This window comes from Moorena sp. SIO3I6 (genome assembly GCF_010672095.1).
Genome location: NZ_JAAHHU010000046.1, coordinates 1 through 44,876, shown reverse-complemented (window position 1 = coordinate 44,876; position 44,876 = coordinate 1). Strand labels below are relative to the sequence as shown.

The 44,876-nt window shown below is 43.6% G+C and carries 39 protein-coding genes and 1 pseudogene; 25 read left to right on the top strand and 15 right to left on the bottom strand.

What is annotated here, in order from left to right:
- Positions 1–230: 230 nt before the first annotated feature.
- Complete coding sequence (locus F6K49_RS15640) at positions 231–797, bottom strand: hypothetical protein (protein ID WP_293046243.1); 567 nt, start codon at positions 795–797, stop codon at positions 231–233.
- 986 nt (positions 798–1,783) lie between these two features.
- Here F6K49_RS15640 and F6K49_RS15635 point away from each other — a divergent pair.
- The 3 genes from F6K49_RS15635 to F6K49_RS15625 are packed head-to-tail and all read left to right on the top strand — an operon-like array spanning position 1,784 to position 2,623.
- A complete protein-coding gene (locus tag F6K49_RS15635; protein WP_293046240.1) occupies positions 1,784–1,909 on the top strand; it encodes a hypothetical protein in 126 nt (41 codons plus the stop codon).
- 14 nt (positions 1,910–1,923) lie between these two features.
- Positions 1,924–2,403, top strand: a complete 480-nt coding sequence (locus F6K49_RS15630) for a substrate-binding domain-containing protein (RefSeq protein WP_293098115.1) — start codon at positions 1,924–1,926, stop codon at positions 2,401–2,403.
- A gap of 49 nt (positions 2,404–2,452) precedes the next feature.
- Positions 2,453–2,623: a hypothetical protein gene (locus F6K49_RS15625; protein WP_293020977.1), complete on the top strand. Its 171-nt coding sequence runs from the start codon at positions 2,453–2,455 to the stop codon at positions 2,621–2,623.
- A 14-nt stretch (positions 2,624–2,637) separates the two neighbouring features.
- On the opposite strand, the gene F6K49_RS15620 is transcribed toward F6K49_RS15625, so the two are convergent.
- Entirely contained in the window at positions 2,638–3,135 is a 498-nt protein-coding gene (locus F6K49_RS15620; RefSeq protein ID WP_293071955.1) for a hypothetical protein, read from the bottom strand.
- 456 nt (positions 3,136–3,591) lie between these two features.
- Between F6K49_RS15620 and pstS the strand changes: the two genes are divergently transcribed.
- The 6 genes from pstS to proX all read left to right on the top strand — a co-directional run bounded on the left by pstS (position 3,592) and on the right by proX (position 12,454).
- Positions 3,592–4,611, top strand: coding sequence for a phosphate ABC transporter substrate-binding protein PstS (gene pstS, locus F6K49_RS15615; protein WP_293020981.1), 1,020 nt, complete (start codon positions 3,592–3,594; stop codon positions 4,609–4,611).
- Between the two features lie 121 nt (positions 4,612–4,732).
- Positions 4,733–6,673 (top strand): iron uptake porin, encoded by a 1,941-nt coding sequence (locus F6K49_RS15610; RefSeq protein ID WP_293020983.1) that lies wholly within the window; start codon positions 4,733–4,735, stop codon positions 6,671–6,673.
- A gap of 4 nt (positions 6,674–6,677) precedes the next feature.
- Positions 6,678–7,499: a Uma2 family endonuclease gene (locus tag F6K49_RS15605; RefSeq protein WP_293071584.1), complete on the top strand. Its 822-nt coding sequence runs from the start codon at positions 6,678–6,680 to the stop codon at positions 7,497–7,499.
- A gap of 724 nt (positions 7,500–8,223) precedes the next feature.
- A complete protein-coding gene (locus F6K49_RS15600; RefSeq protein WP_293098124.1) occupies positions 8,224–8,940 on the top strand; it encodes a Uma2 family endonuclease in 717 nt (238 codons plus the stop codon).
- A gap of 117 nt (positions 8,941–9,057) precedes the next feature.
- Positions 9,058–10,275, top strand: a complete 1,218-nt coding sequence (locus F6K49_RS15595; protein ID WP_293098111.1) for a glycine betaine/L-proline ABC transporter ATP-binding protein — start codon at positions 9,058–9,060, stop codon at positions 10,273–10,275.
- A 157-nt stretch (positions 10,276–10,432) separates the two neighbouring features.
- Positions 10,433–12,454 (top strand): glycine betaine/L-proline ABC transporter substrate-binding protein ProX, encoded by a 2,022-nt coding sequence (proX, locus tag F6K49_RS15590; protein WP_293047523.1) that lies wholly within the window; start codon positions 10,433–10,435, stop codon positions 12,452–12,454.
- Positions 12,455–12,888: 434 nt separating this feature from the next.
- Here proX and lgt read toward each other — a convergent pair whose 3' ends face one another.
- A complete protein-coding gene (lgt, locus tag F6K49_RS15585; RefSeq protein WP_293098121.1) occupies positions 12,889–13,767 on the bottom strand; it encodes a prolipoprotein diacylglyceryl transferase in 879 nt (292 codons plus the stop codon).
- 573 nt (positions 13,768–14,340) lie between these two features.
- On the opposite strand from lgt, the gene iscB reads away from it, so the two are divergent.
- The 3 genes from iscB (at position 14,341) to F6K49_RS15570 (ending at position 17,574) form a co-directional block, all read left to right on the top strand.
- Positions 14,341–15,462: an RNA-guided endonuclease IscB gene (iscB, locus tag F6K49_RS15580; RefSeq protein ID WP_293020990.1), complete on the top strand. Its 1,122-nt coding sequence runs from the start codon at positions 14,341–14,343 to the stop codon at positions 15,460–15,462.
- 247 nt (positions 15,463–15,709) lie between these two features.
- Positions 15,710–16,510 carry a type 1 glutamine amidotransferase gene (locus tag F6K49_RS15575; RefSeq protein ID WP_293020992.1) on the top strand — a complete coding sequence of 267 codons (801 nt, stop codon included), beginning with the start codon at positions 15,710–15,712 and terminating at the stop codon, positions 16,508–16,510.
- Between the two features lie 254 nt (positions 16,511–16,764).
- Entirely contained in the window at positions 16,765–17,574 is an 810-nt protein-coding gene (locus tag F6K49_RS15570; protein ID WP_293020993.1) for a hypothetical protein, read from the top strand.
- A gap of 184 nt (positions 17,575–17,758) precedes the next feature.
- On the opposite strand, the gene F6K49_RS15565 is transcribed toward F6K49_RS15570, so the two are convergent.
- Complete coding sequence (locus tag F6K49_RS15565; protein WP_293020994.1) at positions 17,759–18,337, bottom strand: hypothetical protein; 579 nt, start codon at positions 18,335–18,337, stop codon at positions 17,759–17,761.
- Between the two features lie 51 nt (positions 18,338–18,388).
- Positions 18,389–18,715 (bottom strand): hypothetical protein, encoded by a 327-nt coding sequence (locus F6K49_RS15560; RefSeq protein ID WP_293020995.1) that lies wholly within the window; start codon positions 18,713–18,715, stop codon positions 18,389–18,391.
- 174 nt (positions 18,716–18,889) lie between these two features.
- On the opposite strand from F6K49_RS15560, the gene F6K49_RS15555 reads away from it, so the two are divergent.
- From F6K49_RS15555 to malQ, 4 genes are all read left to right on the top strand, one after another.
- A complete protein-coding gene (locus F6K49_RS15555) occupies positions 18,890–19,171 on the top strand; it encodes a hypothetical protein (protein WP_293020997.1) in 282 nt (93 codons plus the stop codon).
- A 204-nt stretch (positions 19,172–19,375) separates the two neighbouring features.
- Positions 19,376–21,733, top strand: coding sequence for an NACHT domain-containing NTPase (locus tag F6K49_RS15550; protein WP_293020999.1), 2,358 nt, complete (start codon positions 19,376–19,378; stop codon positions 21,731–21,733).
- A 45-nt stretch (positions 21,734–21,778) separates the two neighbouring features.
- Complete coding sequence (locus F6K49_RS15545) at positions 21,779–21,916, top strand: hypothetical protein (protein WP_293021001.1); 138 nt, start codon at positions 21,779–21,781, stop codon at positions 21,914–21,916.
- Between the two features lie 73 nt (positions 21,917–21,989).
- On the top strand, positions 21,990–23,504 hold the full coding sequence (malQ, locus tag F6K49_RS15540) for a 4-alpha-glucanotransferase (RefSeq protein ID WP_293021003.1): 1,515 nt from the start codon (positions 21,990–21,992) through the stop codon (positions 23,502–23,504).
- A 426-nt stretch (positions 23,505–23,930) separates the two neighbouring features.
- On the opposite strand, the gene F6K49_RS15535 is transcribed toward malQ, so the two are convergent.
- A complete protein-coding gene (locus F6K49_RS15535) occupies positions 23,931–24,719 on the bottom strand; it encodes a RodZ domain-containing protein (protein WP_293098108.1) in 789 nt (262 codons plus the stop codon).
- Positions 24,720–24,750: 31 nt separating this feature from the next.
- The gene (locus F6K49_RS15530) at positions 24,751–25,506 is read right to left on the bottom strand and encodes a pseudouridine synthase (RefSeq protein WP_366514191.1); all 756 of its coding nucleotides are present in this window, start codon (positions 25,504–25,506) and stop codon (positions 24,751–24,753) included.
- 162 nt (positions 25,507–25,668) lie between these two features.
- Here F6K49_RS15530 and F6K49_RS15525 point away from each other — a divergent pair, with 162 nt between their 5' ends.
- The 5 genes from F6K49_RS15525 to F6K49_RS15505 all read left to right on the top strand — a co-directional run bounded on the left by F6K49_RS15525 (position 25,669) and on the right by F6K49_RS15505 (position 30,272).
- Positions 25,669–26,403, top strand: coding sequence for a DUF2993 domain-containing protein (locus tag F6K49_RS15525; RefSeq protein WP_293044080.1), 735 nt, complete (start codon positions 25,669–25,671; stop codon positions 26,401–26,403).
- A 676-nt stretch (positions 26,404–27,079) separates the two neighbouring features.
- Entirely contained in the window at positions 27,080–27,427 is a 348-nt protein-coding gene (locus tag F6K49_RS15520; RefSeq protein ID WP_075902649.1) for a hypothetical protein, read from the top strand.
- 117 nt (positions 27,428–27,544) lie between these two features.
- On the top strand, positions 27,545–29,071 hold the full coding sequence (locus F6K49_RS15515; protein ID WP_293021007.1) for an AAA family ATPase: 1,527 nt from the start codon (positions 27,545–27,547) through the stop codon (positions 29,069–29,071).
- 155 nt (positions 29,072–29,226) lie between these two features.
- The gene (locus F6K49_RS15510; RefSeq protein WP_075902645.1) at positions 29,227–29,580 is read left to right on the top strand and encodes a DUF1257 domain-containing protein; all 354 of its coding nucleotides are present in this window, start codon (positions 29,227–29,229) and stop codon (positions 29,578–29,580) included.
- Positions 29,581–29,945: 365 nt separating this feature from the next.
- Entirely contained in the window at positions 29,946–30,272 is a 327-nt protein-coding gene (locus F6K49_RS15505) for a thioredoxin domain-containing protein (protein ID WP_070394815.1), read from the top strand.
- A 225-nt stretch (positions 30,273–30,497) separates the two neighbouring features.
- On the opposite strand, the gene tnpB is transcribed toward F6K49_RS15505, so the two are convergent.
- Entirely contained in the window at positions 30,498–31,706 is a 1,209-nt protein-coding gene (gene tnpB, locus F6K49_RS15500) for an IS200/IS605 family element RNA-guided endonuclease TnpB (protein ID WP_293021012.1), read from the bottom strand.
- A 105-nt stretch (positions 31,707–31,811) separates the two neighbouring features.
- Here tnpB and F6K49_RS15495 point away from each other — a divergent pair, with 105 nt between their 5' ends.
- On the top strand, positions 31,812–33,035 hold the full coding sequence (locus F6K49_RS15495) for an LL-diaminopimelate aminotransferase (RefSeq protein WP_293098105.1): 1,224 nt from the start codon (positions 31,812–31,814) through the stop codon (positions 33,033–33,035).
- 179 nt (positions 33,036–33,214) lie between these two features.
- Here the strand turns inward: F6K49_RS15495 and F6K49_RS15490 are convergent, their stop codons facing one another.
- Positions 33,215–33,430: a hypothetical protein gene (locus F6K49_RS15490; RefSeq protein WP_293098102.1), complete on the bottom strand. Its 216-nt coding sequence runs from the start codon at positions 33,428–33,430 to the stop codon at positions 33,215–33,217.
- A 744-nt stretch (positions 33,431–34,174) separates the two neighbouring features.
- On the opposite strand from F6K49_RS15490, the gene gatB reads away from it, so the two are divergent.
- A complete protein-coding gene (gene gatB, locus F6K49_RS15485; protein ID WP_293098099.1) occupies positions 34,175–35,662 on the top strand; it encodes an Asp-tRNA(Asn)/Glu-tRNA(Gln) amidotransferase subunit GatB in 1,488 nt (495 codons plus the stop codon).
- A gap of 314 nt (positions 35,663–35,976) precedes the next feature.
- A complete protein-coding gene (gene argJ, locus F6K49_RS15480) occupies positions 35,977–37,218 on the top strand; it encodes a bifunctional ornithine acetyltransferase/N-acetylglutamate synthase (protein ID WP_293098096.1) in 1,242 nt (413 codons plus the stop codon).
- A 191-nt stretch (positions 37,219–37,409) separates the two neighbouring features.
- On the opposite strand, the gene F6K49_RS15475 is transcribed toward argJ, so the two are convergent.
- From F6K49_RS15475 to F6K49_RS15450, 6 genes and pseudogenes are all read right to left on the bottom strand, one after another.
- Positions 37,410–38,261: a DUF547 domain-containing protein gene (locus F6K49_RS15475; protein WP_293098093.1), complete on the bottom strand. Its 852-nt coding sequence runs from the start codon at positions 38,259–38,261 to the stop codon at positions 37,410–37,412.
- Between the two features lie 60 nt (positions 38,262–38,321).
- Entirely contained in the window at positions 38,322–39,893 is a 1,572-nt protein-coding gene (locus F6K49_RS15470) for a glycosyl transferase family 2 (protein ID WP_293098090.1), read from the bottom strand.
- Between the two features lie 13 nt (positions 39,894–39,906).
- Positions 39,907–40,671, bottom strand: a complete 765-nt coding sequence (locus F6K49_RS15465) for a glycosyltransferase family 2 protein (protein ID WP_293098085.1) — start codon at positions 40,669–40,671, stop codon at positions 39,907–39,909.
- Between the two features lie 177 nt (positions 40,672–40,848).
- Positions 40,849–41,868 carry a DUF3179 domain-containing protein gene (locus tag F6K49_RS15460; protein WP_293098079.1) on the bottom strand — a complete coding sequence of 340 codons (1,020 nt, stop codon included), beginning with the start codon at positions 41,866–41,868 and terminating at the stop codon, positions 40,849–40,851.
- A 347-nt stretch (positions 41,869–42,215) separates the two neighbouring features.
- The gene (locus F6K49_RS15455; protein WP_293098118.1) at positions 42,216–42,410 is read right to left on the bottom strand and encodes a hypothetical protein; all 195 of its coding nucleotides are present in this window, start codon (positions 42,408–42,410) and stop codon (positions 42,216–42,218) included.
- A 677-nt stretch (positions 42,411–43,087) separates the two neighbouring features.
- A pseudogene (locus F6K49_RS15450) lies at positions 43,088–44,398 on the bottom strand (IS4 family transposase).
- Positions 44,399–44,617: 219 nt separating this feature from the next.
- On the opposite strand from F6K49_RS15450, the gene F6K49_RS15445 reads away from it, so the two are divergent.
- Positions 44,618–44,876, top strand: a 259-nt coding sequence (locus F6K49_RS15445) for a hypothetical protein (RefSeq protein WP_293098072.1), incomplete at its 3' end; no start/stop codon positions are given.

Genomic DNA, 44,876 nt, shown 5'->3' with positions numbered 1-44,876 from the left:
GCAACTCCTCAGTTTGATAACTGATACAATTGTTTCAACTGTAACTCCCAAACCAACTACGAACAAAGGATCTTTTCCACATCTGCTCATCCTTTTGTAAACAAATATTAATTTCGCCAGCCGTATCAACTTTGGGGGACTTTGAAAGTCTTTTTCCCCCCAAAATTGGGGGGCTAGGGGGGCAAAACCATACTCAGAATCAGCAACGCCAGGATTCCAAAAGAGTAAGATCAAGGACTGCGATTGCTTTCAGTATCAGCGATCTGATCACGTTCCTCTGTAACTGCCCCAGACTCAGAGGTCGGTGGCTGAATTTTTTCTTCCAGTGAACTAGAAGTGAACTGAGGCAAGAGCATCAAGATGGCAGTACCAATAGTCAGAAGAAATTGCACAGCGAAAATTAGGCGTTGAGAGTTATCTGCTATCGATATACTAGAATTAACTAATTGCCCCAGTAAATTTTGAGGCGGTCTGGCAGGGTCAGAGTGCATGAGAGCAAGAGCAAGAGTAACTATTTGATCAACGTTTTCCTTGGGATACAAAACCTCAACAGTTATCTCAGTTAATTCAAACCACAAAATCCTTTTGTGCTCTACGCAATAAATAATCCAATCTCCTGTAGACAGCTGGAAATGATAGCAGTTAGGTCTATGGAAATCTACTGGCCTCTCTCCTATTATTTTTTTGCCCTTGCGCAACCTATCTAAAAAGTCTTGATAGGCGGTGTAGGACTGAGGAGATAAATGACTTCTGGCGTATTGGCGGACTTGTTTTGTTTGTTTGACGGCAATCTTCATTCTGAACTCCTTTAGAAGGAGTCCCCAAAGGGCTGCTGTCTTGAGGAGAAGACTGATTTCTTAACAACTCTTCAGAGTCCAACGCCTTATCCGAAGCTTCCTGCAACAATTGTGATGCGGTTGAATCCAAAAGCCGAAGATAGTACTGCAACTGGGCGTATTCAGGCATTGAAATGACAGCCGCATACTGTTCACCATCTTTGGTGACAATATGGGGCTGACCCTGGCTAGCTGACTCAAGACAGCTGTCCAGCGTCTGAAGTAATTGAGAAGTCGAAACTTCTACTTCTAGACGAGAGCCTCTCATGAGGTACTCCATTTCAATTGCCGAATACACCAAGCGCTGACCACCAAACGGATTTCTTTCTGCCGCTAAACAATTTACTTTTGTTTACAATTAACTACTTTTACTTTTGTTTGTTTACTTTTGTTGTGAATTATGTTGTTTGTTTACTTCTCTTCTAGCACCTACTCATTATTCCTTACGCTACATTAATTTAATGTCTATTGGGGTGCGCGCGGAGGCAAGTAATTCGGGTTTTCAAGGTGCGGGAGAAAGAAACCACATATATACTAGCAAATTTTAGAAGGGTTGAAAGAGTTGGCACGAACGAACTTTTCCGCAACTTCTTGCACTTGGGGGTTTTCCGATACCTGGCACAGGCTTTCCAGAAAACAAATCTGCCCAGGTGAGGACTTCTTCTTACTGTGCTTACCCTTGATTTTCATTCCAGCTAATAATTTGTTTAAGAAGGATTATGCGATCGCGTAGCGTGACCAAAGGTCAATCGCAAAAGTCCTGAACGCTTATCCCTGCTTGACTTCAGGTGCTGGAGGAGCTAATCCGGATCTCGAAATGTCATGCTTTCCCCCATAAGCTGATAGCTGATAGCTGATAGCTGATAGCTGACAGCTGTAGCAATCCGTGTAGGAATTGAGAGAATTTTGATGCCATATTCCCTACTCCCGTCTTGATGCAGTCGCTCATGGGGGAAACCCCCAAGACCGCGCTGCATCGCTACTCCCTACTCCCTACTCCCTGTTCCCTGTTCCCTGTTCCCTTTGCTATGAATGCTTACTTACCAACTATCTGTACTCTTAAATTATCCTGAATCCTTATAGACAAATGAGTTTAGCTCTAATCAAGTCCCGTCGGACATTGATAACCTTAACAGTTACAGTTGCCATTGTATTGATTTCACTCAAGGCAGCAAGTGCAATACCATTGTTTGGTGCCGGTGCATCATTTCCCCAACCCCTTTACCAGCGTTACTTTTCTCAATACCAACAAGAAACCAGCGTTAACGTAAATTACAGCACCATTGGCAGTGTTACTGGCATTGAGCAATTCATTAACGAGTCTGTTGATTTCGCTGGCACTGATATGCCCCCAACCGATGAGGAGAAAAGTCAGATGAAACGGGGTTTACAAATGGTGCCCACAGCCGGGGGAGCTGTGTCAGTGATTTACAATCTCCAAGGTGTAGTCTCCTCTGTCAGACTATCTCGGGAGACTCTAGGCAAAATCTTTACAGGTCAAATCGGCAATTGGAAGCAAGTTAACACTTACCTGCCCAGAAGAGTAATATCAAATTCGGTTGAATAACCATACTTCCGTCGTTAGGAGAGCAGAGAACTAGCGATTTAGCACGGTCTTGGGGAGGCAGTGCCTTCAGGCGGGGGTTCCCCCCATCAACAACTGCTATAGTTTCCAGCATGAGCGACAGCATCAAGACTGCCGAGGTACACAGGATTTTTTCCCTGATCCAAAGTTCCCTTTTCCCTACTCCCTACTCCCTACTCCCTGCTCCCTAAAACCTAGGTAGAGTTAGTCCCTGGTTCAATAGGTAAAGAGCATCAACCTCCCACCCTTGGACGGCATTTCAATTTGAAGGTTGTTGCCTTGCACATCCTTACCATTGAATTCGTATATAACGTCTGTGGCCCGGACGCTCCTTCTTATCACAGTAGGCTGGAAGTCAGGTAGCCAGACTCTTAGACCTTTGAGTACTTCTGGGGGTACCTGACTTTGGTCAATTTCTTCTTCAACCTGCTGAATTTCCCCAATGGCATTGACATCCACTTCAAAGCGGTTGCCCTGGGAGTTCTGACCACTCAGTCCATAGATTAGCTTGCCATCACCCCCAATCTCGATTGCTGCATCCGTGGGTGAGACACCAGCAGCAACAGTGGCCGCAGTGATAGCAGGAGCTGGCACTTCAGAGATAGAAATCTCCTGATATATCCCCCCAAAGCTTTGGGCAAATGCCTTGCCAGCTGGGAGACTAAGTGCAAGGAATGAAACCAGTGTCAAGCTAAATTTTCGCAGTAAACTCATCTCCATGTCACACCAAAAAAATGTTTCCTTTCTTGTAAAATAGCATTAAACTTGGCTTAGAGTTTTATAGTAAACTCTCTGATGAGATAAATTTGATTGCCCACTATTGATTGCCCACTTATAACGCCAGTAAAATTGGCGAAACTTTAGACTTGAAATAGTCGTCATATAAATTATATTGTTATGTAAGCTATCAGCTATCAGCTATCAGCTATCAGCTATCAGCTAATGAGGTGCTTTTGAATAAAACAAGTAAGCATTGGTTTAATCTCTGTTACATCAGCTGACGGTTCCATAGCGTGAGCTTTTAGCTGAAGGCTGACAGCTCACGGCTGACCGCTGAATGCTTACATTGTTATTGACGCGATGGACGAAGTCCCGCTTTCAGCGATCGCGTAATCTATAGGATTAAGAATACTAAAAATTGTAATACTAGAATAAATTAAGGATACATTAATGATTGGCTATCAATTTTTTTGGCAAAAGGTTTTAACAGCAACAGCGGTAACCGTTACCGTTGGCTTTGGTTCTATCAGTGGTGCGATCGCTCAATCCCTGACTGGTGCGGGAGCTACATTTCCTGAACCTCTTTATCGGCGTTACTTTAGAGAATACCAAGAACAAACAACCGATGTAAAGCTCAAATACAGTGCCATTGGCAGTGGTGGTGGGATTAGACGATTTCTGAATCAGTCCGTTGACTTCGGAGCGAGCAATGTAATTCCAACTCCTGTAGAGAGAAACTCAATGAAACGGGGTTTGTTGATGGTACCAACGGCTGGAGGATCTTTGGCTGTGGTTTATAATCTTCAAGGAATAACCACCGATGTTAAGCTATCCCGAGAAACTCTAGGTAAAATCTTCACAGGTCAAATTTCTAATTGGAAGCAAGTTAACTCCCGCCTGCCAAACCGTAAGATTCAAGTAGTTGTCCACTCAGGTAGTAGCGGTACTAGCTTTATTTTTACTAAATATTTGAATGAAATTACTAATGGCAGAATCCGAGCCAGTAGAAAACCTAATTGGGGCTTTAAGGTCTTCTCTAGTGTTCCGGGAAATGGACCAGTAGCTAGCGAAGTTAAGCGAATTGACGGTGCCATTGGCTATGTACCAGCGAGTTATGCTAAACAGCTTAACCTACCAATGGCCAGGCTGGAAAACCAAGCTGGTCGCTACGTCAAGCCTACGGTTGATCAAGCGAATAAAGCCCTAGACAATGTGCAGTTCAATGATGACTTCACCATCGAAAATATAGATGACCCAGAAGAGGGATATCCAATTGTAGGTATAACTTGGCTGTTTGTCTACGAAAAGTATCCTAAAGCAGAACTAGCCCAAGGGGTTAAAGACCTGATAAATTGGATTCTGACTGACGGTCAAGACTTGAACGAAGATCTACAGTACACTCGGATACCGGAAGATGTTGCTAACCGAGCCATCGAAGCTGTGAATAACAACATCAGGGTTGTTCCATAGAAGGACAAAAGTCAACAGAAGGCAAAAGGAATAAATTTCTTTTGCTATCCGTGTATCGCTGTTATTGGTGTGGTATTGCCTTCGAGCTTTTACCCTTTATTTTTCTTGTGTGAGGAGAATTGTGAAAAAATTTTGCGGTGCATTACCACTGACACCGATAGTACTTGGTGTCCATTTGGTAACCATTACCCCCGCCATGGCTGAGAGCAAACTAGAAACCTTGACAGCAGATTGGTCAGATGTTAACCCCAACCAGAAATATCTAGCGCGAGAGTACTTAAAAACTCCCCCAAAAACTCCTCAGTTAACCGACCAATTCCACCATGAACTGGAGTTTAAGACCACTACCTCTATTCCCCATTCTGGGATATCGACAGCTAGCTTGACTAGTCTAGAGTCACCGCCAGACCTAGAGGTGGCAGACACTGTGAGTAATCCCTTTATGGGTCAGGTAGCACCGATTTCCAAACTATTAGACATCCCATCTACTCAGACTAACTCCAATAGTCTAGATAATAGTTTAGATAATAGTCCAGATAATAGTTTAGATATATCCCAAAACTTAGGTGTGACAGATCCGTTGAGTAATGGACCAATGGAGCGGGTAACACCAGTTTATGAACTGTCTGATGTCCAACCTACGGATTGGGCTTACGAAGCACTACAGTCTTTGTTGAAGCGCTATAGATGCCTGACTGGTTACGAGGATGACACCTATCGCGGTAACCGCGCCCTGACTCGCTACGAGTTTGCGTTTGGCTTGAATTTTTGCCTAAATCGGGTGAATGCCATGATTATTGGGAAAACAGCCAACTTGGTAACGGAAGCTGATTTAGCAGCAATGCAAAGGCTACAAGAAGAGTTCAGTGATGAATTGGCTACTGTACAGGCTCGGGTCGATAACTTGGAAGGGCGGGTTACTTTCCTCGAAGACCATCAGTTTTCTACTACTACTATCTTGCGTGGGAGTGTAGATATTGCTCTAGCTACTGGCTTTGGGGGGAAAAAAGCAGTTCCTTCTGGTCAAAGCCCAACAGAAGATTTTGATGATACTAATACTCTGTTGGGAGGCCGGGCAACTCTCAACTTTGACACCAGTTTCACTGGTCGAGACCTTTTGCGCACTAGACTTCGGCCAGGGAATACCAGTAACTTTAGCACTGGTTTCACCGGCACAGCCATGACAAAGTTTGGTTTTGCCACTAATACCGGCAATGATGTTAAATTAAACCAGCTGTTCTATCGGTTTCCCCTAGGTAATAAAGGTCTGGTATCTATAACAGCAGCAGGTCAGGGAGCAAGTGCTTTGATTCCCACCCTCAATCCAGTATTTACCATTTCCAGTTTTGGATTCAATAATTACATCTACGACTTGGGTTTTGGCGCTGGTGCTGCAATATACTATCAATTCAATGACGTGATTGCTACTGGAGCAGCCTATTACACTGGTTCTGCCTCTAATTCAGACTTTGGACTGTTCAATGGTGCCTTTGGTGCTTTGGCTCAGGTGACCCTCACTCCCTCTGATCGTTTTGGTATGGCCTTGACCTATGTCCGGTACTACTCTCCTGAAACAGCCAACACTGCATCGTTTCTCGGTAGCGAATTCGCTCAATCTCCCTTTGGCTCAAATACAGCCACCTCATCAAATAGCTTGGGTGTATCGACTAGCTATCGATTTAGCGATCGCTTTACCCTAGGGGGTTGGGTTGGTTATAGCAATGCGATCGCAGAATCCTCACCCCGCAACAATGATTTCGATGGATCAACCGGATCAAAAGCAGATATTTGGAGCTGGGCAATTACCGCCGCTTTCCCAGACATCGGAAAACTAGGCAGCCAGTTGAATCTAATTGTTGGCATGCCTCCGAGACTAGCTAGTAATGATGTTGCTGGTCGTCGCGATCGCGATGTATCATACCATCTCGAACTGTCTTATCGCTACCCACTCACTGATAGAATCTTTATCACTCCTGGTGTTTTGGTGATTATCGATCCAGAACACAATGATGAAAATGATACCATTGGGGTTGGACTGCTGCGAACCCAGTTTAATTTCTAGTGGGATGGTTCAAAATATTCAACCGAAAACCCTCACTCCCAACCCAGATTTTTCCCAACCCTTTCCCGACCACACCCAATTACCAGAGTCGGATGGCACCTTTGTGTTCGCGGAGCGTGCCGTAGGCAAAAACTTTCAAGAGCATCCCCAAACTCTGCTCCTAACCGATTCAATTGGTTCAGTACTGCAACAGCTTCACCCTGATGGTCAGTACATCATTGGTCAAGATTGCGGCATCTACTGGCGAGAAACCGACCCCCCAGAGACAGGAGCCGAAGCTCCTGATTGGTTCTATATTCCAGATGTTCCCCCCAAGCTTGATGGTCAGATTCGTCGCTCCTACGTGCTTCGTAGGGAATACATTCCACCCCTGATTGCTATCGAACTGGCAAGCAGGGATGGGAGTGAGGAACGGGACAAAACATCACTGGCTCAGCTAGCAACTGTTACCCCTCAGACCAAGGATAAGAAAAAGGGTCAGCGTCCTGGGAAATTCTGGGTCTACGAACGAGTGATGAGGATTCCCTACTACGCCATATTTTTGATCAAGGACAATGAACTAGAAGTCTACAATCTGGTAAATGGATTTTATCAGAAGATGTCACCGAACGAACGGGGTCATTATCCGATTGCTCCGTTAAAAGTAGAACTGGGAAAATGGTCGGGAAGCTACCAGAATCAAACCCAAATCTGGCTGCGATGGTGGGATAGTGAAGGTAATCTATTGCTGACAGGACAAGAACGAGCTGAAAAGGCGGAAGCTGAAGTGGCACGTCTGAGAGCGCTATTACAAGAACGGGGAATTGATCCGGATACGGTTTTGTAGGCCATAAATTTATTGAATCGGGGCGTTTGCCTGGCCTTGCAGCAATAGTAATTTATTTTATAAAAAAAGCCTAATTGATCACAGCGTTTTTCATAGCTATCGGGTACACAGCATTTTTTACTTCTTACCTGCTCCCTAAAATCCAATAATTTGTATCTCAGCCAATTTAAAACTGCTGTAACTGCAACATCTCTTCAGATTTAGACTAGCAAAGAGTTAGTCTATGTAGTCTTGCTAAAAAATGTTTCAATCAAGTATTTTATGTCAAGTTATACTATAAGTTGAAACACTGTTGACTAGTCAACAGTAACAGTTTTTACTCTGGTTTCTGTATTGAGGACTCAGCACTAAGTACCTGGACAAAAATAAACCTAACTGTATTAATTTGTGTAAAGTTGCCAAAAGTCCCTCTGCTCCCTGCTCCCTGCTCCCTGCTCCCTATTTAAAGAGTTAATTTTAGTTTTGTCCGACTACTTATTTTCAACGGAAGTATTTTTGACAAACGATTTAGGATTGCGATCGCATCAGGTTCACAGAACAGATATACTAGTCTAGGGGAAAGACGTTCGTATCGGCGGTTAACACCGCGCTCTTAGTGCGTTTTTCTTTCCCAGTGATTAGATACCAGGCTTCCAAACGTGACGGTAGATCTGTTGTGAGCAGCATAACCAAGACCGAAACAGTATCCCCAACTGCAACCGATAGTGTGGATTGGGAGCCCCCGATGCCACCAACCGATTTAATCTTTGATGATGGAGAACCTTTGGAGAGTGACCGCCACCGCATAGCCATGAACGCCCTGATCCGTTCACTGCGCGTTGCTTTAGCTGACCGAGACGATTACTTTGTTGGGGGCAATATGTTTGTTTACTTCAGTAGTGAACAAGCACGAAACCGGGACTTTCGCGGGCCAGATTTCTTTGTAGTCTTGAATGTAGACGGTAGTCGAGAACGCCTGGGTTGGGTAGTATGGGAAGAACAGGGTCGCTACCCAGATGTAATAATCGAGCTGATGTCCCCCTCCACAAAGCAAGTTGACACAGGTAAAAAGAAGAGCATCTACTGCCAGACCTTCCGAACTCCAAATTATTTTGTCTACCAACCCTTTGACCCAGATTCATTGCAAGGATGGTATTTACATATAGACAATGGCTACCAGGAGCTAACCCCAAATGAACAAGGGTGGCTATGGTGTCAGCCCTTAGGCTTGTGGTTAGGAGCATGGTCTGGAACCATTGAGGAAACCTCAGCAGTATGGCTGCGCTTTTATGACCGGGATGGGAATCTAGTTCCCTTACCAGAAGAAGCAGCTGAGCAACGAGCTGAAGTAGCTGAGCAACGAGCTGAAGTAGCTGAGCAACAAGCTGAAGTAGCTGAGCAACGAGCTGAGCAATTAGCAGAGAGACTGCGACAGGCAGGGATTGACCCAGATGAAATTTAAGGTGAATGGTCATAAAAATAATAAAAAGTGTGGAGCTTACTGATTAACTGTTAGAACCTAGGAGTTTTCCCCAATGACCTTTTCCCCAATGACCTTTTCCCCAATAACCAATTTCTAATGAATAATATTAATTCAAACCCCAAAATTCGTATTGAACATCTGATTAAAATTTATGGCGAAAAACCCCAAGCTGCCCTCAAACTGTTTCGCCAAGGTGGGAGTAGGGATTCTATCTTAGAAAAAACTGGTCAAGTCTTAGGTATTGCTGATGTTTCTCTGACAGTCAATCAAGGAGAATTGTTTGTGGTCATGGGGTTATCCGGTTCCGGAAAATCTACCCTAGCTCGCTGTATTAACCGCTTAATTAATCCGACCAGCGGCAATATCTATATCGATGATGAAGACATTGCCCATGTTGATGAGAAGCGGATGCGAGAGATTCGCCAGAGCAAGGTATCAATGGTGTTTCAGCGATTTGGATTATTTCCCCACAAAACAGTTGCAGAAAATGTCGGGTATGGTCTCAAGGTCCGGGGGATAGATCAAGCAAAACGCCGCAAAAAAGCCTTGGAAACCTTAGAAGTGGTAGGTTTATCCCAATGGGCAGATTATTTACCTTCATCCCTCAGTGGTGGCATGCGTCAACGGGTCGGTTTAGCCCGCGCTTTAGCCACAGATGCCGAGATTTTACTCATGGATGAGGCATTCAGCGCCCTCGACCCCCTAATTCGGCGGGACATGCAGGATGAATTACTGCGACTCCAGACAGAACTGCACAAAACCATTGTATTTATCAGCCATGATATTCAAGAAGCCCTGAAGATGGGCGATCACATAGCAGTGATGAAAGACGGTTATATCGTCCAAACTGGCACACCAGAAGAACTGGTTAACCAACCAGCTGACGACTACATCAGTGCATTCATCCAAGATGTTAACCGCGCCCAAGTCCTAAAAACTGGGTCAATAGCTCGTCAAACCCCTGCCTTAGTTCTTACAGAAAACTCTGCTAAGGCTGGACTGGAACAGATGATAGACCATCACCTCCAACAAATGTATGTTGTCGATGAACACAGCAAACCGGTTGGAATTGTCAAGAAACAATGGCTCGAAGCAGTCCTCCAAAAAGGAAGCGAAGACATTACTGAAGTGATGGAAACGGACTTCCCCACAGTCAACGCTTCCACCCACCTAGAAGATATATTTCACCTCTACCGAGATGGACTTCCTGTTGCTGTAGTCGATACTGACGGTACATTCAAAGGAATGGTCGAACAGTCTGATCTGATCGCTAGTATTGGCAAACCTCAAAAGCTTGTCCAAGACAACAGCTGATAGCACCTCAAGTAGCATCTCAAGTAGCGCTTTAGCTGAATGCTGAATGCTGAATGCTGAATGCTGAATGCTGAATGCTGAATGCTGAATGCTTACAAAGAAAATATCTAGATAAATCGACAATCTATACTATAAGAAGGTTCCTCGGAATAGTATTGTGTTCAATTCTTTAATTCTATCCCTTAATAATATCGCAACAAGCCAAGTCGGTCTAGATATTATCTTGAATCCCTTTGAGCTTTATACCTTACCCCTGGACGAGTGGATTACCGCAGTAGTTAATTTCCTAGTTGACAACTTCCGTCCCTTCTTTCAAGCAATTAGCTTGCCCATTACCTGGACTCTGGAAGGGATACAATCGCTTTTCCTATCGATTCCTCCCCTAATTTTCCTGATTATTCTGGGCTTGATAGTATGGCAAATTGCTGGGGGTAAAATTGCTATTTATAGCCTTATTGCCTTGACCTTGATTGGCTTTTTTGGAGCTTGGGAACAAGCCATGACTACCCTGGCGCTAGTGGTGACAGCTGTAGTCTTTTGCGTGGTGATTGGCATTTCCCTTGGCATTGCCTGTGCTAGTAGCGATCGCGTGGAGAAATTCCTGCGACCTCTGCTTGATGCCATGCAAACCCTGCCGTCATTCGTCTATCTTGTCCCAGTAGTAATGCTATTTGGCATTGGTGCAGTGCCAGGAGTAATCGCTACTCTAGTCTTTGCTGTTCCCCCCTTGATTCGCCTGACCAACCTAGGTATCCGACAAGTATCTACAGAAGTTGTCGAAGCTGCGATCGCATTTGGCTCAACCCCAATACAAATGCTTTGGGAAGTGCAAATTCCCCTAGCAATGCCAACTATCCTAGCTGGAGTCAACCAAGCCATATTATTAGCACTATCGATGTCGGTGGTGACTTCTATGATTGGTGTCGGGGGACTGGGACAGATGGTCTTACAAGGTCTCGGTCGGGTGAATGTCGGACTAGCTGCTGTGGGAGGATTAAGCATCGTGCTGATTGCGGTGATGCTCGACCGGATCACTCAAGTGGTGAGTCAAGGCAACAACCAAATCCCTTGGCTAGAGCGAGGACCGATTGGTTTTGTGCGTTTGAGGTTAACCAGTAAACCACGGACTGGGACTACTGTTGCTGTAACGGTTTTAGTGGCATTGCTTGTGGGTTTCATCAGCTGGCAACAAATTCCCCAAGCTACAACCGAATTAACTGCATCAGAAATAGCCCTACCTGGGAAAGGGGTGAAGGTACGCTCTACCTATGGTTATCTAGCCGATTCACAATTCATGACACACATCGTTAACACGGCTCTGGAAAAGCTCGGTTACGAGATTGAAAAACCCAAACAACTCCAACCAACCACCAGCCACATCGCTTTGGGTAATAACGACCTCGATTTTACCGCTAGCCACTGGGAAAAGTTACACACAGAATTCTTTGAAAAAAATGGTGGCGAAAAGAAATTAGAGCGAGTTGGAGTTATTGTTTCTGATCTGTTGCAAGGGTATCAGATTGATAAAAAAACTGCTGAAAAATACAATATCACCAATTTGGAACAACTCAAAAACCCTAAAATTGCCAAACTCTTTGACTCCGATGGAGATGGTAAGGCCAATTTAGCCGGTTGTATTCCCGGTTGGGGATGTGAGTTAGTTATTGAGCATCACTTAGATGCTTATGGGCTCAGGGATACTGTCGAACACGACCAAGGAGAATATAGCGTCCTAATTGCGAATAGCATTGCTCGCTACAAACAAGGAAAACCCGTCTTATACTACACTTGGACTCCCCTGTGGCTGGCTACGGTATTAAAACCAGGTGAGGATGTGGTTTGGCTAGAAGTTGCCCAAACCAATCTACCAGAAGCCCAGAAAGGGTTGACAGAAAAACATACTTCAATCGATGGTAAAAATCTCGGATTTGCGGTGGATCGGGTTCGCTTTGTGGCCAACAAAAAATTTATAGCAGCCAACCCAGCAGCCAGAAAATTGTTTGAGCGATTTAAGATGTCGATTGAGGATATTAATGCTGAAAGCCTACGGGCCGAAAAGGGGGAAAATAGCCCAGCAGATATCCGTCGCCATAGCCAAGAATGGATTAAAAAGAATCAAAAGTTGTTTGATAGCTGGGTTGAAGAAGCTAGAAACGTTGGAGAAACTTCTGGAATTTGAGGTTTCCTATAATTTACGAGAACATGAATATTGTCAAACTTGAATAATTGGTCATTGGTAAAGGGTAATTGGTATTTGTGATTAATCCCGAGTTATAGCAGAAGTCAGAAGTCAGAAGTCAGAAGTCAGAAGTCAAACTCTTGCGCTTACTTAGGTTTGAGACTTTTGTCATGTCCGCGCCTGCCCTGGGGACTGCTATACCAGAGACTCACCTATAGGTAACATGCCCTCGAATCATCCGTTGCGCGATCGTAAGCATTAAGCCGTTGGCTGATAGCTGATAGCTGATAGCTTACGCGCGATCTTTCCAATATCACAACTTATCACAGATTGCCATATTCCAAAATTGTCCGGATTAACCTGATCTACCCAGTAAAAATAAAGTGGTAGATGCACCCTGGTGAAGTCCTAGAGCTAAACTCTGGGGCTTTTTTTTATTTAGATACCGTATCCCACTGCTGATTATCGGCTGGAACAACATCTGGCAAAGACCGACCCATCCAATACAGCCAGCCTAAACCAGCAACTCCCAATGCGATCGCAACCAAACTGACCACTTGAGCAATGCGTAATGGACCGAGCATCAGACTATCCATCCGCAATGCCTCAATCCAGAAGCGACCAGTACTATAGGCGACCATATAAACTAGGGCCATCGTGCCTACCTTAAGATGGGGTTTGCGGCGTAAATCCCGAAAGAACAGAGTCATCAGTAACCCAAAGACCAATAAGTTCCACACAGACTCATAGAGAAAGGTGGGATGGAAATAGTCAAAATTCTGAAAGCCTGGGGGACGCTGTAGTGGTGGAATATACAATTTCCAAGGCAAATCCGTGGGAGCACCAAAGGCTTCGGAATTAAAGAAATTCCCCCAACGTCCGATTGCTTGACCTAATATCAGGGAAGGAACTACTAGATCAACTAACAGCCAGACAGACAGTTTATTGAGGCGGGCGAAAATTGTTGCAGCTAAGATACCACCCAAGATAGCGCCATGAATGGCAATCCCACCATTCCAAATCGCAATAATTTGGTCTGGACGCTGGGCGTATTGTTCCCACTGAAACAAGACATAGTAAAGTCTGGCACCAGGAATCGCAGAAATCACCAGCCAGATAGCCAAGTCGCCCAACAAATCTGGGTTAACGTTACGATTCTTGGCTAGGTATTGGGAAAGGCTAACTCCAATTAACACTGCTGAGGCAATCAATAGTCCGTACCAGCGGATTGTTACGGGTCCGAGTTCAACGATTATTGGCCCTGGAGAAGCAAATTGGAACCCTAGGGTTAGAGCAGAGATTGCTTGCAGCATTGATTTATCGATAGGCAGCAAACCACAAGTTTCATTGTAGTCTCCTAGAGCATCGGTTAAGTGATCAGAAAACTAGGCCAATTGATAATGGGGTGATGAGAGGATGGGATGATGGGGTGTAATGGTAATAGAAATATCCTGATCAAGTGCTTGGTCGAAGTATCGGACTTTGTCAGCCATGCAAAACGCGAGTGGGGGAAACCCCCGTCAGACCACTGCATCCCTTGTCAACTTCTATTACTTGACCAGCTCTCTAGCATTCTCTAATCTGGAGTGCAATGGTGCGAAGCAAAAGCTTGGATCAGCTTCTCCCATAACTGCTCAGCACCTAGTAAAAGCCTTGGTAATTTCCGGCAAAACTCGGAAATTTACCTAACTAGGTTGCAGACCAAGGATTAATTTCCTACGTTGTTTTGGTCATGATACCTGGGAGTGAACTCCAGCTCCCAGCTCTATCGTCAACCATTAAGGTGAAGGCAAAATGTGTGGTTGACACGACAAGCCATTACAACATGGTCGTTCGCGTAGCGGGACGAAGTCCGGAAAACATTACCGATTTGAGACGCACTAAAAATGCAGAATTATGTATTAGTTATTGACACAGACAAACAACCATTAAACCCCATATCCCCCAAGAAAGCGCGTCGATTGTTAGATAAAGGAAAAGCTGCGGTTTTTAGGATGTATCCATTCACGATTATCCTCAAGGCTGCAATCGCCAATCCGACTATCTCCCCTTGTCAAATCAAAATAGATCCAGGCAGTAAGGTGACTGGGTTTGCTCTAGTCCAGGACGACCAAGTTATTTGGGGAATGGAGCTAGAACACAGAGGAGGATTGATAAAGAAAAAACTAGAATCTAGAAGTGGCGTTAGGGGTGGGAGGCGTAATCGCAATACCCGTTACAGGAAGCCAAGATTTCTTAATCGTAAGCGTCCAGAGGGTTGGATTCCTCCCAGTCTAGAACACAGGGTTTTGACTATTGAAACCTGGGTAAGACGACTAACTAAGTTTTGTCCAGTCAATGAGATTTGGATTGAAATAGTCAAGTTTGACACTCAAAAAATGCAGGATCCTGAAATCAATGGGGTGGAATACCAACAAGGTGAACTAGCCGGGTATGAGGTGAGGGAATATTTACTTGAGAAGTGGGGGAGGGAGTGCGCCTATTGTGGCAAGCAAAATATTCCCCTACAGATTGAGCACATTCACCCAAAATCCAAAGGAGGCAGTGATTCGGCAAAGCCGACGCTACGCGAACGGGTCAGCAATCTTTGTCTAGCTTGTGAAAAATGTAATCAACGAAAAGGCAATAGACCTATTGAAGAATTCCTAAAAAAGAAACCAGGCTTGCTACAAAAAATCAAAAACAAGGCGCTTTCGCCATTGAGAGATGCAGCAGCGGTCAATACAACTCGGAACAAAGTAGTAAAGGTACTCAACGAAATAAAACCTGTGGTTACTGGCACGGGTGCTCAGACCAAATACAACCGGACTAAGTTGGGACTACCCAAGCAGCATTGGATTGATGCAGCTTGTGTTGGAGACGTTGAAGCTTTGGTGTTGAGAACCTATCAACCGCTAGTAGTTACCTGCAAAGGACAGGGAGGCAGGCAAAAAGCTGCGCTCAATAAATATGGCTACCCCATTAGACATAACCCATTGAAACCCATCAAAGGTTGGAAAGCGTGGTGATATAGCTAAAAACCTTTTGACGGGGGAGTTTGGGAGGGTTAATCCCAGAAGCAAAAGCAACTCCTTTAATTACACGGTTCCCGGAAAAAAGGCGATAAGCTTGCACGTCAAGAATTTACTCAGAGTTCACAGAAAGGATGGTTATACTTATGGGTTTTGCCGATAAATACCAAGAATTATCTGGAAATAGTCCTCCTATTACATACAGACAGTATAAGGCGAACAACCAAATCACCTTCAACCCAAGATGAATTCCGAACAACTAGAATTAACTATAGGCTGGCTTTACCCTACCCTAATGAGTACCTACGGCGATCGCGGTAATGTGATCTGCTTACAACAACGAACCCAGTGGCGAGGCATTAGAGTCAATCTAATCCCCCTGGATCAGCAAACCCCTGCTGAGCAATTCTATCAAGTGGATATCTTCATGGGTGGTGGTGCTCAAGATAGACAGCAAGAAATTGTTATGCGAGACTTACAAGGTAGCAAAGCCAATGCCCTACAAGAAAAAATTGAAGGAGGTACACCGGGGGTATTTACCTGTGGCTCACCTCAATTGCTAGGTCACTACTATGAACCTGCTCTAGGTAAGCGGATTCAGGGATTAGGGTTGCTGGATTTGGTCAGCAAGCATCCTGGCGTAGATGCTCGCCGTTGCATTGGTAATGTGGTATTTGAGATTACTGCATCACCCCTAGCCCAAGACTTAAAGGCTATGCTCGGGAAAACTCCAGTAGTGATTGGTTTTGAAAATCACGGTGGTCGTACCTATTTAGGTAATGTCGAACCCCTAGCTCAAGTGGTAAAAGGATATGGTAACAATGGGGAAGATGGCACAGAAGGGGCATTTTATCGAAATGCGATCGCAACCTACTCCCACGGTCCGCTGTTACCGAAAAACCCCTTTATTGCTGATTGGCTGATCCAAACTGCCCTCAAGCAAAAGTATCATATACCAGTGTCATTAGAACCACTGGATGATACCTTAGCAACCAAGGCACGGATAGCGATGTTTAAACGTCTTGCTCTGACTAACCTGAGTTAACTAAGACTACTAGCAAGAAGCCGTGACTATTACGGGTAATGGGTAATCGGGATTGGTAGAAATGTCCACTAATTACTAATAATCCACAGTCCCGACTTTAGTGGATAGCCCCTTAATGGCTCGTAAACGAATAAACTACTAAGTATACCCCCTCCCAAGCAGTTGAGCGAGGGATAAGGTGCGGTTAAAACCGCGCTTTGTCGTAGTTCCTCCGCGCTTTAAAAAGACGCGGTTTCCCTACCCCGTGAAGTCAGATGACTGGAAAAGTAATCGATAGCAGTGCCACTGGAATTCTCATTCTGATCATCCCCTTCGCATTGGTGATGGTTCTGTTGCTAAAGGCATGGCCGATCGTACTGGCAATGCTAATCTTGATTATCATCATCAGGCTTTGGCAGCAATATCAATGGCAGAAGTGGACTCGGAAAGTTAATCCCTTCTTCAATCAACTGATTAAAGATAACCAAGGTTGTCTGACACCCATTGACTTGTCGATCAAGGCAGATATTTCTGGAACTGCAGCGAAACAGTATTTAGAGAAAAAGGCACAGGAGTTTGGAGCTCAGAGTCGAACCTATGATGACATTGGCACTGTTTATTACTTTCTGACTGCTAGCGCTCTCGGTAGTATCTTTGATGAGAGTGAACCATCCTTCGAGCCTGAAAGTGAATCCTCCTTCGAGCCTGAGAGTGAATCCAACACCAGTCAACCAACCCCGTCTTTAGAACTACAGGTCCAAAAAGATGAGTTCTCTACCAGTGAAATCCCAAAATTGGTAGAAACTCCACGATCACAAGAATCTGTTGCCTCAAAACTAGCTGCCTTTACTGCTGATGCTTCAGGTGATCAAAAAAACTCGGTCAAAAAGAAGCAGGATAAGAAAGTTTATCAACCTCTGATCCAAGCCGAATTAGCGAAGCGACTGAATGTTCATTCCAGCACAGTTGGTAAACGTAAATCTGATGCCGACTTTTCACAATGGAGTCAAAGTAAAGATCCAGACGGAATTGCCTGGGAATATTCATCACAGAGAAAGGAGTTCTTGCCAATTGTGAACAATTAGGAAAATCTCGATCGTGAATAAATTTTAATTAGTCATTATTAATAATTAGCAATTTGTTCTTTGTCATATCTACCCAATCACCAATGACTAATCAGCCAGCTTCCCAGAATGATAAGTATTCAAAGGTGAATTATATCATACTAGCAATGATATGATAATACCTAAGGTTAGAAGAAGCTGGAAACTAGGAAATGGAATGAGCAAGTTCTGCCTGGGTTGGGGAATTAAACCTGTCCAGAGCATCCCATTTATTCAACACTTGGGATTTGAGTTGTTCAAATTTTATCTTTAGTATGCGTCTGCTGACTATGGGTTGAGCTATAGGTTGTGAGGTTTGACCAGTATTAGCCGACTCTTGTAACATGTGGCATTGTTGGGGTGTAAGCGTTACGGTCATTACCTGGTTACAGCGTTGTGGTTCTTCAGTGGAAAACAACAGTAGTCGATAGAAGCCTTTATCTGCTAAGCAACGAGTAATGGTCTGAACTTTCGAGGTTTTCAAGTCTAGATAGCAAGGGAGTAACCGAGAGTCCTGTGCTGTAGACTCAAGCACAGTAACCCATAGTAGCATAGGATGAGGCGAATTGATGAAGACAAATTGACTGTGGGGCTTGCTGAATAGATAATACTGAATTTCCTGTGGGGATAACATCAAGCATAATGTGGCAAAATTTCCCAAGCTGCTTGGTAAAATTGCTGGAAATACAATTTTGCTAATTGGTTTATCCAGGGGCCAGGGTTGCTGTAGACACACTTGTAACATTTTAACTCCTGATTATCTATTTATAGTGTAATAAACCTATGAATAGCATCATTAAAAACTCCCTAAGCTAAAAGCAGAATCAATGAAATATTTCTGGCTAACCGTTGATGCTGTTAATTGGTTAAACTTGACATTCCATAATTTTTCAGGTAAACTTTCCACACTCCCTAAGGATGATAGTGATAAACTATTCAAGGGGTAAGTAGATTCTTGAGCGACTACTTCCTTAACGCCATCCTTATAATTCTGGAAAAACTTATTATTCATAAGGGTTGCAGAGATAAAATTTTCAGTCATTGGGGGAATCCCATTGACAAACATCAGGCAGGTAGTGACAGCAGCTGCTTCGATAAAGGTTCTCCAATAACGATGGTTCATAAGTAGAGTTAAGTTGATTGAGATATAGAAATAAGCCTTAGTATGACACCAAGTCAGTAATCAATGAAGGTCGTTATCATACCGTTAGTCATGGTTCACAGTCCTCTTCACCGAACGCCTAAAGTGTACGAAAAATTACTGAACTGAATTGATGCTATAGTTTCAGGATGAAGTTTGGATGTTTGCGATTGCGTTTTTGTTGTGTTTGAGTTGATGTATACCAATGACTCACCAGAAATGGGAGAGGGTGAAAAGGAAAAAGGCTTGCAGGCAACATGGATATCCTCTTGCCTCACGTTTAACGTCATCTTTTGTCCGAGAACAATCAACGGTCGGACCCTTGAGAGTGGGATAGAAGAAAATATAGCAATCCGATTTGAGTTGTCAAACACCAGAAAAGGGGCAGAGGAACCTCAGACCGGAAGTGGAGGAACAGAAGTAAGAATCTCACCATAGGTTCTTTTTCACAAATGATTGAGGATTTCTATATACTTCTCACCCCATCACCCCATCACCCCATCACCCCATCACCCCATCACCCCATCACCCCCTCTGATCAAAAATTTCCCATTGTGATCCGTTCCTTGTGGCTCTTGACCTATTTTTCGGGAAATCTATAGATGAGTGTCGAAAGATTTTTCAGTAAATTAAGCTTGAGCTATGGCAAAGCGATCTCTCCAGGCATCTCCAGACGGCATCAAAAAAGCCAAACAGGCTTTTGAACGCAAGGGATGGACACAAGAATATTTTGCGGGTGAAATCGGCATAGAAACTCGCCAACCGATTTGGAAGTTTTTTGCCGGTAAACCCGTTGACCGCCGCGTTTTTAGCGAAATCTGCTTTCATCTGGATTTGGAGATGGAAGACATTGTCGCTATACCAGAAGATGCTCAGATAGATGCAGAAAAGAAAGCAGCTGAGGACAAAAGTAGAGTTGATGCCATCGTCACCAAAGTGCGATCGCACTACCATGACAAAATTCAAAATCAGTGTGGCACTCTACGCCTATTAGATATTGCTCGACCGGTTAGTTTAGATCACATCTACGTGGATGTGAATATTCTCGAAGAAATCACTAGTCAACGATGGTTGGAAATTGACGATTTGCAAGGCTTCCCAGCGGAGGAATTTGACCGCTTGGGTATAGGCAAAGTGCGCCGGGAAAGCATACCAGGACTGCAAGCGGTAGAACGCTATCCTAAAATGATGGTGCTAGGTAAACCTGGCTCTGGGAAAACCACCTTTTTGCAATATCTGGCTATTCAGTGCAATCAAGGAAATTTTCAATCGGATCGGGTTCCGATGTTGATTCGATTGAAAAACTTTGCCGAGGATGCTATGATCGAATGTAGTTTCAGCCTATTTAACTACATTAATCAAGAGCTTCAAAGTTGTGGTATTTCAGAACAAGATATTGAAACTATCCTCAGCTATGGCAGAGCCTTGATCTTAATGGATGGCTTGGATGAAGTCCCGGAAAGTGCCAGTAATCAAGTTATTCAACAAATTCGTAAGATTTCAGAAAAGTATTACAAAAATCAGCTGATTATCACATGTCGCATTGCAGCTCAACAGTATCGATTTCAGGGATTTACTGAGGTTGAGATTGCTGACTTCAAACCAGCACAAATTCAACACTTTGCTAAAAAGTGGTTTGTGGCGGTAGCAAGGAATGACCCAGAATCAGGTTTGGAGAAAGCATCTCTGTTTATCGAGCAGATGAAGCTGCCAGAAAATCAGCAAATTAGAGAACTAGCAACAACACCAGTCTTGCTGAATCTAGCCTGTCTGGTTTTTCAAACCAAAGCTGACTTTCCTGTAAAACGCTCTGATCTTTACCAGCAAGGACTAGACTTACTACTGATTCGCTGGGATGAAGCCCGGGGTGTTAAGCGAGATGATATTTATCGTAATTTATCCTTGCCCCACAAGCTAGAATTACTTTCTCAATTAGCAGTTATCACCTTTGAGCAAGGGGAGTATTTCTTTGAAGAAATTCGGCTGCAACAATTAATTGCTGATTATTTACGGAAATTACCAGCAACTCAAAGCAACCAGGCAGCTCTAGAATTAGATAGCTTAGCAGTACTCAAATCTATTGAGGTGCAGCATGGACTATTGGTAGAGCGGGCAAGACGAATCTACTCATTCTCGCATCTGACATTTCAAGAGTATTTTACCGCCAGAGCGATTGTGATCGGCACTGGGATGTCTTTGTCACAGCTAGTCGAACACCTACAGGAGAAACGTTGGCGGGAAGTATTTTTACTCACAGCACAAATGTTGCCAGATGCTGATCAGCTATTGTTGCTGATCAAGCAACAGATTAATCGGTTAGTCTGTTCAGAAATGGTGCTTGACTCAGTCAAACTGACACCAAGCGCTATGGCTTTAGATGATAACTTGACAAAGTTCTTGAACTGGATCGAGATCAAATCCCTCGAGATCTATACTCCCTACAAGCCAGCAGCAGTCCGTGCTTTTTACATGACCCTTGCCCTTCCTCCTAGCCATCCTCTTTCCCGGAATCAAGCCTTAGCTTTGGCTATTGATCACAGACTAGGAGGAGAGTTGGGTAGTGAACTTGCCCTAGATTTAGCTTTAGATCATGCTTTAGCTGTTGCCCAAGCTATGACAGCAGAACTAGTTTACGACCGACTCAGTGCTCTTTACCTTGCCCTTGATTTGAATCACCTGACTGGGATTGAGTCTATAGGAGACTATCTAGAGAAGCTTAAAAATCAGCTACCTGACCTAGATGATGACGACCGAGATAGTATTCAAGAATGGTGGCAAAGTCATGGTGCGGAATGGGTATCACAATTAAGAGCCTTGATGATAGAGCATCGCAATATTGGTCACCAATGGCATTTGACCAAGACATCCCAAGATTGGTTAGAGCAGTATAGTCGTGTTAATCACTTGCTAGTAGAGTGCCTCAATAGTAATTGTCAGCTGAGTCTGACGGTGCGCAAAGAAATAGAAGATACGTTGTTGTTGCCCCTGTGCCACTCGTAATTGATCCCTCACGGTCGATGTTGACCTGAAGGGGTGACAAGTAGGTTGTCACCCCTTCAAGCTTTAACCTACCCTAAACCGAATACGGGGCGAACAACCTTGGCCTTGGCCTTGGCCAAAAGGCCACGCTACGCGAATGGGCCACGCTACGCGAATGGCCACGCGTGCGCGTTCAACCCTTAACCCTTAAGCCTTTTTGACCCGTGCTACGGTGATAATGTCGTCAGGCTTACTTACTATTGTTGATTGCTTTTTTATGCCTTTTCCGAGATCTAGTGGTCTTTTGCTCCATCCGACATCCCTACCTAGTCCCTTTGGTATTGGTGACTTAGGTTTACAGGCTTATCAATTCATTGAATTTTTGGCACAAAGCGCCCAGCAATACTGGCAAATATTGCCCCTTGGTCCGATTGGGTATGGTAACTCTCCCTATGACTCTTACTCAGCCATGGCAGGCAATCCCCTGCTCATTAGCCCAGAACAATTGCAAAAGCAGGGACGGCTGTTGGATGAAGACTTTGCCAATCTACCAGAGTTTCCCCTTGACTCAGTGGATTATGATCAGGTAATTCAAACCAAGATGCCCCTGTTTTACAAAGCTTGCGATCGCTTCCGTGCCAACGCCTCACCCCAACAGCACCAGAAATTTACAGAATTTTGTCAAGCAAAAGCCAGCTGGTTGGAAGACTATGCTTTATTTATGGCTGTTCGTGATGGGTTTGACCAGAGTAGCTGGCATACTTGGGAACCAGACATTGCTATGGCTCAACCCAAAGCAGTTGAGTATTGGCGGCAGAAATTGCAGGATGAAATTTATTTCTACAAATACCTACAGTTTGAGTTTTTCTGCCAGTGGTCAGCTCTCAAACAGTACGCCAACCATCACCAGATCCAGATTATTGGTGATATTCCAATTTATGTGGCTCACGATAGTGCTGATGTCTGGGCTCATCGGGAAATCTTTGCCATTGATCACGAAACTGGCGAACCCACACTCATGGCTGGGGTGCCTCCGGACTATTTCAGTGCCACAGGTCAGTTGTGGGGTAATCCAGTATACAACTGGAAACAGTTAGAGGCAGATAACTTCCGATGGTGGATACAACGCTTCCAAACCATCTTGGAGTATGTAGACATTGTGCGGATTGACCATTTCCGGGGATTTGAAGCCTACTGGCAAGTCAAGCAAGGAGAAACAACTGCCATCACTGGAGAATGGGTTAAGGCACCAGGAAAAGAATTTTTTGAAGTACTCCAAGACAAGTTGGGAAATTTGCCAATTATTGCCGAAGATTTAGGGATCATCACTCCAGAAGTAGAAGCATTACGCTCACGGTTCCAGTTTCCTGGTATGAAAATTTTACAGTTTGCCTTTAGTGGGGGATCAAGTAACCCTTACTTACCGTTTAACTATGTCCGCAACTGTGTGGTTTACACTGGTACCCATGATAATGACACAACAGTAGGTTGGTTTAAAAAACTCTCTGCTGAAGATAAGCAGATTATAATTAATTACTGTGGACCAGTTAGCGAAGAAGGCATCCATTGGGATTTAATCCGATTAGCGCTCAGTAGTATTGCCAACCAAGCGATTATTCCTGTGCAAGATATTTTAGGTCTGGACACAGATGCTCGAATGAATTTTCCCAGTACCGTGGAAGGTAACTGGCAATGGCGCTATCGACCGAATGCGTTGAGTGAAGAATTGGCTAATCGCCTCAAAATCCTCACTCACACTTACGGTCGTGCTCCCGTCAGTTCTGACTATTAAGCCTAGTCATATTATATTCGAATAGTTTTAACAATTAATCCTATTAAGATTAATCCTACTTAAGTCATTATTGGTTGTTTATAATTTGACAAATGTTAATTATTAATTTACAATCGTCAAATCACAATCCTATTATATACAAGGGATTAACTGGGCTTTATATAAGTTAAGTCGTTGCTATAGTATTTTAAGTTGATATGTTCAACTTTAATTGATTAACAAAGTTAACAGGTAACATTAGGAAAGAGAGCCGACAATTGTTTGGTGTTATGGTCAATCAGCATTGGTTTTCATACATATATTTGGAATTTGAAATAATATAGGTTGTGATTTTTTTATGAAAATCTATAGGTTTTTGCTCCCAATTATCTGCTTTTTTAATGTTTAATATTGATTAGTTTAATCCTTTTCCCCTAGAAAGCTTGACTACTGGAGAGAGGGTCTAGGTTTAGCGGCAAAGGTTAATGCTTCTACTGCACCAGGAGCCCCCATCTGCTTTGCCTGTTGGTTATTGAACTCAACAATTACATTCCCAGCATCGCCAGCTTTAACAAATAGTTTTTCGTTAGCAACCCAAGTCTTCTGGGTTCCTTCTTCTAGGATGCCTTCATATTCTTTCTTCCCATCTGCCACTATCAGAAGCCAAGATCTACCTTTGAGAGTGATATCCACCTGAACTGGCTTATTTGGACCCGACGGTATCTTGGTTAAGGCTAACTGGGCTTGCGAGTTAGTTTGATCTAAATTACCGGGTGTCGGTAACAATTGAGCTGGAGATGAGTTTGGTTCCTTATCAGTTATTTGTGGCTTAGAAGGGTTGATTAGGACAGATAAGCCACTCACTGAACTAATAACCAAGCAAATGTAGAACAAATAAAGATGAAACGGTCGCAGTTGAGGAACCCAACTGTTACCCCAGGAAAGTTTTGACCTTTTTACAGTTACCCCAGTGGGAAAAGCCTTGGCAAACTCGTCTCCATTTAAGCCTAGTGCATCCCCAAAGTGCTTGATAAACCCTTGAACATACACAGGTTCTGGTAATTGGTCTAGCTTGCCTTGCTCTATTGCCCTCAAAAATCGTGCATTAATTCGGGTGCAAGCGGCAATTTCCTCAATGGTTTTACACTGTTGAGTACGTAACTGACACAGATATGAACCCATTTCTGCCAGCTTCTTCTCTTGTTGTTGCTGCAACGGGACTTTGTTTTCATTCATACACGGTACTCCTCGACATCTGCTGGCATTTTTACTGAACAATGGTGGATTTACTGGTAATAAAACTCACCTCTACATCATTCAAGGCACGGTAGTCACCACAAGGAAGAATTGGCTCTCCTGGTAGATTTAATTTAATCGGGCCAATAGCAGTACGATGTAGATGAATCACTGGATAGCTTAGGAGTTGAGCAACACGACGGATCTGTCGGTTTCTACCTTCCGTTAAGACTACCTCCAAAAGTGTGGATTGACCCTTACGCTTAAGTACACGAACTTGAGCGGGTAACGTTTTTTTACCCAGCAGATTAACACCTTCACGCCAAGTTTGCAGTACCGATTCTGGGGGATTACCCCGTACCCAAACCTGATACGTCTTAGGTATGTGATGACTAGGATGGGTCAGGCGAAATGTTAGCTCACCATCATTGGTCAGTAGTAATGCACCTGTAGAATCGGCATCCAGCCTTCCTACAGGATGAATCCCCTGACCCTTGGTTAGTTTATCCGGTAATAAGTCAATTACTGTCGGACGATTACGGGAATCTCGGCAAGTGGAAACTACTCCAGCAGGCTTGTTCAGTAAAAGGTAGATAGATTGAGGTCGGTGATAGGGGTTGATCGGTTTGCCATCCACTTCGATTACATCTGTTTCTGGATCAGCTTTCTGCCCCAAATGTACAGTCGTACCATTTAGGCGCACTTGTCCTGCGGCTATCATCTTCTCGGCTCGACGCCGTGACGCAATACCCCACTGTGAAAGAATTTTTTGTACTCTTTCCTCCATGACCCAACATTTGGCTTTAGCTTTGTCTTCTGGACTATGGTGATGCTGAATCTAGTTTGTCTTATGCTTATAGTGTGCCCAGGAGTTGATTTCCATTAGACAACGACTTCAAAATACTATGTACAAAAATACTATGTACAAATAGTACAAGAAGGTGTTCTTTTGGTTAAAACTCCCAAAACCTCGAAGCAAAAGCCAAGTCAGATTATCAGCAAAGTTATTTCCCCAGCGCTACGGCTGTGGCTGCGATCGCAAGTAGAGGAAGTTGCTACATTGCAACTAAGCATTGTAGGATGCGATCGCCAAATCCTGACTGGTTACATTCCTCAGGTTGCCCTTGCTGCCAACCAAGCAGTTTATCAAGGACTGCATCTAAGCCAAATTCAGCTCGAAGGCAGTAATATTAGACTCAACCTGGGTCAGATAATTAAGGGTAAACCCCTACGTCTTTTAGAACCAGTTCCCGTAGTGGGTCACCTATTACTCCTAGAACCAGACCTGCAATCATCTCTTGAAGCACCCTTGTTATCTAACGCTTTGACGGAGTTATTATATACATTCCTCAAATCAGATGATATCATTCAACCCGGTAACGACCCAAAACCGCCACAAATACGCTGGCAAAAGATTAATATCAATATAGGACAGCTGACCTTAAGAGGCATTTCAACTAATCCTGATGTTGCTAGCCAGCTGATAGTAATTCGTGCTGGTATCCAACTGGCGACCCCCAACCAACTCGAACTGAACCCCTTGCAAGTTCAGATAGATCATGATGCCCCCCCTATTAGCTTAGATGGCTTTCTAATCAATTTAGGACCAGAGGTGGAGCTTCAGGAACTTACCCTCACAACTGGACAACTGATATGTCGTGGAGGATTGAAGGTAATGCCTTAGTCGTTAGTCCTTAATCGTTATTTATGATACTTTTAGCTGTTTTTAATTAGCTTAAGCGCGTTGATATTGTGGCTATATAATTCATAATTATGTCATTAATGCGTCATTACCTGTAATAAAACCATCCTTTCCATCCTTAAGGAAAAAACCTACCCATAACAGCTTTTGTTAGGTGCGCTTACAGTTGTCGAATTAAATTCGCGTGATTGTCGCGCCTCTGGATGCAGTTCCTGATGGTTTGGGTTCTGTGTGCCCAGGCAAGGGTCCACACCTGTCAGCCATGCAAAGCCCGAGTGGTTTGAAGTTACCGTAAGACAGGCTCGCCTTAATCAATAAGTTTTAACCATGCATCTGCATAGCCTATCAACTATAAAGGCTCAACGTAATCAGGTTTCGTCTCCGGGGAAAACCCCCGCAGGTCGGCGCTGCCTCCCCTGTTCCCTTGCTGCATCGCTGTAAGCCCTGTCGAGAAAGTCTTTTGCTTCACAATCGCTCCCTTTTCGTGCTGCATACGTTGCCAACTACAGGCGCGCCTTATGCTATTCCTTATCCATCCTTCCGTAAGATTATTAAGTAATGTAACAATTTTGCGGTTATACCAGCTAAATGTCTTGACAGCTAGAGAGGAAGCCGATAAGGTTAAATACATACCCGGGTACAACGATATAAAAAATATATGCAAGACAAGCAAAAAGTTACTCTTTATCTTCCACCAGGATTGCACCGCCGGCTCAAAATTAAAGCGGCTGTTGATTCTGAATCAATGTCAGCTATGGTTGAGAGGGCGATTATATTCTACATAGAACATCAAGATGTGGTTGAAGAGGTAGACCAATATGGACAAACCCATAAAGTATACCCCTGTCCTGAGTGTTCTAGTGACTTGGTTCTCTCAGAGGGAAAATTAGTTGCTCTGAAAAACCAACCTGGTGTGATATCGGAAGAACTCCCAGTAGAAAAGGTAACAGCAAAAGTATGCTCCAGTACCGATTCTCACGGAGAAGAGGAATTGGTTCCTTGTTAAGGTAGCCAAAGTTAAGGTAGACAAATTAATCTACTCGCAGAGCACACTTAGTTAGCTCAGTGGTTCAGTTGAAGATGTTTGGGCAGTTGTAAGCCGTCTCTAATATTAGGTAGAGTTATGCAAGAAGAGATAAACGTTCTCATTCAAGCTCAATATCCTCTAATCTACCTCGTGACTCCCGAGGAGGAGCGGGCAGAGAGGGCAATAGCAATGATTGCTCAAAGGAAGTCTCAACAGCAACGAGTCTTCGTTTGGACCGTCACTCACGGGATTGTTGAGTATGGTCAATCACGCCACACCACTCAGCACAATACGGTCTCTCCTGAGGCAGCAGTTCAGTGGGTAATTCAACAAAAAGAGCCTGGTATATACATCTTTAAGGACTTACATCCCTTTATAGATGCACCAGCAACTACCCGATGGTTGCGGGATGCGATGGCAAGCTTTAGGGAGGAAGCAAAGAAGTCTCTTAAAAAGTCTATCATCGTAATGTCCCCGGTGCAGCAGATTCCTATTGAGTTGGAAAAGGAAGTGGTTGTGCTTGACTTTCCCCTACCAAACCTTAAGGAACTTAACCAAGTCCTATCCCACCAACTGGATCAGAGTAAAACTCGCCGAACGACTACAGAAACTAGGGAAAAGCTGCTCAAAGCAGCATTAGGCTTGACCCGCGATGAAGCAGAGAAGGTTTATCGCAAAGCCTACGTTAAAGCTGGTCGTCTCACCGAAGCTGAAGTCGATATTGTTCTATCCGAGAAGAAGCAGATCATCCGCCGCAACGGGATCCTAGATTATATCGAAGAAGATGAAACCCTCGATTCTATAGGAGGGTTAGAGGAACTGAAGCGTTGGCTGAAGCAGCGCTCTAATGCCTTTACCGAGAGGGCGAGAGAATATGGTTTGCCTCAACCGAAGGGAATGTTGATTCTAGGGGTTCCTGGCTGTGGTAAATCTCTAATTGCCAAAACTACGTCTCGTTTATGGGGTCTGCCACTATTGCGCCTGGATATGGGGCGAGTATACGATGGCTCGATGGTAGGGCGCTCGGAAGCTAACCTACGCAATGCTTTGAAGACGGCAGAATCAATCTCTCCAGCTATTCTCTTCATAGATGAGCTTGATAAGTCGTTTGCTGGTAGCAGCGGTTCTTCTGACTCTGATGGGGGTACTTCAAGTCGGATATTTGGTTCTTTCCTGACCTGGATGCAAGAAAAAACCTCACCAGTCTTTGTGATGGCGACAGCAAACCGAGTGGAGCGCCTACCAGGAGAATTCCTGCGCAAAGGTCGTTTTGATGAGATATTTTTTGTTGATTTACCCAACACCCAAGAACGCCAGCAAATCTTTGAAATTCACCTGAAAAAGCGGCGTGGAGATATTGACCGCTTTGACATTGAACAGTTAGCTAAGGTTTCTGAAGGTTTTTCTGGGGCTGAGATTGAGCAAGCTATGGTGGCAGCCATGTACGAGGCATTTGCTCAAGACCGGGAGTTTACTCAACTGGATATTATTGCCGCGATTAAATCAACTCAGCCTCTATCGCGCACGATGACAGAGCAGGTTGCAGCCCTGAGGGACTGGGCTAGGCAACGCGCGCGACCTGCTGCATCCTCCCTAGCTGAATATCAGCGTATGGAGTTCTAACAGGCTTTCTCCTGCTCCCAACAGGAGTAAAGGCTAGCAAAACATCATTGCTAGCAGTTTGATAAGTAGCCGCTTGTAATTGTTGAGGGCGGCTAGCAATAAAAGTAAAATGCTACGTTGTCGTTTCTCTGATACCTTTTCTGGAGGAAATCCACATGTCTCACTTTAGCACTCTGCGCACTAAAATCTCCGATGCCGAAATCCTGAAGACTTCCCTGTGTGACCTGGGAATCAATGTTAAGACAGAAGCTGATGTTCGCGGCTACAATGGTCAACGAGTTCGCGCTGACTTGGTTGCCGTTCTCGAAGGCGAATATGATCTAGGTTGGTCTCGCAACAGTGATGGCACCTTTGACCTGATTGCTGACCTTTGGGGTGTGGCTAAGAAGCACAACCAAACCGAGTTGATCAACTCCATCAACCAGAAGTATGCCGTTAACAAGACCTTGGCAGAAGTCAAGCAGCGTGGGCTAAACAATGCCAACGTTAAGTTGGTGCTACAAAAGTAGTCCATTTAGGCGTTCCCAAGCTCACGGGTTGACCAATTGTATAGCGGGTTAACCCGTTTTTTTGTGCAAATTTTTGTGCAATTGTATAAATTTCGATTTTAGAAAAGCCGATAAACCATAAAGGCTGAGAACTCCGACGGCTTGATTTAAACTTCCTTGACAAGGGAGTTTTGATCTGGTGCAAACGGTATGATGTTTTCAGTCATAGTAAAATATTCTATACTCAACGTGTCCAGATGCGGCTCGACGCCCATCTCGTAACAATTGTTTATAATCCCCCATGCTTGAGCTGGGGGGAAGTTCAAGCAATTAATATATAGATTATGTCAATGCAGTCTAATCTAGTCTTTTGAGGGGATACCGTTGTGAGTAATGTGATTACAATCGAAGATAAAGATTTTGAAATTGAAGTTTTAAAAGCCCAGCAGCCAGTACTGGTATACTTCTGGGCAACTTGGTGTGGACCATGCCGCTTAGTATCGCCATCAGTGGACTGGGTTGCTAAAAATTATAGCGATCGCTTAAAAGTCATTAAGATGGAAGTAGACCAACATCAAGATGCCGTTGCCAAGTGCAAGGTAGAGGGTGTCCCTGCTCTAAGACTGTTTAAAAATGGTGAGCTGGCCAAATCCCATGAGGGAGCAATTACCAAAGCTCAATTGAAAACTATGCTGGATGAGAATTTAAATTAGGACAGTAAGGGGCAATGGGAGCAATGCCAGCGCAGATGGGAAAGTCTCGTGCATGAGAGCTGATTTGTAAAGGAAATCTTAAGAAGTCTGAAAGCATTGCTATGATTGTCTTTTGGGTATTAAATAGTTCAATTGTTCTATTTTAGCGCAAGCCTTATCCTACAAAGATTACAGCGAGTTTACGAATCAGCTCTGAATAGACAAAAGAAAAAGACTAAGAGTGAACTACCCCCGACACGCTGCGCGTAATCGGGGGCTTCCCAATTCATGGGGGACTGCATCTGAGACAACAGAAGTTTTCCCAGGTTGTCTTACGTCCCCTCCAAGGGCAGTAGAGCTAGTTCCTAACTCCAATATCCGCAAGCCTTGATTTCTAATATTGATAGCAGCATTGATATCTCTATCATGGTGAGTGCCACAAAAAGGACAAGTCCAATTTCTAACAGACAAGTCCATCTCGACCTGTTGATGATCACAAACATGACAAAGCTTCGATGATGGAAACCATCTGTCAATTTCAACGTAGATTTTCCCTGCCCATTCAGCTTTGTAGGTGAGCATTGTTGTGAACATTCCCCAGCCACAATCACTAATGGCTTTAGCCAAATTAGGATTTTTAACCATGCCTTTAACATTGAGATTTTCCACCACAATAACTTGGTTTTCGTTAACTATCTTGCGGGATAGTTTGTGCAGAAAATCCTCTCTACATCTGGCAATAAAACCTTGAACTTTGGCTACCTTTATTCTGGCTTTGTTTCGGTTTTTGCTACCTTTTTGTTTCCTAGATAAACTTTGTTGCTTACGCTTCAAATTCTTGGCGTGTTGAGCAATATGTCTAGGATTATCATACTTCTCACCCTCACTAGTGACCGCAAAATGAGTCAATCCTAAATCAATACCTATAGCAAGGCCAAGGCTGTTAGGTTGTTGAGGTTCAATTCCATCCTCAACTAGAATTGAGGCAAAGTACTTACCATCTGGATTCATGGAGACTGTTACCGATCTCAATTCTCCTTCAATGGGACGATGCTGACGGCAGTAAACTTTACCCACTTTTCCTGGAAGCTTCAGGTAATCTCCCTCAATGTGGAAATGTTGAGGATAAGTCACTGTTTGCCTTCCCTTCTTTGATTTGAATCGAGGGTATTTAGCTCGTTTATCAAAGAAGTTTTTGAACGCGGTTGATAAGTTATTGGCTACAAACTGAAGACATTGAGAATAGCAATCTTTGAGCCATTCGTACTCTTTTTTGAGACCCGGTAACAGTCCCTGTATTGCTGCTCTGGATAAGCTTTTTCCCGTATCTTGATAGGTTTGTTGACACAAAGTAAGAGCATAATTCCAAAACCATCTAGCACAGCCAAAGCTACGAGCTAAAGCGATGTGCTGACTGTTGTCTGGGTATAGTCTGAACTTGTATGCCTTGAGCACTATTACAATTGAGGAATTCTAATATAATTGTACCACAAACCATGCTCGCTATCCATCCCCCACCTGCTACGCGGCGGTGGGGGAATTTCCCGGAGAATTTTTAAAATGCAGTTTGCCCAACGTTTACAACCCCTGCAAGCAAATGTATTTGCCGATATGGATCAGGCCAAAGCGTTGGCAGCTGCTGGGAAAGAAATCATTGACCTATCATTAGGGTCTTCCGATTTACCAGCTCCCAAGCATGTGTGTGCTGCGATTGAAGCCTCGTTGTATGAGCCTAGCACTCACGGTTACTTGCTGTTTCATGGTACTAAAGCTTTTCGTCAGGCAGCTGCTAGCTGGTATACTAAACGATTTGGTATTCCGGTTGACCCAGAAACTGAGGTGCTACAACTGATTGGTTCTCAGGAAGGCACAGCTCATTTACCTTTAGCTGTGCTTAATCCGGGGGATTTTGCTCTGCTACAAGACCCAGGCTATCCTTCCCATGCCGGTGGTGTCCACCTAGCCAGTGGTCAGATTTATCCGATGCCCCTATTGGCAGAAAACAATTTTTTGCCTGTATTTGAGGATATCCCCGAGGCAGTGCTAGCTCAAGCACGGATGATGGTGTTGAGTTATCCCCATAATCCCACTACTGCGATCGCACCCTTGTCTTTTTTTAAGGAAGCAGTGGCATTTTGTCAGTGCCATAACCTGGTATTAGTTCACGATTTTCCCTACGTTGATATCGTTTTTGAAGATACCAGAGGCAATGGCGAGCAGATCGGGAAAATCCCAGAAACCCTCAATCCCAACTCTGTTGCTCCCTCAGTTTTGCAAGCAGACCCAGAGAAGACTGTATCGATTGAGTTTTTTAGCTTTTCCAAGTCTTACAATATGGGAGGCTTCCGGATTGGCTATGCTATCGGTAATGCTCAATTGATTCGAGCGTTGCGGCAGGTAAAAGCGGCAATTGACTTTAACCAATACAGGGGGATTCTCAATGGTGCGATCGCAGCGTTGAATGGTTCTCAAGACATTGTTAAACCTGTAGTCACCACCTATCAACAGCGGCGGGATGCCTTTGTCCATGCTTTAAACCGCATTGGTTGGTCAGTGCCAGTGCCATCAGCCACTATGTATGTCTGGGCAAAATTGCCAGAACCTTGGGCAGGGAACTCAGTAAAATTTTGTACTTCATTGGTAGAAGCCACTGGGGTTGCTGCTGCTCCAGGAGCTGGTTTTGGCAAGGCTGGTGAAGGCTATGTCCGTTTTGCCTTAGTACACGAACCAGACGTTTTGGAAAGAGCAGTGGAGAGAATTTCAGGATTTTTGAAATCTTATTAATAGGTGCCTAATACTCTGTCGAATTAGCCTTGAGGGTTAGGACAAGGTATTAGGAGCAATAGCTCACAATGAGTTTTTACTAGGTTATACCCTAATCAGCTATGGGGCAATAAGGGCGTCAAAACCACAGGTTTGCCTACACCCTATCTTATTGCCCGATGTTATTTATTGTTAACTTCTCAAAGGAACTGATTAGTATCTTGAGTCACAGGCAGATCGAAAACTACTTCAAACTCTGCTTCTGGCATATACCGATCCAAAAATCGGAGATGGTTATGAGCATCCTGACGATTAAAGAACCTAGCAACTGTGTACCTTTGGCATTTAGGCAGTAGACGCATAAGAGCCCAAGGGCGAGTGTAGTCTTCTGTTAGCGGAATTTGTTGATTAGTCATGCTTACCCCTGATTTGACCTAATAAGATCACTGGATGATTGCTTGATGAAAGGCGATGGACTTCGTCCATCGCCTAGCTTATGAAAGACCTTTGTTTTCTTAGGTGCGCACCTATGGCGAATTAAATTCGCTATAGGTGCGCACCTGTCGAATCTTTAGTCACATTAATCTAAAATGGCTGACTAAAACATAGCCACGTGATCTGGACATTAGGATGATTCTGTGATATCCGCAGACTCCTGATCACAAAAGGGAAAGATGATGAGCTGATTGATTATTTCCGTAGCTGCTGCAAAGCGAGACTGTTTGTTAAACTTTCCTTAAATCCTGACGTAGGGTGGGTTAGGCGGCTAGTACTGTCAAAGCTCACCTGTTAACAGAGCTGCCCGCCGTAACCCACCAATATTCAGCTGTCTTAAGATTTACTTTATAAACAGTCTCTAATTTTCATCAGCTAGCCTAGCCATTAAACGTAAGTATTTAGTTAAAAAAAGAAAGCCATTTAACAGTCCACTTTAAAGATTAGATCGTAAGACACATTTGCTATAATAATGGTATGTAAAAAGGTCTAACAATTCCCAATCATAAAATACAAAAACTTACATAAAAACTGTCAACTCGAATCCTGCCAAGAATTGGAAGGATTGACGCTGTAGCTAATGAAATAGTGTACATTATTGGGAAGACTGGACAAAAAATGCCTTAAGTTCCATCAATAAACTTAACCCTTAATTGTAACATTCAATGACTACTGCTGCACCAGCTAAAACTCAATACGAAGCAATCATTGGTTTAGAAACCCATTGTCAGCTTAGTACCGAAACCAAGATTTTTTCTAACTCTTCCACAAAATTTGGTGCTACCCCTAATACCAATATTGACCCAATTTGTATGGGGATGCCAGGAGTGTTACCGGTTCTGAATCAAAAGGTACTAGAGTATGCTGTCAAAGCAGGTTTAGCACTCAATTGCCAGATTGCTCCCTACAGCAAATTTGACCGGAAACAGTATTTTTATCCTGACCTACCCAAAAACTACCAGATTTCCCAATACGACTTGCCCATTGCTGAGCATGGCTCACTGGAAATTGAAGTGTCCGATGATGACGGTAATCCTATCCGTAAAACCATTGGCATCACTCGCCTACACATGGAGGAAGATGCCGGGAAACTGGTTCATGCTGGTAGTGACCGACTGGCTGGTTCTACCTACTCCCTAGTAGATTTCAACCGTGCTGGGGTACCTCTGATTGAAATAGTATCAGAACCGGATCTGCGCTCTGGTCAAGAGGCAGCAGAATACGCTCAAGAGCTGCGTCGGATTGTACGCTACATCGGTGTCAGTGATGGCAACATGCAAGAAGGATCCCTGCGTTGTGATGTCAATATATCTGTACGTCCTGTAGGCCAGAAAGAGTTTGGCACCAAAGTTGAAATCAAAAATATGAACTCCTTCAATGCTATCCAGAAGGCGATTGAGTACGAAATTGACCGGCAAATCGCAGCTGTGGAAGCTGGAAAATCGATTATTCAAGAAACTCGCCTTTGGGAAGAGGGTAGTCAACGCACCATTAGTATGCGGACCAAGGAAGGATCCAGCGATTACCGCTATTTTCCTGAACCTGACTTACCACCCATTGAAGTATCAACGGAACAATTAGAGCAATGGCGCAGTGAGCTAGCGGAACTTCCTGCCCAGAAGCGGCATCGTTATGAAAGTGAATTGGGACTTTCTGCCTATGATGCCCGGGTGTTGACGGATGATCGTCAAGTGGCAGAGTATTTTGAAACAACTGTTGCTGCTAATGCTAATCCCAAACAAGCGGCAAACTGGGTAATGGGAGATATTGCTGCTTATCTTAAAACTGAAAAACTGGCTATTACAGAGATTGCTCTCAAACCCAATACTCTGGCAGAACTGATCAACCTGATTGATAATGACACCATTAGTGGTAAGATCGCCAAGGAGATTTTGCCAGAATTACTCTCTAAAGGGGGTTCTGCTAGGGAACTAGTGGAACGTAAGGGTTTGATTAAGATCTCTGACCCAAATGAACTCTCAACCATTATTGATGAGGTACTGGCTGCCAATCCTAAGGAACTCGAACAGTATCGCAATGGTAAGACCAAGCTGCAAGGTTTCTTTGTGGGACAGGTGATGAAGAAAACTAGCGGACGAGCTGATCCTAAGCTGACTAACCAAATTTTGGGCAAGAAGCTCAAGGGTGATTGAGGCAACGGGCTTGCCAGGTGTTGCTGATCACTAAATCACTAATTACCAACCACAAATAACAAATAACAAAGAAAAGGAGAGTCACTGTCGTGACCCTCCCGATCATCAGGGTGCATCTACATATCAAAATATACACTATTTTGTATGAGGGGTGTAACCCCTTTTTTTGTTTTTTTGTAAAGTTTTGAGATTTTATAGCAATTCTGGAAATTACGGCTACACATCAAGCTACAGATCAATACCCTTGGTGCGTAAGTCCATAAGACTTGATATAATCCCGGATCGGGCATGAATTATGGTTAAATGGAGGAATAATGTCGGACTGGCAAGAGATTAGTGGTGGGATAACAGCTCCCAGGGGCTATCAGGCAGCAGGGATTACCGCAGGTTTAAAACCGTCGGGTCAGCCAGACTTAGCGTTGATATTATCAGAGGTGGATGCGATCGCAGCTGGGGTGTTCACCACCAGTCATGTCCGGGCTGCTTGTGTAGATTATTGCCGTCAATGCTTACAATCTAAAGCTAGTGCTCGTGCTATTTTGTGTAATGCTGGACAAGCCAATGCAGCAACGGGTGAGCAGGGTTGGCAGGATGCTCTAGCTAGTGCTAAAGCTTTGGGTGAAGCACTCAATGTTTCCCCTAAGTCGATTTTGTTGGCATCGACAGGGGTGATTGGTCAACGCATCAAGATGGATGCTCTATTGTCAGGAATTCCCCCATTGGTAGCACAAGCATCCGAAACTGGTTCCGATGCAGCAGCTGAAGCGATTATTACCACGGATTTAGTCACTAAATCCATTGCTATGGAAACCATGATTGATGACCGTCCGGTCAGGATGGGTGGTATTGCTAAGGGCTCTGGTATGATTCATCCCAACATGGCGACTATGCTAGCATTTGTAACGTGTGATGCTGCAGTTTCTACTTCCCTGTGGCAACAGATGTTACAGCGGGCAGCGGATAAAAGTTTTAATCAAATTACCGTAGATGGGGATACCAGCACCAATGACACTCTAATTGCCTTGGCTAATGGTCAGTCCCGAACATCAGCGATTACAGAAATCGGACCAGCAGCTGAGAAGTTGGAGGGGATGCTCACAGCAGTATGTCAGCATTTGGCAAAAGCGATCGCACGGGATGGAGAAGGGGCCACCTGCTTGATTGAAGTCCAAGTCACTGGTGCACCGGATGATAAAGGGGCTCGTCAAATTGCTAAGACCATTGTTGGGTCATCCTTGGTTAAGTCTGCTATCTTTGGACGAGATCCAAACTGGGGCAGAATTGCCGGAGCCGCTGGCCGTGCAGGAGTACCGTTTGAGCAAGAAAACCTGCGGATTCAGTTAGGGGATGTCTTGCTGATGGACAATGGTCAACCCTTAGGGTTTGACCGTCAACAGGCTAGTGATTATCTCAAGCAGGCTGCTGCTGGTGCTTATCTTAAAGAAGATACAGTTTTAATTCAGGTTAATGTGGGCAATGGTCATGGTGTTGGTCAGGCTTGGGGTTGTGATTTGAGTTATGACTATGTCCGGATTAATGCCGAATATACCACTTGATTAGCCTTGTCACCAAAAACGTTTTAAACAATAACAAACCATAACAAATCCTTATAGCAAAGGTAACAGGGAACAGGGAACAGGGAACAGGGAACAAAAATTCTCACAATTCCTACACGTATCCCTATAATAATCAATTAATCAACCTAGTTATGGTTAATTGGTTATTGTTGTTGGTTATGGTTAATTAGTTATTGTTTATTTAAAGACCAATCATAGTTCAGATATTTTATCTTGTAATTCCCCTGTTCAAGATATTCCTGATCCTCTGGACTAAGGTAGTCACTGATAAAGTTTAACACTGCTCTTTGATTGGCGTTACCAGTAAATTTGTCATCGACACCATAGGTTTCTTTCCAATCTTCACCAAACCACTTAAAGATGGAAGAAAGATATACGCTACCTTCTTGACGATCAATACGAAAGCCATGGGGACTAACTATAAATTTCTGTGTCTGGTCATCCAGTTGCTGATCGAGTTTTTCCCCAGTATAAGGTTCGTTTCTTAAGGGAGGACAACTGATAGCGGCGCAAACTAAAGCCATATGAATTCGGGGTTCGTTGAATTGCGTTCGCAGTGTCTTGTGTTCGATATTATCTAAGGTTTTAGATTCTCCAGCGATGTTGAATTCGCGTCCTTTCCAGACTCCTTTAATGTCCCGAATACTCTTTTTGAGAGGGTTTTGGTCAATAATTGATTCTAGAGTAAAGGAGTTGTAAGCATTTATCAAGAAAGCAATCTTTTCCGCTTCATCCCAAGACTGATAGGTGCTAGTATCAACAGCACCTAAGGAGGCATTAAACGTCTCCAGTTGCTCTGGATTTTGCTGCAATTCTTGGTAATTAACTAGCGCTTTATTGTTGACATAGGTTTTTAGGACAGTAGCATAGTCGTCATAATTCAATAGACTCGTGTCAGTAGCTCTATTTACTTGTACTTCAGACTCTTTTGCTGGTGCTTGATTTATCGGTACGGAAAGTGTACAACTTGTCAGAATAATCAGAGTTGGAAGTAGGGTTAGTAATTTCTTGGATGTATTCATAGTGGTTCAGATGATTTAGCCGATAAGATGCTTAACCTAGGCAATTTTGATTAAAGCTAATCAATCTGAGTTTTGGTTGAGAGCAACATTAGGATTGTGGTAATGGGTCCAAAACCAACCCAAAACAAAGGGTAACCATAGCCACCATCGCTCCTGAGGAGTTAGATACCAGCTGTAGTTACCTAAAGCCATGCGATGCTGAAGTACAAAGTAAATAAAAGTAGAGATACTGACTAAACGTACTCCCAGATTTCTAGAAGGAACAGCAAAAGGAATTATCCAAGTGAAGTACCAAGCATGGATAATCGGAGATAGGATTAGTAGGCAAAAAAAGTACCATTCTGTGAATTGTTGAAAATTGCGCGATCGCAAAATTAGCCAACTTACCGTTAAGCCTAGGGGAAAAGCATAAATCCAATTAACCCAGCGAGAAGGTTCCCAATATTGGCTAACAATATAAGGAATCAATTCCGCACTGCGACCATGGGATACAAACACTGATCCAGTAGGAATCAAAGGACATTCTCCACTAGAGCAAAATTGGAGAGCAGTGATGCCAAAAGGTAAGAAACCGCACAATAGCACTACTATTGCTAGTTTTACCCCTACTTTTCGGAAAGCTTGCCAGGTCAGAAACCCTAAAATTGGCAAAGACATCCACTTCACTGCCATACTAATTCCTACCAGCAAAGCCGAAGCAATCCAGTGCCACCAGGTCAGGGAGTGATCCGATGAAGACATCAAGGGGTTAGTAAATGGGGAGTATTCTGCTACTGTCCCACTGTCCAACGTTTCCTCTATTTCTGTTATTTTTGTCCGCCTTAAACTCTCTGTTTTTTGGTCAAAGACTAACCAAGCTGCCACAAGGGGTAAAATAAACCAACTGTCGTAATGAGCACCACCAGCAAAGGAGTAAATTATCAAAGGATTCCAGGCATAGAAGATTGCCTGTTGATAACCAAATCGACGACTGAGTAACCAACAGATTAATAAGTCAGCTAAGATAAATGCAATTTTGAACAACCAAACCTTAAGGTCAATCAGCGCTAAAATCCGAAAACCTAATTGCGCTACTGGTGGATAGATAGCAGAAACAGTAGGATGATTGATTAGTGACCACCATTCCGTATGGTAGGGAATCAGTTCAGCAGCATTAGGTGGCAAATGGTATGGACTAAACCCTAACGTTTGAATATACCCTTCCCATAGATAGCGCCATACATCATCTCCAGGATACATTGGTAGCAGTAGCAACCTGCTTAGGATGGTAGTACTCCAAAAATTTAGTCCTGAGTGCTGAGTTTTGAGTTTTCGGAAGTACTTGATACTAAGAGATTTGGTAAATCCTTTGTAGACCCCTTGCCAAAGTCTGGTCTTGATACTGTTGTTGTTAATTCTGTTGTTAATTCTTTTTGCTTGTTGGGAAATCCCAAGTTTCCTGTTATCAACTTTCGCAGGATATCTAGTATAGACGCTTAATCCCCAAGACAACAGAAAACCTAAGCTAATCACACTGATACCTAACCAAAATCGAGGCACAGCTCCCACCTCTCGGAAATCCCCATGAGGCACAATCAAGATACAACCTAACAACAGGAGTAGAGAACTAAGCCATATATATAGCGTTTTCATTTGAGATGTGAAACTAGGATTGATGGAAATTCCCTATTCCCTCTTCAACACTTTTACCGATTGTTCCATCTGCCTGGGTAAGCTTAAGGCGACGTAGATATAGACGACCTAAAGTCATTAGAATTATTGTTCCTGCTTGGACACTACCAGAAAGGGTACCAGATATTTTCGAGCGTCCCCCTTGTCGGCGACGGTAACCAACAGGAATTTCACAGATTCGCAAACTACATTCAATCGCACGGGCTTGCATTTCTACTGTCCAACCAAATCCTCTATCTTGCATTTGGATTGCATCCAAAGCTGAACGACGAATTAGGCGCAATGGTCCTAAATCCTGATAGGAGTGTCCCCAACCACAACCGATCAGGAAGGTAGCCAGCCAGTTGCCAAAATTTTGCACTGGGGTCATCGCCTTACGTCCATCTACTGTGGCGCGGCGGTTACCTAAAATTAGGTCATACTTATTCCTACCAGCTAGAAACTGGGGTAAATAACTTAAGTCATCACTCCCATCGCCATCACAGAATAATATCCAATTAATATCTCGGTCTAGTTGCTGCAATCCCCGCCAACAGGCTCGACCGTAACCAGGAATAGGCTCACAAATTACTTCTGCACCGGCTTCTTTTGCTTTAATAATACTGTTGTCTGTGCTGCCATTATCGACTACCCGAATATTGTTCAAATTATAGGATTGAAGAGACTTAATCACCCCAGTGATAGTGGTTTCTTCATTGAGAACAGGGATAATTACTAAGATATTGTGGTTATTAGTCATGGTTATAGCGGTTTTAATTGGGTGAGCTACAAATCTTTGGGTTTTAGGGAGTAGGGAGCAGGGAGCAGGGAGCAGGGAGCAGGGAAAAAATCATGTTTACCTAATCAGGATAGAAACCGCTATATTAGTCATGAGTTATTGCAGTTTTAAATTGGGTGAATTCCCTGGTCTATAACGTTATTTGCCAAAGTAAGCTGGATACACAAAGGCAAAAGCTGTAGAACTGGGGATGGGAGTGCCATCGAATTCTTCTACTAATACAGTTTGAAGTTGGCTATCCCAACGTGCTCTAATTGGACGACCATTGAATTCTACAACTTTTTCGCCCACTTTTTTTAATTGGTCATGGACAAATTGATAGCTAGCCCCAGAAAATTGGTTTTTAGGGGTTTGTTGATCCGCTTCCCACACATAGCTAACAATAGCTTTAGGATGGAGGGTAAGTCGTTGTTGATTTCTGACTGGGAAAATAATTCGCTTATCGGTATAGTAACTACCATAGGGATAGTTGAAGTAAGCCCGGTTATAACCTGTGTCAGTGGATAGAATTTTACTATTGGGATACTTGCTTAACCAAGCGCCAAGAGTAGTTTTGATAGCGGGAATTGTTTTAAGATTACGATTGACTTTAGCACCAATAATACCCATCCCCCAAGGTTGAGAGTAAAGGGTATCATCGGCACGGTCATACATCACTAGGCAACTTTGATAAAGTTTGCCTGTAACACCGTAGGTTGTATTGCTGCGATTAAAAGCAACTATAGTATCACAAAGGGGACAATAGGATACACTAACATTAACTCCACCGACTGTGTCATTTACCAATTCATGCCAATTCATGACCCCGAAAGGATAGGCTTTGGCTTCTCCATTCACCACCACACCAATCACAGTTTCTGTTTTAGAAAATGGTGTGGTTTGAGCGGTATCAAACTTAGGATTATCGATACTAGGAATACCATCTTTTGGGGGACCACCATTGAGGAGTTCAGTTAAATTAATGCGAGTGAATTTGGCTGGATTAAGGTTTTGTTTTTGGAGGTCAGTGATTTCTTGGTCTTGGTTGTGGAGATAGGCAGTGAGATGGAAGTAACGGAGTTTGAAATTATCCCAGCTACCGGCTTGTACGACTAGTGCCATCAAACATAGCCCGACTAAGGAAGTAGTGCTGAGGGCTATTTTAAGTAATTTATTCATAATCCTCTTTCCCTGCCTAGATGTCACTGCTCACCAAATGAGTGCGAGCCCGTGGGTGGTGCGTTACGGGACGGACTATCCCAAGGCTGGCTACGATAGAAAAAATCAGAATTAGTCCGCCCCTAACGCACCCTACGCACTACTACCCTTGTGAGGGTGGGCTTTTGCCCAACCCCAGCATCAGGGGCTGTGGCTGGAATCCCTAACCTTAGGGTGAGGGGATAAGATGAAACCAAGGTGAGTGATATCTGAGAATTTGATGAAGGATTCATAGCAATAGCATTTTAAAATCGATCATCAAACTCAATGGTGATTAAAGTCCGAAACCGCTACATGAGATTTACCCCCTAAGATTCCTCATCGATCCGATTATTACCAACATCAAAAACAATTATAAATTCCGCATCCGGCATCAATCGTTTCAGGGCCCATAAATGTCCCTCCGCATCCGACCGATTGCGGAAGCGAGCAACAACAACTCGTTGCATTCTTGGTAACAGCCGAATGATCACCCACGGATGAAGGCGTTCAGAATAGGTCATCATGAAAGTATCTCCTTGTGATAGGGGAGCCAGAGCTAGCCCGTAGGTATTGGACTCCTTACAAGGGTAGGTTTTTTACAATTAGGAAGAGTCAGAAACAGCGAAAGAGCTAAAAGTGTTGAAGGGGGAAGGAAACAGCTTACCAACACTCAGGGATTGATCATTGAGTAAGCGGGCAACGATAGTTAACAAACCATCGACAAAATAAGAGAGCCGAGGAGATACAGGTGGAGCAAAAGATGTGTTACTAGTCTTTTCTTCGATTTCTCTGTGCTCAGTGAAACTGACGGGTTGTTCTCCTTCACCACCGAGGCTGATCGTCCATAACCACAGCTACAGCCATAGCGTTCCCAATGTCGCTCTGCCCTTTGTGGGCTGACCAGACGAGTTCGCTGCCTAGCCCGCCCATCACTTTTAATATCTCTGTATGAGCATTCAATCCAAGAACGAAAGCCATACCAATCAATCATTCAATCACAGGGATTTAAATCTGTCAAAATCAACCAGGGATTTTTATAGTTTGCCTCCCATCGAGCTAGTAAAGTACATTCAATTGTGTTGGTTTTAAAGCATCTGACGCCGGCGAACCAACTTATGCCATCACAGTCCACAACAGTTGCGGCTAGGATGCCTAGAAGATGAACCGGAAATTTGATACTGACCCTGATGATTAATTCTTAAGAAGGGATGCCAACCATTATTGACAATCTCTTGGTACAATCCTGGGGGGGCGACATGAGAGCTAAAAAGTAGACTGTATAAGCTTCATAGCTCTCATACCTCGTAAATAATTATCGAGCTTATGACGACTTAAACGCATCAAAGCATAAACTAATTCCCAACATTTATCCATAAAATTAATCCATTTATGAGCATACATTCCAATATAAAAATTACTATGTTTTTTAGTTAATCGCCCATACTCTTTGACTCTAGCTACATAGTCCTGAACTCCTTTTTTATTAATTATTTCTCCTTTAATTGTAGCAATAAAGTAAGCAAAAGAGATTATAATAAGTAAAGATATAAAGCGTTTACCGACAACATTACTGCCTTCCATATTATATCCACCGCTTTTATAATCTCGGAACATTTCCTCAATATCAAAACGTTGTCTTGATGCAGTCGCTCATGGGGGAAACCCCCAAGACCGCGCTGCATCGCTTTTTATAAGCGGATATTGCCTCAGACAATTCGCTCATATTTGTTAGAATAAACCAACCTTCTTGGCTTACTGACTTTCGATAACTTTTCTTCCATTTACAGGCAATACTAAATCCTGATACTTGTTGAGTTTTTGTGACTTTAACCTTTTCAAAAAATAACGAAATCCCTGGTTTTAATCCCGAATTTTTCAAGGAAATCCAACCCTGATTTTTTAGTTCAATTTGCTCGTTTTTTTTAAGTCTTAAACAAAACTTAAACCCTTGTTTATCTAGCCACTCAGCCAATTTAACTGAACAAAACTCTCGGTCTCCCAAAATAACAACATGATAGCTATCAAATAGCCCTCTAATAGTTTAGAGTATTTGTTTTTGCTCTAAAAAATTACTTGAACCAAGTTTTGAAAGAAGTTCAAAGTAAATTGGTATTGCTCGGTTTTTATAAATTATACTAACCACCAATAAATTTTTGTTATTCCAATTAGTTCTATCGATGGCTAAATAGATTTTTTGCTGTTGATCAAATTTTTGATAGAGCCATTCTCTAACAATTGGAAACCACATTTTTTTTATTTGAAATATTGGTAATGACAAAAATCTTTGTAACTTTTTACGCCTTGAGTTACATTTAATAGGCAAAGGTAGCGGTGCAGCGCGGTCTTGGGGGTTTCCCCCATGAGCGACTGCACCAAGACAAGATTCAGCAATTTTTTCGAGTTTAACATTCTTGATATCTTGGACAATAATTACTACAAGGTAAAAAAACAATAATTGAGATTCGGAAAGGAGATTTTTTAGATGTTTTTGAGATAATTCTGGTAGCATTTTGAATTGATAGGTCGTCTTGACAATTTCTGACCTATCTTTTTTTACCATAATTCGCTCAATTTAAGATATATCAAGGGTTACAGGGCGCTTGTCGCCCCCCCAGGGGATAATCACTATCTTTTTGTGATGCGCGAGCCCTGGCGACATGAAAACGAACTTGGTTGCCACTATGCGAAACATTTTGATCGGCTCGTCTGGTCTCAAACTGGTGAAACGATGTTGAGATGGGATATGGTAGTGGAGCATATTCCTTTTGCGATCGCTTATGGGATGGAAACGGTGTGGCAGCTTTTTGCGGCAGATTGGGTTGCCCTTTCCCAGCAAGGTAACTATAAAGTTGCCCAAGTGGTTAACCCACAAACAAAAAGAGACGGGGGGAGTCTGGGGCAAAGTGGGCGTTGCTATGATGCGACGATGTACCGTCAATTGAGTCTGATGGCTTGGTTTCTGATTAAATATGGCAAACCGCTATATA

Excerpts from the sequence above, each read along its gene's own strand:
- F6K49_RS15535 (WP_293098108.1), bottom strand. The coding sequence starts at position 24,719 with ATGAATGAAAACAAAGTCCCGTTGCAGCAACAACAAGAGAAGAAGCTG.
- F6K49_RS15510 (WP_075902645.1), top strand. The coding sequence starts at position 29,227 with ATGTCTCACTTTAGCACTCTGCGCACTAAAATCTCCGATGCCGAAATC.
- F6K49_RS15560 (WP_293020995.1), bottom strand. The coding sequence starts at position 18,715 with ATGAACCATCGTTATTGGAGAACCTTTATCGAAGCAGCTGCTGTCACT.
- F6K49_RS15530 (WP_366514191.1), bottom strand. The coding sequence starts at position 25,506 with ATGGAGGAAAGAGTACAAAAAATTCTTTCACAGTGGGGTATTGCGTCA.
- F6K49_RS15595 (WP_293098111.1), top strand. The coding sequence starts at position 9,058 with ATGAATAATATTAATTCAAACCCCAAAATTCGTATTGAACATCTGATT.
- F6K49_RS15640 (WP_293046243.1), bottom strand. The coding sequence starts at position 797 with ATGAAGATTGCCGTCAAACAAACAAAACAAGTCCGCCAATACGCCAGA.
- F6K49_RS15455 (WP_293098118.1), bottom strand. The coding sequence starts at position 42,410 with ATGACCTATTCTGAACGCCTTCATCCGTGGGTGATCATTCGGCTGTTA.
- F6K49_RS15470 (WP_293098090.1), bottom strand. The coding sequence starts at position 39,893 with ATGAAAACGCTATATATATGGCTTAGTTCTCTACTCCTGTTGTTAGGT.
- F6K49_RS15635 (WP_293046240.1), top strand. The coding sequence starts at position 1,784 with ATGGGGGAAACCCCCAAGACCGCGCTGCATCGCTACTCCCTACTCCCT.
- F6K49_RS15620 (WP_293071955.1), bottom strand. The coding sequence starts at position 3,135 with ATGAGTTTACTGCGAAAATTTAGCTTGACACTGGTTTCATTCCTTGCA.
- lgt (WP_293098121.1), bottom strand. The coding sequence starts at position 13,767 with ATGCTGCAAGCAATCTCTGCTCTAACCCTAGGGTTCCAATTTGCTTCT.
- F6K49_RS15515 (WP_293021007.1), top strand. The coding sequence starts at position 27,545 with ATGCAAGAAGAGATAAACGTTCTCATTCAAGCTCAATATCCTCTAATC.
- gatB (WP_293098099.1), top strand. The coding sequence starts at position 34,175 with ATGACTACTGCTGCACCAGCTAAAACTCAATACGAAGCAATCATTGGT.
- F6K49_RS15605 (WP_293071584.1), top strand. The coding sequence starts at position 6,678 with ATGGTTCAAAATATTCAACCGAAAACCCTCACTCCCAACCCAGATTTT.
- F6K49_RS15460 (WP_293098079.1), bottom strand. The coding sequence starts at position 41,868 with ATGAATAAATTACTTAAAATAGCCCTCAGCACTACTTCCTTAGTCGGG.
- F6K49_RS15475 (WP_293098093.1), bottom strand. The coding sequence starts at position 38,261 with ATGAATACATCCAAGAAATTACTAACCCTACTTCCAACTCTGATTATT.
- pstS (WP_293020981.1), top strand. The coding sequence starts at position 3,592 with ATGATTGGCTATCAATTTTTTTGGCAAAAGGTTTTAACAGCAACAGCG.
- F6K49_RS15520 (WP_075902649.1), top strand. The coding sequence starts at position 27,080 with ATGCAAGACAAGCAAAAAGTTACTCTTTATCTTCCACCAGGATTGCAC.
- iscB (WP_293020990.1), top strand. The coding sequence starts at position 14,341 with ATGCAGAATTATGTATTAGTTATTGACACAGACAAACAACCATTAAAC.
- F6K49_RS15630 (WP_293098115.1), top strand. The coding sequence starts at position 1,924 with ATGAGTTTAGCTCTAATCAAGTCCCGTCGGACATTGATAACCTTAACA.
- malQ (WP_293021003.1), top strand. The coding sequence starts at position 21,990 with ATGCCTTTTCCGAGATCTAGTGGTCTTTTGCTCCATCCGACATCCCTA.
- F6K49_RS15570 (WP_293020993.1), top strand. The coding sequence starts at position 16,765 with ATGACTGGAAAAGTAATCGATAGCAGTGCCACTGGAATTCTCATTCTG.
- F6K49_RS15550 (WP_293020999.1), top strand. The coding sequence starts at position 19,376 with ATGGCAAAGCGATCTCTCCAGGCATCTCCAGACGGCATCAAAAAAGCC.
- F6K49_RS15495 (WP_293098105.1), top strand. The coding sequence starts at position 31,812 with ATGCAGTTTGCCCAACGTTTACAACCCCTGCAAGCAAATGTATTTGCC.
- argJ (WP_293098096.1), top strand. The coding sequence starts at position 35,977 with ATGTCGGACTGGCAAGAGATTAGTGGTGGGATAACAGCTCCCAGGGGC.
- F6K49_RS15565 (WP_293020994.1), bottom strand. The coding sequence starts at position 18,337 with ATGTTACAAGTGTGTCTACAGCAACCCTGGCCCCTGGATAAACCAATT.
- F6K49_RS15465 (WP_293098085.1), bottom strand. The coding sequence starts at position 40,671 with ATGACTAATAACCACAATATCTTAGTAATTATCCCTGTTCTCAATGAA.
- F6K49_RS15575 (WP_293020992.1), top strand. The coding sequence starts at position 15,710 with ATGAATTCCGAACAACTAGAATTAACTATAGGCTGGCTTTACCCTACC.
- F6K49_RS15600 (WP_293098124.1), top strand. The coding sequence starts at position 8,224 with ATGCCACCAACCGATTTAATCTTTGATGATGGAGAACCTTTGGAGAGT.
- F6K49_RS15490 (WP_293098102.1), bottom strand. The coding sequence starts at position 33,430 with ATGACTAATCAACAAATTCCGCTAACAGAAGACTACACTCGCCCTTGG.